The following is a 57,671-nucleotide window of genomic DNA, read 5'->3' as shown; positions in this document are numbered from 1 at the left end:
GCTCGCTCACAGGTAGCGACGCCCTCACACTTAATTCACGCTGACTTATATGGAGAGCTAGTGAATGCAGGATTTCGTCGCAGCGGCTTATATACCTATCGCCCTTATTGTGATGAATGTAATGCCTGTATTGCAACACGAATTCCAGTAAAGCATTTTGTAGCAAATCGCAGTCAAAAACGCTCATGGAAAAAGCATATTGGATTAGATATTCGCGTACTGAAACTAGGTTATCAAGAAGAGCACTTCCAGCTCTACCAACATTACCAAAATGAGCGTCATGCTGGCAGCGAAATGGATCAAGATGACCAAAATCAATATATGCAGTTTTTATTGCAAAGCCGTGTTAATTCTAGAATCATAGAATTTCGGGATGGGTCAAACGATACTGATCCTGGGCGCCTGCGAATGGTTAGCATGATTGATATCTTGGACCAAGGTATTTCCTCGGTTTATACCTTCTTTGACGCTAAGAATACCTCTGCGAGCTATGGAAGCTTTAGCATCTTGTGGCAAATTCAACAGGCCATGGAATTGGATCTTCCCTATCTCTATCTTGGCTACTACATTGAGAACAGTGAAAAAATGTCCTATAAAACGAAATTTCAGCCTATTGAAGGTTTAGTTGACGATCACTGGCAGCCAATCATTGGGCCATAATATCTACCCATGATCGATAGCTATTCCCTTTTACGCCCCTGGCTCTTTTCTTTAGACCCTGAGCGGGCTCATAACATCACTCTGAATAACCTAGATCGCGCAGAGCGCTGGGGTTTGCTGCGCTGCTTAATCAAGCAGCCTGTTCCAGATCCCCGTCATCTGTGCGGCATCACCTTTCCAAACCCAGTTGGTCTCGCTGCAGGTCTCGATAAAGACGGTAAACATATTGATGCCTTGGGATCCCTAGGTTTTGGTTTTTTAGAAATTGGTACAGTCACCCCAAAGCCGCAACCCGGCAATCCAAAACCGCGTATGTTTCGCCTACCCCAAGCTCAAGCACTCATTAATCGGATGGGATTTAATAATGATGGTGTCGATGCTTGTGTAAAACGTGTACGCAATTCTGCTTATTGGCAAAATGGTGGCATTGTTGGCTTAAATATTGGCAAGAATGCCAGCACACCAATTGAGGATGCTGCGAGCGATTACGTCTCAGCAATGGAGGCAGTCTATGAGGTTGCCTCTTACATTACTGTCAATATCTCATCTCCGAATACCCACAATTTACGAGCACTCCAAGAAGAGGATATGCTGCGCTCTTTACTTGGCTCTCTGCATTTAGCGCGAGAGGCGCTTTCTGACAAGTACGGTATTCGCAAGCCCCTGTTTTTAAAAATAGCACCCGATCTTAATCAAAGCGATATAAAACTTATTGCAGAACTATTGCTTGAATTTAAGATCGATGCAATTATTGCTACAAATACAACCATTGCGCGAGACGCTGTTAAAGGCCTTCAGTTTGGAGAAGAATTGGGAGGCTTATCTGGTGCACCAGTTCGTAATGCCTCTACCGAGGTGGTTATGAACCTAAAACAGCATCTTGGCAATGCTATTCCGATTATTGGCGTTGGAGGCATCCTTTCTGGTGCAGATGCATTAGAAAAGATATCTGCTGGAGCATCTCTAGTACAAATCTATAGCGGCCTAATCTATCGAGGTCCAAACCTAATTGCTGAGTGTGCTGCTAAATTGAAAAAGTAGCTTTCTAAGGGCTAGGAAGTAGGCAATCATTCAAACCATATTTCATATTGTGCAATTTCACTAAAAATCGCTACAATTGATAGCATGACATCAAGCAAAACAGAAAAAATGCCTAAAGCTCCTGGTGAAGCTGGCAAAACAGCTATCCAGGTAGTTGAGCGCATGATGAACCTACTCGATGCATTAGCTGTCCACGAAGACTCAACCAGCCTTAAAAATCTTGCCGAAGAAACTGATCTACACCCATCTACAGCTCACCGAATCCTCAATGACCTTGTAGCCTGTCGCCTCGTTGAGCGAGGAGATGGTGGTACCTACCGACTAGGACTAAAGTTACTTGAGCTTGGTAACCTAGTTAAAGCCCGCTTATCTGTCCGAGAAGCTGCACAAGCCCCAATGCGTGCCCTGCATAAGTTAACTGGCGAGACTATTAATCTTTCGGTCAGACAAGGTGACGAAATTGTTTACATTGATCGAGCCTATAGTGAACGCTCTGGGATGCAGGTTGTACGCGCCATTGGTGGACGCGCACCACTCCACCTCACATCAGTAGGTAAATTATTTTTGGCTAGTGACGACCCAAATCAAGTCCGAGCTTATGTCACCCGTACCGGCCTGGCTGGGCACACGAGAAACAGCATTACAGACCTCGGAAAGTTGGATGCTGAACTCAATCAAGTTCGCAAACTAGGCCACGCGCGTGACAATGAAGAATTAGAATTAGGTGTAAGTTGTGTAGCTGCTGAGATTTTTGACGACAGTGGGAAGTTGGTAGCAGGCCTCTCATTGAGCTCACCCACGGATCGAATACAGGCTGACTGGTTAAAGCTATTACAGGATACTGCCCTGCAGATATCCAAAGGAATGGGCTACAAACCCAAAGTTAGTGATCCTAAAGCCTAATGCCCAAATCATTTGGGAATGTAATTACATTAAACGACGAATTGCATGAGGCTCTCCCGAGGGCATACGCTCATACCAATCACGCACTCTCACAGCGTCAGCAAACCGCGATTGTGATCCAACAGAATCCAAGAAAATCAGTAACAAAGGCGTGTTATTGACTCGAGCCTGCATGACTAAGCACTTGCCTGCAGCATTAATAAAACCTGTTTTTTGTAAGCCGATATTCATATCGCCAGCTCGCACCAAACGATTGGTGTTTAAGAACTTTTGCGGACGTTTAGCAATCACCATTGTCAGATCTGGCCAGGTAGAAAAATCACGAATTACTTTATATTGATAAGCGGCGCTGAGCAGACGCGCAAGATCTTCAGCCGATGCTACATTCTCGCTCTTGAGGCCGGTGGGATCTGCAAAGTGGGAATGGTTCATACCAATTTCCTTGGCCTTGCGGTTCATGGCATCAACAAAGGCAGAAATACCTCCTGGGTAATTACGACCTAAGGTATAAGCAGCACGATTCTCTGAAGACATCAAAGACAGTAGCAAAGCTTCTTCTCTGGTTAAGATAGTTCCACCAACAAGGCGGGAAGTTCGATAAATATTGACATCCTCTGCATTGATTACCAAGGTTTCATCGAGGGGTAATTTAGAGTCAAGCACAACCATTGCCGTCATCAACTTGGTAATAGAAGCAATAGGCAAGCTGACGGAGGAATTTTTTTCAAAATATACATCTTTAGTATCTTGATTAACAACCATCGCAACACTCGATTTCAAGCTGAGATCATCATGTTGACCCCTTAAGCCTAAGGCGGTGGCAAATGAGGGTCTTGCTGCTACAACTGGATCACTTGAGCGGGTCACAGTAGTGCGTACTGTTTTGGATTTCTTAGTAGATTTTGCTACCTTCTTTACTTCTACTTTGGTAGTTTTCTTGGGTGATGAATTAGATGTCTTCGAAGTTTTGGAATCGTTATTGGCTGCACTTACCTGAAACGAACTGGCCACACCAAATGACATTAGTCCAACTAAAGTGATGAGCCAAAATCGATTCAAATACATCCCCAAAAAACCTTCCGAAATTTTTAACATACTGAATGATAAATAACTTTTGACTCTATGTAGTAATTATTAAAATCATGAATAAAAATGCTTGACAATAACTTAAACCTACTCGGCAATCGTAGCAACGACTCTGGTACTCCCGCGATTTACTAGCATAACTCCGGCCATAGTCAGCAAGAGACCAGACGCCATCATTAAAGTAAAAGGCTCATCAAATAAAAACCAAGCCATCGCAGCAGTTGTTGGAGGTGTTAAATAGAGAAGGCTAGTTACCTTGGTAGCCGCACCCTTGCGAATCATCATAAAGAGTAGGCTAATGGATCCGATCGATAGAGGAAAGATCGCCCAAAGCAAAGCTCCGATAACAGAGGCATTCCACACCATCACTCCAGATTCGAAGTAATACATACAGGCAAAGCATAGTATGGCTGATACGCCAAATTGAATTGATGAGCCAGCACGAAGATCAAATACTGGACAGAACTTCTTTTGATAGAGCGTTCCAAAGGTAATAGACAGCAAACCAGCAAATGCAAGAACATAACTAAGGAAAGGAATGTGCGCAAAGCCAATTTTTTCTACAACCACAAAGGCTACGCCTGTAAACCCAAAGGCTAAGCCAATCCACTGGCGTCCAGTCACTTTCTCAGAGACCCAGGCCGCAAACCAAGCGGTTAAGATGGGCTGTAAACCCACAATGATTGCCACTAACCCAGCAGTCATTCCCAGTCTGACGGCAAACCAAACACCCAAGAGGTAGCCAAATTGCAGCAATATCCCAGCGATGGCAATATGCTTCATTTGCGATCTGCTTGGCCAACTTATTCTCCAAACGAGACTAAGGCAGGCCATAGCCATTAAGACACCCACAAATCGCCAAAATAAGAATGTTGCCGGCTCTACATATGGCATGGCCAATCGCGCAATGACAAAGCCGGTACTCCATATCAAAACAAATATGGGTGCAATTAGGCTGTCTAACTTCAAGCTCATGGTTAACTTATTGAAAATATGGAGTTTTTTATTTAATCTACGATTTTAGGCTTATTTGTACACGTCACTCTTGATTAGTACTTGGATACTTGTCATTATTGTTGCAACGCACCATTTATGCTGTAAAATGGTGCTTAAAATACTTGCCTATTTGGAGATAAGGCTCATAGTGGCTGAATAGATAAAGTAGGAATAAAAGGAATCAAATGAACTTAACACCTGAACAAATCGCAGCAGCTCAAAAGGCTAATTTAGAAACTTTGAGTGGACTAACAAACCAAGCCTTTAAAAGCATTGAGAAATTAGTAGAGCTCAATATGCACATAGCTAAGCAAAGCTTGGGCGAAAGTATGAGTAGCGCAAAGAAAGCATTGGAAATAAAAGATGTTCAACAATTGCTTGCCCATCAAGCAGAGGCTGTACAACCAATGGCTGAAAAAATTATGGCCTACAGTCGTCACCTATATGAGTTGGCTCATGAGACCCAAGCCAGCTTTACGAAGTCTGCCGAACAAGAATTTCAGGCTGGCCAAAAAAAGATTGCTGCATTAGTAGAAGATTGGACAAAGAATGCGCCGGCAGGATCCGATGCTGCAGTTAACGCGATGAAGCAGGCCATTGCTTCAGCTAATAATGTGTTTGAGACAAGTCAAAAAGCAGTAAAGCATGCGGTAGAGCTTGCAGAAACTAATCTCAGTAATGCCAGTAGTACAGTTGAGAAAACAATGAAATCTGCTAGCAAGCCTGCAAGCAAAGCCTCCAAGAAAAAGTAATACAAAGTAATCGAAAATAACTAATGCATTTTTTATGATGTAATTTCAAGAATTAAAAAAGCCCCGACTGATCGGGGCTTTTTCTTATCCAAAAAAAATGTAAAGGACTTAATGTGCTTTCTTCTTTACCGGAGGTAAGTCAGTGCAGTGACCATGAGCAGCCTCTGCAGCTAAACCAACAGACTCACCTAAGGTGGGGTGTGGATGAATAGTTTTACCAATATCAACAGCATCGGCACCCATCTCAATAGCAAGGCACACTTCACCGATTAAATCACCGGCATGTGTACCAACAATTCCACCACCAATAATGCGCTTACTTGCAGCATCAAAAATCAGCTTGGTAAATCCTTCATCCCTTCCATTAGCTATCGCTCTGCCGCTCGCAGCCCATGGGAATAATCCTTTTTCGTAAGCTATTCCCTTGGCCTTGCATTGCTCTTCTGTTAAACCAGCCCAAGCCACTTCTGGATCGGTGTAAGCAACAGAAGGAATTTGCTTGGCATCAAAATATGATTTTTCACCGGCAGCAACTTCAGCTGCAACATGGCCCTCATGAACAGCTTTATGAGCTAGCATTGGTTGGCCAACAATATCGCCAATTGCAAAGATGTGATTTACATTAGTGCGCATTTGATTGTCGACCGGAATAAAACCTCGCTCATCAACAATGACTCCGGCAGCAGATGCATCAATTTTCTTGCCATTCGGTGTGCGTCCAACTGCAACCAATACTAAGTCGTAAGTCTGAGGTTCTGAGGGAGCACCCTCACCTTCGAAGCTGATCTGAATACCATCAGACTTCACTTCAGCTTTAGATGCACGGGTCTTGAGCATGATGTTTTCAAAACGCCCAGCATTAAATTTCTCCCAAACCTTTTCTAAATCTCGATCTGCGCCGGCCATTAGTCCATCCATCATTTCAGCGATATCAATCCGTGAGCCGAGGGTACTGTAGACGGTAGCCATCTCCAATCCAATGATGCCGCCTCCAATGACTAGCATGCGCTTTGGAATGCTCTTGAGCAATAAGGCGCCTGTACTATCTACAATTCGTGGATCTTCAGGTAAGAATGGCAGCTTTACCGGCTGACTACCAGCTGCAATAATCGCCTTTTGAAAGCGAACTACTTGCTTATCGCCTGTTAACTCCTGACCATCCCCTTTTGTGAGTTCAACTTCAACGTGATTCGCATCTAAAAAACGGCCCAATCCACGCACTACAGCAACTTTACGTGCCTTGGCCATGCCAGCCAATCCGCCTGTTAACTTAGCAATGACTGAATCTTTATAGCCACGGAGTTGATCAATTTCAATTTTAGGAGAGCCATAACTAATGCCATGCTTAGACATCGTCTTAACTTCATCCATTACTGCAGTTGTGTGAAGCAAAGCTTTTGATGGAATGCAACCTACGTTTAAGCAAACGCCACCTAAAGTTGCGTAACGCTCTATTAAAATAGTGTCCATTCCGAGATCTGCACTTCGGAATGCAGCACTGTAACCGCCTGGCCCAGCACCTAAAACAAGCACTTCACACTCATGATCCACTTTGCCATTGTATTGGCCAGTGATTGGGGCGCTGATAACGGGTGCAGCTAGTGGAGCTGCAGCCGGTGCCGCTATCGAGGTAGACGGTTTAGCCTCAGCAGCCGCCCCCGCTTCGATTTCAGCAACGATGCTACCTTTACTAACTTTATCTCCAGCTTTAACAGCAATGCTCAAAATAGTTCCAGCAGTATCAGCAGGAACCTCCATAGTAGCCTTGTCAGACTCCAGAACGAGCAATGGCTGCTCTTTTTCAATGACATCACCGACTTTGATTAAAACTTCAATAACCGGAATATCTGAGTAGTCACCAATATCTGGAACAAGAATTATTTGCTTAGCCACATCTTCTCCTTATAACGCTGCGCGACGGAAGTCCGACATCAGCTGAGCAATATAGACGTTAAAACGAGTTGCCAAAGCACCATCAATGACGCGATGATCAGCGCTTAATGACAAGGGACAAATCAAGCGCGGTACAAATTGCTTACCATCCCAAACTGGTTTCATGGCAGCCTTGCTGACACCTAAAATGGCTACCTCTGGTGCATTAACAATTGGCGAGAAATAGGTCCCACCAATACCACCCAACGAAGAAATGGTGAAGCTAGCACCCTGCATCTGATCGGGCTTTAATTTACCGTCACGGGCTAGTGCAGCCAACTCTGAAGTTTCACGCGCAAGCTCGAAGATACCTTTCTTATCAGCATCACGAATCACGGGAACAACTAAGCCATTTGGCGTATCAGCAGCAAACGCAATATTGAAATACTTTTTCAACACCAAGTCATCGCCATCTATCGAGCTATTGAACTCAGGGTATTTTTTAAGTGCAGCAACAGCGGCCTTCATTAAGAAAGCCAACATCGTGATTTTGAGGCCTTGCTTTTCATTCTCTTTATTCGTGAGAACTCGAAATGCCTCGAGATCGGTAATGTCTGCATCTTCGTGGTAAGTCACAGCAGGAATCATGACCCAGTTACGGCCGAGGTTTGCGGCAGTCAGCTTCTTAATACGATTTAATGGCTGGCGCTCTGTAGCACCAAATTTTGAGAAATCCACTTTTGGCCATGGAATCAAATTCAAACCACCCAGGCTTCCACCTGATGTATTTGATCCATTACCAGCCCCTCCACTCATTGCAGCTTTTACAAAAGCCTGCACATCTTCTTGAGTAATTCTGCCTTTAGGACCGGAGCCTATAACTTGATGCACAGTAACGCCAAGCTCGCGAGCAAATTTACGCACGGAAGGACTGGCGTGACTGGCCGTTGGATCAATTTCAACAGGAGTATTGCTAACTGGAGGTGGTGCTGGCGCACGCACAATTGGTGGCTCTGCTTTTGGGGCTGGAGTTGCTGCAGGCTCAGCTTTTACCACTGCTGGAGCGGAGGCTGGAGTTGCTGCGGATCCGCTCTCTTCTAGAATCAGAACGATAGCACCCTCTGATATTGAATCACCTACTTTAACTTTGACCTCTTTCACCACGCCAGAGTGAGATGAGGGGACATCCATAGTTGCCTTATCTGACTCGAGAACAACAATCGACTGCTCTTTTTCAACAAGGTCGCCGGCTTTTACCAATACCTCAATGACAGGCACATCTTTGTAATCCCCAATGTCTGGGACTTTAATATCAATTAATTGGCTCATATTCTCAGTCTCTTATCAAACCATCATTGGGTTTGGTTTAGTGATATCAATTTCATATTTCTTAATCGCTTCGGCTAGCTTTTGACGGTCAAGTTGACCTGCATCAACCAGAGAACGCAGAGCAGTTATTACAACCCAGCGACGATCTACTTCAAAGAAATCACGTAATTTCTCGCGTGTATCCGAGCGACCAAAACCATCGGTACCCAACACCTCAAAACGACGACCCATATGCTGAATTGCTGGGCGAATTTGCTCTGCAAATAAACGCACATAGTCAGTAGCGGCCACAATTGGACCCGAAGTATCTTTGAGGCACTTCTCCACATGAGATAAAGTAGGTACTCCAGTTGGATTAAGAAGATTGCTACGATGAACTGCATTCCAATCACGACCTAATTCTGTAAAGCTTGGGCATCCCCACAAGTCAGAAGCAACGCCCCAATCCTGATGCAAGATTTCTGCAGCCTCAATTACTTCACGGAATATCGTGCCTGAACCTAAGAGTTGCACACGTAATTTTGCATTAGCATCCCCAACGGAGTTGAGTTTATACATGCCCTTGATGATGTCTTGCTCTGCGCCTTTTGGCATTGCGGGATGAGCATAGTTCTCATTCATTAATGTAATGTAGTAGTACACGTCTTCCTGCTCAGTCAGCATGCGGCGCATACCATCCTGAATCACTACCGCTACTTCAAATGAAAAGGAAGGATCGTAGCTAATACAATTTGGAATGGCTGCACTCCAAACCTGACTATGGCCATCTTCATGTTGAAGGCCTTCGCCATTCAAAGTTGTTCTACCGGCAGTACCACCTAATAAGAAACCACGACTACGCATATCGCCTGCAGCCCAACAGAGGTCGCCAATACGCTGGAAACCAAACATGGAGTAGAAGATGTAGAAAGGCAACATCGGTACACCATGGGTTGAGTATGAGGTTGCAGCAGCGATCCAATCGCACATACCGCCCGCCTCATTGATGCCCTCTTGCAAAATCTGGCCGTTCTTATCTTCTTTATAGAACATCAATTGGTCATGATCTTCCGGGGTGTAAAGCTGGCCCAATTGGTGCCATATACCAAGTTGGCGGAACATGCCTTCCATGCCAAAGGTGCGGGATTCATCAGGAACAATAGGAACCACCCTCTTACCTAGAATCTTGTCACGAACGATTGTGTTGAGGATGCGCACAAAAGCCATCGTTGTTGAAATCTCACGACCTTCTGATGTTGCCTCTAACAATGGTGCAAATACATCAAGCGCCGGAACTGGCAAGCTCTCAGCCTTCATACGACGCTGTGGTAGGTAACCACCCAACTCTTGGCGGCGGGCTTTCATGTAGTCGAGCTCCGGACTGCCGTCGGCAAACTTCAGCAAAGGCAATTCATCTAGTTGCTCATCTTTAAGTGGGATCTCAAAGCGGTCTCGAAAACCACGTACATCATCTACGTTCATCTTTTTAGCTTGGTGCGCAATATTCATTGCCTCACCTGAGCCACCCATACCATGACCCTTTACAGTGTGAGCTAATATGACCGTAGGTTGGTCCTTGTGATTTACAGCAGAATGAAATGCTGCAAATACTTTGTGAGGGTCATGACCACCACGATTCAAATTCCAAATCTCGTCGTCACTCCAGTCGCTTACCAATGCTTTTAGATCTGGTGTGTTGAATACAGCTTCACGGACGTAAGCGCCATTTTTGGATTTCATCGTTTGGTATTGCCCATCTACGATTTCACCGAGACGTTGCATTAAGATACCTTTTTTATCGCGAGCGAATAAGGCATCCCAGTGGCCACCCCACACTACCTTAATCACATTCCAGCCAGCACCACGAAACTCGCTTTCCAGCTCTTGAATAATCTTTCCGTTGCCACGTACAGGACCATCAAGACGCTGCAAGTTGCAGTTCACCACAAAAATCAGGTTATCTAGTTTTTCTCGGCCGGCCATTCCAATTGCACCAAGTGACTCCGGCTCATCAGTTTCACCGTCACCTAAGAATGCCCAAACTTTGCGACCTTCATCCTTAATGAATCCGCGGTCCTGCATGTAGCGCATAAAACGGGCTTGATAAATAGCCATAATGGGGCCAAGGCCCATTGATACTGTTGGGAACTGCCAGAAATCTGGCATCAACCATGGATGTGGATAGCTTGAGATTCCCTTGCCACCAACTTCTTGACGGAAATTATTGAGTTGATCATCCGATAATCTACCAAGCATATAAGCGCGGGCGTAGATACCAGGGGCTGAGTGTCCCTGAACAAAAATCAAGTCTCCGCCATGCTCTGGAGACGGGGCATGCCAAAAATGATTAAAGCCAACATCGTACAAAGTGGCTGCGGATTGGAAGGATGAAATATGCCCACCAACGTTGGTATCTTTATTGGCACGCAAAACCATTGCCATTGCATTCCACCGTGTATATGAACGAATGCGATGTTCAATATTTTGATCGCCTGGTAGTCGTGCCTGCTGCTCCACAGGGATGGTATTAATGTAAGGAGTTTCTGCATGGAATGCTTGATTAACTCCATTGACTCGAGCATGAGAAATTTGCTGGTCAATTAGAAAAGCGGCACGCTCTGCGCCTTCATTCCGTATGACCCCATCTAGGGCCTGTAACCACTCTTGGGTTTCAATTGGATCCGCATCTTGCTTTCCTGCACTACCCAAAATTTGATCTGGAACTGCTGCCATAAACTGCCTCCATTATTAACATCGTTCTTATCTTTTAACTCTATAGGCAATATTCTAGGAAGGTATATGGGTGTAAACAAGCAATTTTCCACATAATGATAATATTTATCACTATATGATATTTTGTTGCATTGCATATACATTGCCAGATAGCCATTAAATGACGGAAGTAAGCACTCTATAGGGCAAAATAAGGCTATTACATGAAAAAATTTGCATTTTCAATCTGGCAGCTGAAGCCCGTAAAGTGGATCCGTCAAATTCGGAGATTCAAACTTGTCTACACACCATTAATTGCCATTGTTCTATTTACGGTGGTAATGGGTGTCATCATGGGCACCCTCCAGCTTCAAGAAAAAAACCAACAAGAGGCGGCATTATTTAGAGAGCTGTCATTTGCAAAACAGAGAATCCAACTGCGATTTTCCAATAACACTGATGTACTGCAATCTATTGGGCGCGACTACGTCAGCTCCCAAGACTCTGCACAAGTGAGGAATAACGTTATTAATCAAGCAGAAACACTCCTACAAAATAATCATGAACTTGCACAAATTTTTTGGGTTAATGAAAAATATCAACAGCAATGGAAAATTCCACCCGATAATCTAAAAACCGATTGGTTTAAAAAAGTAAATAATGCGGACGCCATTAACCAGGCACTCAAAAAAACACTTGAGCTGAGCGCTGCTACGAATAGGCCGGCATTTAGCCAATTCATCAACATAGAAATACCCAGCGATGAAGTCGTCTCAAAAGAAATTCGAAATGTATTTTGGCAAACAGTTCCACAGATTTATGCTGGCGAACTAAAAGGGATGGTAGCGGTGCTCTATACAACTCAAGGATTGCTGGAGATGATTCCCGGCGAACTGAAGAGTGTATATAGATTTACACTAATTACCGACGATGAGAAAGTGTTAGCTATTTCATCCGACAAAAATACCCCGAAACGTGCTTATAGTAATCAGACTAGCCTCGATATTGGCGTACTTAGTCCAAACCTCGTTTTACGAATTGATACCTACCCGCCGGCGACAAATCTCACTTTTAGAATGTTAATTGGCGTAGTTTTGGGATTAAGCGCGTTCGTTATTTGGAGTCTATGGTCTGTACTCAAGCAAATGCAGGTTCGTCAAGAGGCTGAAGCAAATCTTCGTGCTGAAACCAATTTTCGCAGCGCAATGGAAAACTCTACCCCCGTAGGTATTCGTGCGCATGACATGAATAAGACGATTACCTATGTAAATCCTGCTTTTTGCGAGATGACCGGCTGGTCAGCAAAAGAACTCATCGGCCTGAGCCCGCCTTTTGCATTTTGGCCAGATGATCAAAGGAGCGAGCTCACTGAAAAAATGAATTCCGCCATCAAACTTGCCATGAGCCAAGATAAAAGCATTGGAATTGAGGGGTCGATTCTGCACCGCAATGGATCCATTATCCAAACCCGCACATTTATCGCACCTTTAATCAATGAAAAAGGTGTTCAAACAGGCTGGGTCACATCATTAATTGATATTTCTGAGCCCAAAAAAATTCGCGAAGAATTGGCAGCTTCACAAGAGCGATTTATTACTGTACTTGAAGGTCTTGATGCAGCAGTTTCAGTGGTCTCGAATGAAAATGGTGAGCTGTTATTTGCAAATCGCTTTTATCGAGAACGTTTTGGAAATACAGGTAAAGGTCATTTTGACTTAGTTGGCAGCGTCTTGAAACAAAACAAGCTACTTACTTCACCAGAAGTTACCCAATCCTCATCCATGTACCAAGAAACTGAATCGGAAGAAATCCAATTGCTCGACGAGTCGACAGGCGCAACAAAATGGTATGAAGTTCGCAGACGTTTTGTACCTTGGGTCGATGGTCATTTAGCACAACTTTTAATTGCTACGGATATAACAATTCGAATTGAGGCAGATGATTTGGCTCGACAACAAGAAGAGCGGATGCAATTTACCAGTCGCTTAACTACCATGGGTGAAATGGCCTCCTCATTAGCACATGAACTAAACCAACCGCTTGCAGCTATTTCTAATTATTGCAATGGGGTAGCAAAGCGCTTACAAGGTCAACTTGATCCTGGGATGCAGAAAGATATTATTCCTGCATTAGAAAAAGCATCTGACCAAGCACATAGAGCCGGCACTATTATTCAACGCATTAAGGGTTTTGTTAAACGCAGCGAACCACAACGTAAATCATGCAATATCGGCGAGATAATTAACGACGCGGTTGGGCTTGTAGAGATCGAGGCTCACCGACACCGGCTCAGTATTGACACTAAAATTGCTGAGAACCTCCCTTCTATCGACCTTGATCCAGTGTTAATTTTGCAGGTCCTAGTCAACCTTCTCAAGAATTCTCTAGACAGCTTAAGAGAGGTTTACCCATTATCCTCACGCTGGTCTGCTCCTCCAGTCCAGATTTCAGCTGATCTAGAGACCAGCACTTTCCCAGCCATGCTCCGAATCCAGGTAACTGATGCAGGCGCCGGAATTGCTGAATCCGTCATTGAGAGGATGTTTGAGCCCTTTTTCAGCACAAAAAACGATGGTATGGGCATGGGTTTGAATATTTGCAGATCCGTTATTGAGTCACATCAGGGCAGGCTTTGGGCAAAAAATCAGATGGATGCAGAACATACCAAGCTATCGGGCTGCACCTTTACAATATTATTACCCTTAGAGTCTCCTGGCTCTGAGGACAATACCTAACTTATGTATTTTTTTAGATTTATCTGCGAGAGCGAATATGAATATCAGTGCTTCTTCTAAACCCAATCAAGCCGAGGTAGTTTATGTAGTAGACGACGATGAGGCAGTTCGTGATTCCCTCACCTGGTTGCTAGAAAGCAATGGTTATGTTGTTCGCTGTCACGCAAGCGCTGAACGTTTTTTGCAATCACTCCAAAGCACCGATAAATCAACGATTTCTTGTGCCATTCTTGATGTTCGCATGTCCGGTATGTCTGGCCTTGAATTACAAGAACGTCTAATTAGTGAAAATCTGCCAATGCCTGTAGCCTTTATCACTGGGCACGGCGATGTTTCAATGGCAGTTTCAACCATGAAGCGTGGTGCAGTTGATTTTATTGAAAAGCCTTTTAAAGAAAATGATCTTTGCGGTCTAGTGGATCGCATGCTTGCTAAAGCGCGAATTGATTACTCACAAGCAAGTCAGCGCAAGATCACTCAGGGTCTTCTTAGCAAACTAACCGGTCGTGAACGCCAAGTCCTTGAACGTATTGTTGCGGGGCGCTTAAACAAGCAAATTGCAGATGATCTTAGCATTTCCATTAAAACTGTTGAGGCGCACCGCGCTAACATTATGGAAAAGCTTAACGTCAATACTGTGGCAGATCTTCTTCGCTTAGCACTCTCAGACCCACAACCAAACTAATTTCTTATGCCCGCACAATTACTCGACGGCGTCGCCCTTTCTAAAAAATTACGTACGGAAATTACCGCTCGTGGTGCAATCGTTACCGCTAAAGGAATAAGACCAGGCCTAGCTGTCATTGTGGTCGGAGAAAATCCTGCTAGCCAGGTTTATGTTCGAAACAAAGTGAAAGCCTGCGAGGATGTTGGCTTTCACTCCGTACTTGAGCGTTACTCTGCAGAATTGGCTGAAGAAGAATTACTTGCACGTATCGCCACACTAAATGCAGACCCTGCTATTCATGGAATTTTGGTTCAACTTCCTCTTCCTGAGCATATTGCTGCTGAGCGCGTTCTAGAAGCGATTGCGCCAGAAAAAGATGTGGATGGTTTCCATGTTGCCAATGCTGGCGCCTTAATGGTAGGCCAGCCTGAATTTAAACCCTGCACTCCCTATGGCTGCATGAAGATGCTAGAGAATATTGATTACCCGATTCGGGGTGCACGTGCTGTAATTGTGGGTGCCTCTAATATTGTGGGCAAGCCAATGGCCATGCTCTTGCTACAAGCAGGCGCAACAGTCACTATTTGCAATAGCAAGACCCGTGACTTGGCGCATCACACTAAGGATGCGGATATTTTGGTTGTCGCCACTGGCAAACCTAAAATGATTACTGGCGATATGGTGAAGAACGGAGCAGTTGTAATCGACGTTGGCATTAATCGTATGCCCGATGGCAAGCTCTGTGGTGACGTGGATTTTGATGCGGCTCAATATGTTGCAGGGTGGATTACCCCCGTACCAGGCGGTGTAGGGCCCATGACCATCACTATGTTACTAATGAATACCCTAGAAGCAGCAGAAAAGGCGGCAAAGCACTAGGGAAATGACTGGGACTTTTGGCAAAAACGCCCCCAGTCCATTAAGCTAGAGGGATGACTACATCTATCTTCCTTCAGCCTTCTTCTGAACTACAACAAAATCCCTTAATTGCATTTGGCAGGGGTATCTGCGACTATTCTAAAGTTAAGCCCTCAGACATTGAACCTGCAATTGACTTTCTTCTCAAACATGCCGAACAAGCGGTAGCACATGCAGTCGATCCAAAGACTCCAGCGAGCTGGAATGATCTACTTGAACCCCTTGAGGATGCTACCGAATCATTAAGCAGATCTTGGGGGGTGATTTCACATCTCAATAGCGTTGCAGATACTGCTGAACTAAGAGCTGCTTATGGTGAAATGATGCCTAAGGTAACCGCATTCTTTGCTAGCCTAGGCCAAAACTTAGCGCTTTACCAAAGATTCAAAGAACTTAGCCAAAGTGCTGGCTTTGCGAAGTTGAGTAGTTCACAAAAAAGGGTGATTGAAAATTCATTAAGAGATTTCCGCCTTGGTGGCGCCGAGCTGCCAGATTCGCAAAAACCACGATTTGCCGAAATTCAAGATGAGCAAGCCTTACTTGGCAAGGCATTCTCTGATCATGTATTAGACGCAACAGATAGCTTTGTTCATCTGATTAGGGATAAAAGCGAGTTAGCGGGCCTGCCCGAAGATGTAATCGCGGCGGCAGCTGATCTTGCCCAACAGAAACAATTAGAAGGCTGGGCTTTTTCATTGCACTTTCCATCCTACTATCCAGTAATGCAGTACTCCGAAAATCGGTCCCTACGTAGACTAATGTATGAAGCCTATGTGACAAGAGCCTCCGAACTTGCCCCTCAGTACTCCAAGGGGAAGCTGGATTGGGACAATACACAAATCATGCTTGATCAACTCAAGCTGCGCGATGAAGAAGCACGTATGCTGGGCTTTAAAAACTTTGCGGCACTCAGTTTGGCGCCAAAGATGGCCAGTAGCGTTGAGGAGGTCGACACCTTCCTGACAACCTTTGCGCATAAGGCAAAACCATTTGCAGTTAAAGACTGGCAGGAGCTTTCTGAGTTCGCTAAATCTAAACTCTCAATTGTTGACGGGTTAGAGCCATGGGATATTGCCTATGCTTCTGAGAAATTAAAACAAGAACGCTACGCATTTTCTGAAAATGAGCTGAAACAATACTTCCCCTTACCTAAAGTTTTAGAAGGCTTGTTTGGAGTTATTCAAACCTTATTTGGGGTGAAGATTGAAAAAGCCAATCTTCCAATCTGGCATGCAGATGTACAGTCCTTCGAGGTAAAAAATTCTATAGGCAATACGGTAGCTTACTTTTACCTAGATCCCTATGCTCGCCCTGGTAAGCGTGGTGGTGCTTGGATGGATGACGCGCGCGGCCGACGCGAGATGCCTAATGGCGAAATTCAGATCCCAGTAGCCTATTTAGTCTGTAACTTTGCTGCACCCGTAAAGGCAAATGGCATATTGCGCCAACCAACCATTACTCATGATGATGTCATCACCCTGTTCCATGAGAGCGGCCACGGTTTACACCACCTATTAACGCAAGTCAGCGCCTTAGGTGTTTCCGGAATTAATGGTGTTGAGTGGGATGCAGTTGAGTTGCCAAGTCAATTCATGGAAAATTTCTGCTGGGAGTGGGAGGTCTTAGCAAAAATGACGGCACATGCTGAGACCGGAAAACCTATTCCCCGTGAGTTATATGAAAAAATCCTGGCTGCCAAGAACTTCCAAAATGGCTACATGACACTACGTCAGGTTGTGATGTCGCTAACTGATTGGCGTCTGCATGCGAGCTTTGATCCTAATAGCGCGAAAGGACAGGCGATCCTTGATGTATCCAGAAGGATAGCTGATCAGTTCAATATCATTCCACAGGCGCCTATCTCCCGCTGGATTAACACCTTTAGCCATATCTTTGCTGGTGGTTATGCGGCTGGTTATTACAGCTACAAATGGGCTGAGGTGCTTTCTGCAGATGTCTACTCCGCTTTTGAAGAGGCAGCCAAACTTACCGGAAGTATCCTCGATGCAAAAACAGGCATCCGCTATCGTCAAGAGATTTTAGAGGTGGGAGGAAGTCGTCCAGCTGCCGAGTCATTTAAGGCATTTAGGGGGCGTGAGCCCAATATTGATGCCCTACTTCGTCATGGTGGCTTAGTGACCCAGTGAGGATCTAGGCTTTAATTTCTGCGATGACTGGAGCATGATCTGAAGGCTGCTCCCATGTGCGAGGCTCTTTATCTATCAAGCTCAAAGTGCATTTTTCTTTAAGCGCATCACTTAGCAAAATGTGATCGATTCTCATGCCGGCGTTTCTTCTGAAACCCATCATGCGGTAATCCCACCAACTAAATGATTTAGGCGCTTGCTCAAACATGCGGAATGAATCCGTTAAACCTAGATTTAATAAGCGCTGAAATGCTTCTCTTTCTTGAGGTGAGACCAGATTCTGGCCAATCCACTTAGAGGGATCATGAACATCCTCATCAGTGGGTGCAATATTGAAATCACCCAGAAGTGCTAGCCTTGAATTCTGTTGAAGCTCTGCAGTTAGCCAGCTTTCTAACGCCTGCAACCAGCCCAACTTATATTGGAATTTATCGCTATCGAGTGACTGTCCATTTGGGAAGTAGGCAGATACGAGGCGAACCGGCTGCATTCCTTTAAAAGATATTGTCGCTGCTAGGATACGCTGCTGCTCATCAGCATTACCTGGAATATTTCTAACGGACTTTAAAAAAGTGGTTTCATGATCTGTGGCTATGGAAGCTAATGCTGCTTTACGAGCAATAATCGCCACTCCGTTATAGGTCTTTTGGCCAGCAGCAATACTAATATATCCAGCCTCCTCAAGCTCTTGATGAGGATACTTATCATCAGTCAGCTTGAGCTCCTGAAGACACAAAGCATCAATGGGTTTTTTTGCTCTCTCTTGATCCTGTAACCACTTTAGTACTTGGGGTAGACGCACCTTAAGTGAATTCACATTCCAAGCGGCTATCCTGACTGATTCAAGCATCAATACCAAGCTCCTGTAATTTTCGAGTGATCGTGTTGCGACCAATTCCAAGACGCTGTGCAGCCTCCACACGTCTTCCACGAGTAACTTCTAGAGCTGCTTGGAGAACTGCTTTTTCAAATTTAGAACATAGTGCGTCATACACGCCCGCATCACCATCCTGAAGCATTTTTACTGTGAGACGACCCAAACCACTCTCCCAGTCTATTGCGGCACTCCTGACAGTAAGCTGAGCGGAAGATGTTGATTCTCCTTGCACTAGGACTGCTTGCTCACCAACATCTGACAAAAATTCAGCAGGTAAATCACTTACCCCAATTACGTTAGATGGCGTCATCACAGTAAGCCAATGACAAAGATTTTCCAGTTGGCGAACATTACCAGGAAACGGCATAACACCAATTTCCTTTAAAACATCATCAGAAAGTTTTTTAGCCTCAACATTTAAGGATTTTGCACACGACAACATAAAGTGTCGAGCCAATACCGGAATATCTTCTACACGCTCACGCAATGCCGGCATGCGCAGGCGAATCACATTTAAGCGGTGTAATAAATCTTCACGGAAAGCACCAGCAGTAACACGAGCCTCTAAGTTTTGATGGGTCGAAGCGATAATCCGAACATTGGCTTTGATGGGATCCTGTCCACCAACGCGGTAAAAATGACCATCCGTTAAAGCCCGTAATAGACGAGTTTGTAAATCAAAAGGGATATCACCAATTTCATCTAAGAATAAAGTGCCGCCATCTGCCTGCTCAAAGCGACCACGACGTAAAGTGAGTGCGCCAGGAAAAGCTCCACGCTCATGGCCAAATAATTCCGACTCCAAGAGATCCTTAGGGACAGCGGCAGTACTAAAGGACACAAAAGGCCCTTTGGCACGAGGACTATGTTTGTGCAAAGCTTGAGCAACTAACTCTTTACCAGTACCGGATTCACCGGTAATTAAAACTGTTGAATGAGACTGAGCGAGTCGACCAATTGCCCTAAATACCTCTTGCATTGCTGGCGCTTGACCAATAATTTCCGTTGAATCTTGCCTCCAACCGTTAATCTCTTTATTACCAGATTGATTGCGCTCACTCTGCTCCATTGCACGTCGAATAAGCTCAACAGCTTTATCGATATCGAAGGGCTTAGTGAGGTACTCAAACGCACCACCCTGAAAAGATGAAACCGCTGAATCTAAATCAGAGTAAGCGGTCATGATAATTACCGGAAGCATCGGGTGAGTATCTTTTACATTTTGCAAGAGATCCAATCCATTGCCACGTGGCATACGGATATCAGAAATGAGGACCTGTGGAGCATCCTTCTCCAAGGCATTTAGCACGTCATTGGGATTAGAAAAACTCTTATGAGGAATATTCTCACGTGTAAGCGCCTTTTCTAAGACCCAACGAATAGATTGATCATCATCAACGATCCAAACGGGTTTCATAATGCTTTCTCCTGCCTACGGTAAGGTATTTGAATATGGAAGTCAGTCCGTCCGGGACGGCTGTCACAGGCAATGAAGCCTTGATGCTGCTGCACAAAAGTTTGAGCCAAGGTTAGACCAAGACCGCTACCACCGTCTCTACCTGAAACCAATGGAAAGAATATGCGTTCATGAATATCCTCAGGAATACCGGGTCCGTTATCAATGACATGCAAATCCATGGCCATCTTATAGCGTTGCTTAGAAATGGTGACAGAACGAGCTACCCTCGTCTTCAATTCAATTTGAGCAATACCTTGCTGTATTTCTTCTGAAAGCGCTTGAGCAGCATTGTGAGCAATGTTCAAGACAGCCTGAATCAGTTGCTCACGATCACCCAGAACCTCGGGAAGGCTAGTGTCATAGTTGCGAATAATTCGTAAGCCTTTTGGAAACTCAGCCAATACTAAGCTACGAACACGCTCTAATGCCTCATGGACATTAAATAATTCCATGGCATGCGCTTTACGGTGTGGCGCCAATAATCTATCTACCAAGTTCTGCAAGCGATCAGATTCCTTGATAATGACTTGGGTGTATTCACGCAAGCCTTTCTCTGGGAGTTCGAACTCTAGCAATTGCGCAGCACCTCGAATACCACCTAAAGGATTTTTAATTTCATGTGCTAAGTTCCGCATCAACTGCTTATTTGCTTCAACTTGTTGCGTCACGCGTTCATCGCGCTCACTACGTAACTGCTGATCAATCGGGAACCACTCCATCATAATGAGAGCCGGATCCTCAAGGCTAGCCACTACAACGTGAGCAGGAATTGATTCTTGATGAATGCTGCCAGGCAAGGAATGCAAGACCATCTCTTGGCGTTGTGCAGAGAAATGCCCTGCTTTTACTTCTTCAATCATGTGATTCAGAGATTCACTAGATCCAAATAAGTCGCGCACAGACTGACCTTCAAGTGATTTTCGTGAAAGATCCAGCGCAGACTCTGCGGCAGGGTTCACATAAACCAATTGTTGGTTCTCAGCCTCGAATACCACAATGGCATTGGGCATCTGATCAAGCAATGTCGGAAAAAAAGGAGCAGCCGAAGCTGCCCCTTTGAACGAATTGCGCAACAGACCTGCGCTCAACATTTCTCCTTCGCTTACAGGGAGTAGTACATATCGAATTCAATTGGATGAGTAGTCATACGGAAACGTGTGACATCTTCCATCTTCAAAGCGATATATGCATCAATCATAGAGTCTGTAAAGACGCCGCCACGAGTCAAGAACTCACGGTCTTTGTTCAAAGCATCGAGCGCTTCTTCTAAGCTTGCACAAACGGTTGGGATCTTTGCATCTTCTTCTGGTGGCAAGTCATACAAGTTCTTATCAGCAGCTTCACCTGGATGAATCTTGTTCTGAACACCATCTAAACCAGCCATCATCAGTGCTGAGAAGCAGAGGTATGGGTTAGCCAATGGATCAGGGAAGCGAGTTTCAATACGACGGCCCTTAGGGCTAGAAACGTGTGGAATACGAATCGAAGCAGAACGGTTACGAGCTGAGTATGCCAACTTTACTGGAGCCTCAAAGCCTGGAACCAGACGCTTGTAAGAGTTAGTGCCTGGATTAGTGATCGCATTCAATGCTTTAGCGTGCTTAATGATGCCGCCGATATAAAACAAGGCGAACTCTGATAAACCAGCGTAGCCGTTACCAGCAAACAAGTTTTCACCGTTTTTCCAAATAGATTGGTGAACGTGCATACCAGAACCGTTATCACCAACGATCGGCTTAGGCATAAAGGTTGCTGTCTTGCCATAAGCATGTGCTACGTTTTGAACGACATACTTTTGCCAGATAGTCCAGTCAGCGCGCTGTACTAGTGTGCTGAACTTGGTGCCAAGTTCATTTTGGCCTTGACCAGCAACTTCATGGTGATGTACCTCGACAGGAATGCCCAAGGATTCGAGAATCAAACACATTTCAGAGCGCATGTCCTGGAATGTATCTACTGGAGCAACTGGGAAGTAGCCGCCTTTTTTACCTGGACGGTGACCAGTGTTACCACCTTCAATTTCAGCAGCGGAAGACCAAGGAGCCTCTTCAGAATCTACCTTAACGAAACAACCCTGCATATCAGCGCCCCAACGGACGCCATCAAAAATAAAGAACTCTGGCTCTGGTCCAAAATAAGCGGTATCGCCTAAGCCAGTGCTTTTCAAATAAGATTCAGCACGCTTAGCAATGGAACGTGGGTCCCGGTCGTAACCTTTACCGTCTGAAGGCTCGATCACATCACAGGTGATCACTAATGTTGGCTCTTCATAGAACGGGTCGATGTAGCAAGATGTTGGATCTGGCATCAACAACATGTCAGATGCTTCAATACCCTTCCATCCAGCGATAGAGGAGCCGTCAAATGCATGACCACTCTCAAATTTATCTTCGTCAAAAGCAGAGATAGGTACTGTTGTGTGCTGCTCTTTACCCTTTGTATCTACAAAGCGGAAATCAACGAAAGTACAATCTTTCTCTTTTACCAACTTCATCACATCAGCGACGGTCTTCGTCATGCAAATCTCCTCTATTAACTAAATTCGGAATACAAACTTAAGGTGTACACCCTTGTTCATTCCAGGCATCAAATATGCCCATGGGATGTATCTAATTTACTGAAGCAAACAAACGGGAAATGCCATTATTGCACTAATTAAGTGCTGAAATAAGGCCTAAAACCCTAAAAAATACTAGATTTGCACCAATATAGTGCTTAATCAGATTTTGAAATATCGTGAATCTCGTAACCCAGGGCCTCTGTGCCAGCTCGCAAAGCAATCCAAGCGCTTTCAAGCAAGCTTGCATTACCTTTGATGCCTAGTTCAATATGACGATCGGCGTAAACACCGCCTTTAGCAGGGTCTCCAACTGAAGGGAGGCTAAACACCTTTACCCCAGGAAAGCTAGCCTCAATACGCTCCATTAAGGGCGTTAAAACGGATTCGATTCCCTTGGGAACGATAAAACTCTGCTCAGCCCAATTTTCACGATGAAATAGATTTTGATAATAGTGATCCAAAGACCACGCCATCATCGGGGCAGCCATCACTGGAAAGCCCGGGACAAAGTAATGCTCTTTAATAGAGAAACCAGGTATCTGGTTATAGGGGTTGGGGATAATATCGCTACCCATTGGGAACTCTCCCATCTTGAAGCGATGCTGGTTTTCAGCTGTACTCAAATCCGCCTTCACTGGATCACCCTCGGCAGTCGCCCGAATCCGTCCTGTAATTAATTCTTTAGCGGTCGGATGTAACTCTATTTTGCTGCCTAGCGCCAAAGCAGCACACTGCCTAGTATGGTCATCAGGAGTAGCCCCGATACCGCCAGTACTAAAAACGACATCGCCACTAGCGAAGCTATCTTTGAAAGTAGCGGTAATTTGCTCGGGATCATCGGCAACATATTTAGCCCAAGAAAGACTCAAGCCTCGCTCATTCAAGAGCTCAATCAATGTACTCAAATGCTTATCTTGACGGCGTCCCGACAAAATTTCATCACCAATCACAATTAAGCCAAATCGACGCGCCCTCACCTCAGGCACATCAATGCTAACCTGCTTCGATACATCAACCATGGTACGGGAGCTCCATATCAATTACACGCGCTTCAATATTAAGGGACTGATCTAATGCTTCTCTACGTAATTCTTTTAATGATTCCAATAAATAATGCGTAAACCACAGTGCAGCAAATACAAAGATCAAGGAATAAATCCAGAGTGCAACAAAACTCACAATGGGGAATAGAACTAAAGCTAATGCTGAGGTAGCCCAGAAGAATGTTGGAACTGCTCCAAGCATGCCAGAAAAAATTCCCATAGCCAATAGTGGCCAACGATGTTGTTGCAAAAGGATGTCACGCTCCTGCGAAGTAGCATGCTGAGCCAAAACGTCATATGACATTAAGCGCATAGTCAACCAACCCCAAAGCAATGGGGGTAAAACTGCCACTAAGGGTGGTACCCACCATACTGGCAGCGTTAACATCACCAATGCCAAGCAAATTAAAGCAGACCAGATTGTGTAGATCAAACTGCCAAAAAATCCTCCACCCTTTTTTTGCTCAAGATCTTGATAGGCGTATTGACGCGTTACCACTTTGACGATTGTGGGCACGGTTGTAAAAGCAATAAACACCAATAGACTAATAGAAATTAATGGGATCAGCAGCATTACAAAAAACAATGGCGCAATCCAAGCGCGTGCATTTTCGAAACCAGCCCAAATCAAGCCATCTTGAATCCAACTGGTAAAAATGGATGTTGTCAGAAAGATGCTGAGCATCTCTAATGCTGGTGTCCACGTTAGCCAAATTAAACTGCCCCATAAAATCGACACGATCAAAAATGGGCGCAAGCTTAGCCACAGCATTCTGGGGTGCATTGTTCCAACTAAAGCTAAGCCAAAAGACTTGAATACTTGCTGCATACTATCCATAGATTTCAATTACCGCCAAATTAAATGCTGGCTTTATTTTGCCTTGGGAAAAATTTCTCGAATAGAGTGAATAAAGCTCTGCCACTGTTGCTCAATTATATTGGGCGAAATAGCTAAATCCTTGACCCCAGTAGGATGAACTTCCTTTGGAAAAATTACAGTCTTAAATATCATGTCCCACCATGGAAATAAGACACCAAAATTACAACCTCCCAAAACGCCAGGCTTACCTTGCGCCTCATGACCATAACCCACCGCATGATGCATACGATGATACATAGGAGAGACCAAGAGATACTTAAAAACACCAAGATGAATTCTGAGATTAGCATGCTGCCAACTCTGAATAAACTGACTTAAGACTACTAGCAAAATAAATTGGCTTGGGGATACGCCAAATAATAAAGCAAAGAAAGCAGACACCACAGCATGTAGGATACTATCCAAAACATGGTTTCGATCATCAGACCAAGCAGTCATGACAGTTTGACTGTGATGCAAGGCATGTAATTGCCACCACCAGCTAAAGCTATGAGAAGCGCGGTGATACCAGTACTCCACAAAATCTAGCAATATAAAGTAGATACAGAAACTTACCAAAGGAATCGAAGTCACTGGCGGCCACCATGACTCAACATTTAATCTGCTAAAACGAAAATCATGGAGGACGGAATCAATCTGAAAGAAAAAGCCTGACAATGCGAGAAAGATCAATCCCTGAAAAATACCCAGCCGGTGAAATAAAGTGTAAAAAACATCAGCCTTGGAGTTCTTCGAGAAACGCACCTGCACTTCAGCTGGAAAAAATCTTTCCCAAGTGCGCAAAATAAGCACAATTAGCAAAATCTGAATGCAGCCGAACAAAAACCAATCAATGCCATCAAATACATCCTCGGCCATCGACATCAGATTGAAATGATACAAAATGGGGCCAGCCACATTAGCAAACAAGAATTCTTGAGTGCTTGCATAAGCTGAAGCAATAGAGGCTATTAAAGGATTGGAAGCCATATCCCTCATTGTGACTTATTTAGATTGTTTTGGCAGGGTTGCAAAGCAAAAGCCGCGACCCTTTAAATTGATAATCAGCTGCTCCAGAACCGCGGGAGCCCAGGGATCTTTACGGGACCAAATGCCTAAATGAGCCATCGTGATATCGCCATCTTGAAGCTGGCTGCTCGCCCTATCCAAAAGCATCTTGCTCGGATGAGTTTGAGAGCTCAGTTCATCCCCCAAAAATCCAGCGGGATTCCACCCAATATGCTGATAACCGCACTGGCTACCCATACGAATAGAACGGGGCGATGTTTTTCCTCCGGGGGCACGCCAGATTTTCTGGAGTCCACTACCAGTTAACTCCTGAAAGCGCTCATCCACCCTTCTAATTTCTCGACAATAGCTTGCCTCTTTATAGAAAGTGGCAAGTCCAGCTTTTGGGCCAAATTGTGGTTTTGCAAGGATCTCCCCACTCGGGCCGTCTTTGATGAAGTACAAGTGGTCATAGGTATGACTACCAAAATGGTGACCTTCACGAAGGCGATCTTGCCAATACGATTTCCATGAATCATCCAGAGAAAAATCGCCACGGCTAGTTTTTTCATTTGCTAGGAAAAAAGTAGCTTTAATATTCTGGCGATTAAGTATGTCAGCTACCGTCTGTGCAACAGACATATTGCCCGTATCAAACGTCAAGTAAACCGTTTTTTTGCAGTGCGCTTCTTGAGAAATGGCAAGCGAAGAAAATGTCGCTAAAAGTACTAGCGCCGTTAATCGAGCTAGAGCGCTATTCACACACATCTAATTAACTTATTCCCAGCTAGCACGCGGAGTGAAGAAAACCCCATGAGGAGATCTACCAACGGGAATCACCGAAACCAACTTCATTGAAGGTATATCAATTACACCTACTTTTTTAGAAAAGCGGAGGGTGACCCATAAAGTTTTACCATCGGGAGTAATTTCCATGTCGTCTGGACCCGCAGGTAAGCCGTTAATATCACCAACCTTCTCCAAGGTTTGCATGTTAATCATGCTGATACTAGATGAAATACGATTACTCACAAACACATGTTTTTTATCGCCCAATGGGCGGAAATTATGGGCACCTTTCCCAGTAAAGATTCGCTTCACTTCTTTGCGATTTTTCCAGTCAATTACCTGAACATTATCTTCGCCAGTAATACCAACTAATAAATATTGGTCGCCAGGAGTCATCCAAACTCCAGCGGGCACTTTGCCTGTAGTCATCTTCCAAACAACAGTTTGCGTGTCCAAGTCAATTGCAGCGAGCTCATTAGAATCCTGCAGAGTAATAAAGGCAAGCTTGCTATCTGCCGTAAACGCCACGTGACTCGGTGTCTTACCTAGCTTAACGGATTTAGCCAACTTTAGATCTGCGCCCTGTGCGTGGTACAAGTCAACCCTATCTAAGCGATTGCCGTTTGCAACAAACCATTTGTTATTAGGTGAATAACCGATTTGATATGGATCAATGATATCCGGAATCCTACCCGTCAACTCTCCGGTGGTGGGGTTCATCAGCACAACATCATTGCCAGCCGCATTTGCGATGAGAAGCGTCTTTTGATCAGGAGTCATCATGAGGTGATGAGGCTCCTTACCTACTGGGACAGTCTTAATCACTTTGCGCTTAGGCATATCAATCAAACTTACTGATGCCTCGCCAGAATTTAAGACGACCGCTAATTTAGGCTCGGCCTTAGAATCAGCAAATCCGGAGGTTTGGCCGCGAACAATATTGAAATACCCCAAAAGGACAAAAAAAGTTAGAGCTGAAATACTGCCAAATTTGGCTTTACTGATAAAAGTATGCATATTCATCATTGTAAGCAATTGATGCTCTAGTGCGCTGTAGAGGATAGCGAAGTTTGACCTATCGCAAGCTAGCTAAGACCTTTTCTAGCCGCTTTAGCGACATAGGGGTTGGGGTCTTTAGCTCCTGGGCATATAAGGCCACCCTCAACTCCTCAAGTTGCCAGCGGAAATCCTTCAAAACCTGGTCATCTGCCAGAGCGTAGGTAGCAGATCCACGACTACCCTGCAGCAGTTTTTGCCAAGGCTGAGCAACAGACTCCCAGTCTTTTTGGCACTGCGCATCCCTGCTGGGGTTCGCACGGAGCTTATCAATTCGCATCGCAATTGCCTTGAGATAGCGAGGAAAATGAACCAGCTGGCTAAATGGTGTATCAGAAACAAATTTCGCAAAAATTAAGCTTTGAAGCTGCATTTGAATATCCGCATATGCGACAGATGAGGCGGCCTTGGCTTGAGGCAGCTTCTTTTGAAGATCAGAATGAGCCTGTAAAGCTGCTAGGGCATGCTTTGAAATCTCTTGGGCGATTAATGCCAATCGAGGCTTGCCCGCCTGCAAACGATCTGCAAATTGCTCGGCATTGACCGGTAATACCTCACTCATAAATGCCCGCTCAAGGGCAAGATTCAGAATTTGATCAATTAAGCCATCAACCGAGCCCACATTAATGAACAGCAAACCAAGCTCGCGAATTCCAGGGAGCTGTTTTTGCAGCGCCTTGAGTGTGTCTTTATTCGATAGGGCAAATAATCTTCGCAATCCAAGCCAGTGATATTTCCGAGCCTCTAGCAAATCATCAAATACCTCTAGGTCGCATGACTCTGTCCGATCCACTAGGGCTGGGTAACCAAATAGAGTGCGATTACCTTTTTGAATTTCTAGTGTTTCAGCTAGCTCACCAAAGTCCCAGCTTCGATAACCACCCTGCTCTACATTTTTCGCTGCTGAGGTGCTTGCTGCTTGACTTGTTTTAGCAATCGTATTTTGAGTGCTTACCGAGGTTTCAGCACCAAACTCTTCTTGAACTGCTTGCTGGGCAATTGCCTGAAAAGCTGTTCGAGCCGTTTCACCATATTCAGCTCGTAATCGAGATAAATTACGCTCTAGCTCAAGCTGACGTCCATGCTCGTCAACTAGACGGAAATTCATTGACGAATGCAAAGGCAGAGATTCTGGCCTGAAATCTGTGCGCTTAATTTCCAAGCCACGCTCTTGACGAATATCCGTGATCAGACTGTCTAAAAAATCACCCACTCCAAACTGTTTTTGTGCAAGCTTGCGCTCTAGGAATGATTTAGCATATTCGGGTAGCGGAATACAGTGACGACGTAATTTCTGTGGCATTGACTTGAGTAGTAAGTGTATTTTTTCTTCACACATCCCTGGTACAAGCCATTCACAACGTCGACCGTCAACCTGATTTAATAAAGTCAAGGGGACAATTAGGGTCACTCCGTCTTTCGGGCTACCAGGCTCAAAGTGATAAGTCAAACTCAACTCAGTACCACCAACGATCATCTTCTTGGGATAGCGATCTACCGTAATGCCAGCAGCCTCATGGCGCATTAAATCTGCCTTGGCTAAACGCAGCAGGGCATCTGGTGACTCTTGGTTTACAGCTCGGTTTCTTGATACCTTCTTCAGCCAGGCATTCATACCCTCTCTACTGAGAACATCTTTAGGGATGCGAGAATCATAAAAAGCGAATAAGAGGTCGTCATCAACCAGAACATCAGGACGTCTAGATCGGTGCTCGAGGGCTTCAATCTCTTTAATAAGTCGTCGGTTATGCCAGAAAAATTCAAAACTACCGGGATATTTTTTTCTAGCATCGGCCTCGGTCTCTCGCGATAATGCTGGAGTATCCATACGACCAAACAGCTCTTCTTGAACCAAGGCCTGAGTAATGAATATCGAGCGAGCATCTTCGGGGTTATGTGGCTCGTAACGAACTCGACGACCATGATAAATAGGCAGGCCATATAGAGTGCCACGCTCAAAAGCCATGACCTCACCTTGACGGCTATCCCAAAATGGTTCACTCAAGGATTTAATTAGTCGATGGGATGCAACTTTCTCTACCCACTGAGGCTCAATCTTCGCAATCGTGCGGGCATACATCCGATTAGTTTCCTGAAGTTCACCAGCCAAAATCCAAGCGCCAGCCTTTTTACCTATGCTCGAACCAGGCCAAATAAACGGCCGAATACCACGAGCGCCGATATAGCCACCTATTTTGCTGCCTCGCTCTTGAGATTTTTCATCCTCCTCTTTTTTAGCGATATAACCCAAGAGTCCCGTTAGCAGAGAAAGGTGAACTTGTTCATAAGTAGCTGCTGATGGGTTTTCTTTCCAGCCCTTCTCACCTAGCATTGTATGTAGCTGACCATGAACATCACGCCATTCACGCAAACGTCTTGGCGATAAAAACTTACTTCGACAGAGATTCTCTAATTGACGATTGGTATGCTTATGCTTCAGTGCATCTTGATACCAATCCCAAAGTTTTACAAAGCTCAGAAACTCAGATCGTTCATCTGCAAACTGTAAATGAGCTTGGTCAGCAGCGGCAGCCTGATCCATCGGTCGATCGCGGGGATCTTGTGTGGCCAAAGCTGAGGCGATGATAGTCACTTCACGTAAGGCGTTTTGCTCTTTGGCCGCTAAAAGCATGCGCCCAATACGGGGATCCAACGGAAGGTCAGCAAGCTGTTTTCCCGTTGGGGTCAATTTAAAACTATTGTTGATATCTTTATCATCGCCAAGAGTTGTTTCGTCATAGACGATAGCGCCTAACTCATCCAATAACTGTACGCCGTCTGCAATTGCGCGGCCCAAAGGTTTGTCGATAAAAGGAAATTCTTGAATTCGAGGCAAGCGTAAAGAACTCATACGCAGTAAAACCGCCGCTAGTGAACTACGTAGAATTTCTGGATCGGTAAATCGAGGACGATTTAAGTAATCTTGTTCACTAAACAAACGAATACAAATACCGTCAGATACACGACCACAACGACCAGCCCTTTGGTTGGCTGCCGCTTGGGATATCGGCTCTATTTGTAGTTGCTCTACTTTGTTACGATAGGAATAACGCTTCACTCTTGCCAAACCACTATCGACCACATAACGAATATTGGGAACCGTCAATGAAGTCTCAGCAACGTTGGTGGTCAAAATAATGCGTCGACCATTGCCAGGATTGAACACACGCTCTTGTTCGGCTACCGATTGCCGAGCAAATAGACTCAATACTTCCGGATGGAATCGTTGCTGGAGAACATGATCTTTTCTGAGTGCTTCAGCACAATCCCTAATTTCTCGCTCTCCAGGCAAAAAGACTAATACATCCCCAGCGCCTGAGGCGCCCTCTCGCCACACATTAACAATCGCTTCTACGACTGCATCTGGAATATCCTTAGCCTCTTTGGACTCTTTTTTCCCATCTGGCTTGACATCAGGTTCCAGGGGTTCGTAGCGCTGCTCCACTGGGAACAGTCGTCCACTGACTTCAATTACTGGGGCAGATTTCCCGTTTAGCGTGAAATGCTCTGAAAAACGCTTAGCATCAATCGTGGCAGAGGTGATGATCAGCTTAAGGTCTGGTCGCTTCGGTAGTAACTGGCGGAGATAGCCAAGAAGAAAATCAATATTGAGACTACGCTCATGCGCCTCGTCAATGATGAGTGTGTCATAAGCGCGAAGCTGAGGATCGCGCTGGGTTTCAGCCAACAAAATACCATCCGTCATCAGCTTGATAGATGCGCCCTGACTAGTCTTATCGGCAAAGCGCACTTGATACCCTACATCCTGACCAACGGGAGTGCCCAACTCCTGAGCTATACGCTTTGCTGTAGCTGTTGCGGCAATCCGGCGAGGCTGTGTATGCCCAATAAGCCGGCCACCGTTGATAGTACCTCTACCGAGATCCAAACAGATTTTAGGTAATTGGGTTGTTTTCCCAGAACCAGTCTCCCCACAGACAATGACTACCTGATGAGAACTCAAGGCATCCTTGATGATTTGGCGTTGCCCAGAAACGGGCAACTCCTCTGGAAAGCAAATTTCTAGCCTTCGTGAGGTGTTGGAAGCAGACACAATCACAGGGCTTGCTTTGGGTTTTTGTTGGTTTATGGGCTCTTGCACCCTATAATTTTCTCACTATGCCAACAAATGCACCGAACAACGGCTTAAATGCTGAAGAATCAAGCTCCAACTTTCCTTTTGTGGGATGGTTGCGTGATGTTGCGCCCTACATCCATAGTTTTCGCGAGAAGACCTTTGTGATCGCCTTTGCTGGCGAACTAGTCCAGGAAATTGGCCTTGAGAATCTGATTGAAGATATTGCCATGTTGCATGCCATGGGCATGCGCATTGTTTTAGTACACGGCATTCGCCCACAAATTGAAGAGCAACTAATGCTCCGCAATATCAAGAGTAAATTTGGCAACAGTGCCATGCACAGTTATCGTATTACCGATGCTGCAGCGTTGGAATGCGTGAAAGAGGCTGCTGGCGAATTACGCCTAGATATTGAGGCAGCATTTAGCCGTGGTCTTCCCAATACTCCAATGGCGGGATCACGCATCTCAGTTATCTCGGGGAACTTTATTACAGCAATGCCAGTTGGTGTAGTTGAGGGGATAGACTATATTCACACTGGATTAGTGCGGAAGGTAGACTCCACCTCAATAAAGCTTTCGCTTGATAGCAACAAGATAGTGCTGCTCTCACCGTTAGGATTTTCTCCAACAGGTCAGGCATTTAACTTGGCCTTTGAGGATGTTGCCGCATCTACTGCTGCAGCCCTCAAAGCGGATAAGCTGATTTTCTTGAGTCCATATGTTGGCTTAAAAGACGATGACGGCGATCTCATCACTGAACTTTCGATGCCACAACTTCAAGAATATGTCTCACAACATGAAGAGCTTGATCAAGGCATGAAAAGCTTGCTGAATATTTCTGGTAGAGCCATTCGTGCCGGCGTCAGTCGCGTGCACTTCTTGCCTTGCAATCAGGATGGTGCACTCCTAGAGGAACTATTTACCCATGATGGCATCGGCATGATGTTGGCCTCATCTGATATTGAAAACTTGCGCGAAGCCAATCAAGACGATGTTGGCGGGATCCTTCAGTTAACCAGCCCACTTGAAGAAGAGGGTATTTTGGCAGCCCGTGGTCAAGACGTCATTGAGCGAGATATTCAGCGTTTCTCTGTGATTGAGCATGACCGCGTTCTCTTTGGCTGTGCTGCCCTCTTTCCATTCCCCAACGGAGTCGGTGAACTTGCCTGCCTCGCAGTTGATCCAGATGTGCAAGGCTCTGGTGATGGAGAGCGTTTGCTCAAGCGCGTTGAGATGAGAGCAAAGCGGGAAGGCATTAAAAAACTTTTCGTTTTAACTACTAGAACAGAGCATTGGTTTTTGAAGCGCGGCTTTAAACGAGCTTCTGTCGACGATCTTCCAGAAGAAAGAAAACAGATTTATAACTGGGATCGCAAATCAATGGTTTTAACCAAGGATCTATAAGTTTTATAGCGAATCTACATTTTTCTTATTTTTTATTAGTACACCGTATTTGAAAGGCATTACAAATGGCACGCATGGTTCAATGTATCAAACTGAATAAAGAAGCCGAAGGCATGGACTTCGCTCCACTACCAGGCGATCTTGGTAAGAAGATTTGGAATCAAGTCTCTAAAGAAGCCTGGGCAGCCTGGCTGAAACAGCAAACCATGTTGATTAACGAAAATCGTCTGAATATGGCAGATCCTCGTGCTCGCCAATATCTACTGAAGCAAGTTGAAAAATACTTCTTTGAGGGTGGCGCAGACATGGCTCAGGGCTACGTACCGCCAGCTGAATAATCATGGCAAAAGAACCCGATGGATCGACTTACTGCCCCGTCGGGTTTGTTATTTAGAAAGTGATTCGGCTAAGGCCGGAGGCATTACTCACCAGCAAAATATCAGCCTTTTCTTTTGCAAATAGGCCAACGGTGATCACACCAGCGATTTGATTAATCTGAGCCTCAAGTTCAAGCGGATTAGCAATCTTAAGACCAGCAATATCCAAAATCCAGCCGCCGTTATCGGTCACAAATGGCTCACTCGGCGTTTGACCCAAATCTGCACGTATCTCTTTCGCCATTCTGAGAGTGACTACACCCCCCAATTTAGCTAATTCTTGAGTAACAATCCCTTTGGACAAGGGAATGATCTCCACGGGCAATGCAAAGTTACCTAAGACTGAAACCTGCTTTGATGAGTCACAAATGCAGATAAATTGCCTTGCCATTGAGGCAATAATCTTTTCACGAGTTAAGGCGCCACCGCCACCCTTAATCATGTGGCCTGAGGGATCAATTTCATCTGCACCATCTACATAGGCAGGCAGCTCATTCATATCATTAGGATCTAAGACCTTAAAACCATGCTTTAAGAGGCGCTCAGTAGTAGCATTGGAACTGGAGACCGTTCCCAAAAAATGATCCTTGTGAGGGGCCAAAGCATCGATAAAGTAGTTCGCAGTAGATCCTGTTCCGATACCCAAGATCTGGCCAGTAGGCAGCTTTAGAACCTCATCCCGAGCCGCCTCACCCACCAATTGCTTTAGTTGATCTTGATTCATGATCTTGCCCGATATCCTTATCTGAACTGGAACAGTCTTATTTATGCATCTATCATATGATATTCCCTGATTTATTAATCGAAAGCATTGCCAATACCGATGACATCACCCACTTCCTCACTGAGCCAACTTAAACAACTCACCACCGTCGTGGCCGATACCGGTGACTTTGAACGCATGCAGCAATACCACCCACAAGACGCCACCACCAACCCATCTCTGATTCTGAAGGCCGCACAGCAAGCCAACTATCAGTTATTAGTCAATCAAGTCAAATCAGCGCACCCCAGAATGCAAGCAGTGGATTTAGTTGACCATATCCTAGTGGCTTTTGGTCTTGAGATCTTAAAGATCATCCCTGGAAGGGTTTCAACTGAAGTTGATGCTCGCCTATCTTTTGATACCCAAGCAACCATTACTAAAGCAAAACATCTAATAGCTCTATATGAATCTCAAGGGATTGATCGTAAACGTGTATTGATTAAGTTGGCGGGCACATGGGAAGGCATTCAGGCGGCCAAGGCTTTAGAGGCTCAAGGTATTCATTGCAATATGACATTGCTTTTCTCTTTGGTACAAGCTGCAGCCTGTGGTGCAGTCAATGCCAAACTGATTTCACCATTTGTGGGGCGGATCACTGATTGGTATAAAGCCAAACTCGGCAGTAACTGGAATGATGTTAATTATGGCGGGGCAAGTGATCCTGGCGTAACGTCGGTTAAGCGTATCTTCCATTATTACAAGCACTTTGGCATCGCTACCGAGATCATGGGTGCTAGCTTTCGTAATACTAGCCAAATTCTGGAGCTAGCCGGGTGCGACTTACTCACCATCAGTCCCGAGCTTTTGGGAGAACTTCAAAATAGTTCGGCAAGGGTTGAGAAAAGACTAAATGCCAGCAATGCAGCGAGCGCGCTAACTAGTGAAAATATATCAGCCCTAAGGCTAGATGAGTCAAATTTTAGGCTCCAATTAAATAATGATGCGATGGCCACTGAAAAGTTAGCTGAAGGAATACGGAATTTCTGCATCGATACTGAAAAATTAGAGGCCTTATTAACTAGCTAAGCAACCAAGGGGCCAAGATGATTATTCATTGTCCACATTGCAGTAGAGGTAATCGAGTTCCTGCTGAAAAACTCACTCAGACGCCCATCTGTGGTGCCTGCAAACAAGAGCTCCTGTCCTTACCAGTCAATGCAACAGCGGCAAACTTTAGCGAGCTCGTGACTCAATTGACAATGCCGGTAATTGTCGATTTCTGGGCTCCATGGTGTGGGCCATGCAAGATGTTTGGCCCGACTTTTCAGTCGAGCGCTATTAGCCATGCAAATCAAGTGCTGTTTGTGAAAGTCAATACCGAGGCAGAACAACTACTCGGATCGCAATGGAATATCCGTTCAATACCAACCCTAGCGGGATTTAAGGGTGGTAAAGAGGTTCACCGCATTAGCGGTGCACTGCCACCTGCACAGCTAGAGCAATTTGTGCAGCAATTACTAGTTAGCTAGGCTCTTTAGCTAATCTCTGCCTTAGCGCTTCATACAAGCAAACACCACTCGCGACAGAGACATTGAGACTCTCAACCACACCCTTCATCGGAATACGCACTAACTCATCGCAGGTTTCGCGAGTTAAACGGCGCATACCCTCACCTTCTGCGCCCATTACAATTCCAATCGGTCCAGTCAGATCTAAATCGTAAATCGACTTTTCGGCCTCATCGTCAGTACCAATCAACCAAACGCCTGCCTCCTGCATCTCTTTCATGCTGCGGACTAAGTTGGTAACGGTGATTACTGGTATCACCTCAGAGGCACCGCTCGATACTTTACTTACGGTTGCATTGATTGAGGCTGAACGGTCCTTGGGGATAACTACAGCATCGACACCGGCACCATCAGCAACACGTAAACATGCACCAAAGTTATGGGGATCAGTTACGCCATCAAGCACCAAGAACATCACCTTACTTTGATTGCTTTCTGTATCCTCAACCACTTCCATAATGGTCCGAGCAATCGTCATTTTCTCCGCCAAAGCTACTACACCTTGATGGCGATCATGTCCTGCTAGCTTATGAAGGCGTTCAGAGTCGGCTGCATGTAATCTTTCTCCCAGAATCTCTTCAGCCTGCTTGAGAAAATCACCCATACGACGATCACGTCTACTCGGGTCAAAATAAACTGACTTCAGACTTGCTGCATCCACCCGTAAGCGCGCTTGTACCGCATGAAAACCAACTAATATTTGCTTCATTTTTACTTATCTCAATCTTGAATAAATACTTATTTACGACGCGCTTTAGTGTTACGAACAGGCGGCTTAGTGCCAGCAGATTTTCCTGTGGGCCTTAATGGCTTACCAGATTTGGCAACCTTACTTGCGGTTCGTCCGGCATGATTTTTCGATTGGTTGGCACCAAGATTTCCCGCAGATTTATCAGCATTCACATTAACACCGGAATGTTTCTGCGGCTCTTTACTTCCAGGCCGACCTTTTTTCGGAGAGGCTTTTTTATTCGGCCTACCAGTATCACTAGCCAAAATAATTTGGCGGCGGTTGGTAGTGCCTCCTGGCTCTAAGCCAACAGACTTCACCAGACTGAACTCGATCTTACGTGCATCAAGATCAACTCGACTCACCAAGACATGGACGCGATCACCTAAGCGATAACGAATCCCCGTTCTCTCACCACGGAGTTCTTGACGAGCCTCATCGTACTGGAAATAGTCCCCACCTAATTCGGTTACATGAATCATCCCCTCGACAAAGAGATTTTCTAACTGCACAAATAAACCAAATGAGGCTACACCGGTAACCGTACCAGCATACTCTTGACCCAAGTGGTCGCGCATGTAATAACACTTGAGCCACGCCTCTACATCACGAGATGCTTCATCTGCACGGCGCTCATTAGATGAGCAATGAACTCCTAGCTGCCCCCAAATAGGTAAAGCAGCATTGGCACCTTTGGGTAACTTAGGTAAGCGCACACCTTTAGCTGCAGCCTCTTTCGCGTCGCTATGAGACTTCTTGGCATTGACCGCATTCTCGCGACCCTTGCCCTTGCGAGGCAAAGTCAAGTTCAGCGGAACTGTGGGGGGCAATACTGGAATGTAAGGCTTCTTGATAAGAATCGCCTTGATCACACGATGTGTCAATAAATCAGGGTAACGGCGAATCGGGCTCGTGAAATGCGAGTATGCGGGATAAGCAAGACCGAAGTGGCCTTCGTTATCCGGTTGATACATCGCCTGTTGCATAGAGCGTAAAACAACCGACTGAAGCATATTGGCATCAGGACGCTCTTTAATTTCGCGCATTAGCTTAGCGTAATCTTTTGGTTTGGGCTTTTCACCACCACCCAAGGACAAACCAGATGTTCGCAAGACTTGGCGCAAGGTCACTAATTTTTCTTCAGAAGGTTCTCCGTGAACACGATACAAACTGAGATGCTTATTCTGATCAATAAAGTCTGCAGCACACACGTTGGCTGTCAACATACACTCTTCAATTAAGCGATGGGCATCATTACGGAGGCGAGGCTCAATACGCAGGATCTTACCCAACTCATTGCTGATGATCTGAGTTTCAGTAGTTTCGAATTCGATAGCACCACGTTTTTGACGTGCATCCAATAAAATTTTATACAGCGAATATAGATTAGTCAGCAAGGGTCTAAATTCTGTAAAGCGCGTTGCTTCAGGACCCTTACTATTAGAAAGAATTTCCCATACGATATCGTATGTAAAACGCTGCGCAGAATGCATTACTGCTGGATAGAACTGATATGCCAATACCACGCCGTTGTTATCGACAACCGAGTCACAAACCATGCATAGACGATCAACGCCTGGGTTTAGTGAACATAAGCCATTAGAGATTTTCTCCGGCAGCATGGGTATCACTCGCCTTGGAAAATACACCGAAGTAGCACGCAAGAGACCTTCATCATCCAAAGGATGGCCAGGCTTGACATAGTGGGATACATCCGCAATAGCAACAATCAAGCGCCAGGCTTTACTCTTGCCATACATCACTGGCTCGCAATACACGGCATCATCAAAGTCACGGGCATCGGCACCATCAATGGTAACTAGGGGAACATCCCGCAAATCAACCCGACCCTCAAGATCAGATTGCTGTACGGAATCAGGCAATGCCTCCGCTTCTTTTTTTGCAGCCGCTGAAAATTCATGGGGAACACCATACTTGCGCACAGCGATTTCGATCTCCATACCAGGATCATCAATCTCACCTAAAACTTCAACCACTCGACCAACTGCTTGACGATAGCTGTCTGGATAATCAATGATTTCAACACTTACTACTTGGCCTAATTTCGCATTACCCTGACCCTTTGGCGGAATCAAAATATCGTGGCCAATACGCTTATCCTCCGGAGCAACAATCAAAACACCATTCTCATTCAAGAGACGTCCAATGACCACTTTATTGGCATGCAAAATCACATCAACGATCTGACCCTCTGGACGACCGCGCCGATCTGTTCCCAATACTCTGACATTGACTCTATCACCGTGCATAACGCGAGACATCTCTCTTTCAGAAAGAAAAATATCTTCGCCACCGTCATCAGGGATAACAAATCCAAATCCATCTCGGTGACCTTGGACTGTACCTAAACGGTCAGCCTCTCGTGGCACCAAGTTTTTTGCTTTACGCATTTAATTCCTTCGGCAATACATGCCTTATATATCAATCGTTATTCTTGTTAAGGCTACTGTATCAAACCACCAAGTCTGAAAGGGGAAAAGCCAAAGCGGGGGGTTGGGAAATGAGCCAGAAGGCGTATACCTTTATAATAATGGCATGCCCAGGTGGCGAAATTGGTAGACGCACCAGCTTCAGGTGCTGGCGATCGTAAGGTTGTGGGGGTTCGAGTCCCTTCCTGGGCACCAAACAAGGTTTAAATGCGCTCTGCGCCCCTCTTCATAAATCTACATAAGACAGATATGGGGGCGTTTTGCCAAAATACAACCCTAGCTTTTAGGTAGCCCACTCCTTAGCTCCAAAGACTCCAAATTGAATGGTTATAAGTCTGCTGCAATCAAAAAGATGACATTCATTCTTTTTCGTGAACCATATATCTCTCTGAGAGAGCAAATATCAAGCCAGTTACGACAAAGGTAATATGAATACCCACCATCCAACCAAGATTCTCTTTATTGGTAGTTTCAATTTCCAAGAATGCTGCCAAAAGATTGATGCCCGATAAAGCAACAATAGAGCCAATTAACTTTAACTTTAGGCTAGCAAAATCCACTCCCCCCATCCACTTTGGTCGATCAGCGCTAGATTTAGCAGCACCAATGATAGAAACAAAGTTTTCATATCCAGAGAAAATAATCAAAATCAATAAGTTACCTAACAAAGTCTTATCGACAATAGCAAGAACACCCGTCACAAATTCAGCCTCAGAAGCATTCCAAAAGATAGATGCAAAGTGCATAAATTCTTTGGCAAATTTTATTGCCACCAATCCCAAGGTAGCCACTAAGATGAGATAGAAAAAAGCCAAAATCCAACGACTTCTAAAAATCAACTTCTCTACAAAAACCTCAATACGCCCAGATTGATCTGGCGTAAGTTCCGAATGATTTACATTCTCAGACATGACTTTTTATCCTAGTATTGGTACTTTAATCATCATAAAACAGCTTTTATTATTTGTCAGGCTAAATGGGATCTTTTGCCGACAAGCAAGTAGGTGCGGATTTCTCCTAGCCCCTTGCACTCCATTAGACCAGCATCCTCAAAATCATAGAGATCCTTGAGAGCCTCATATGTACTAGGGGATACCTGAACCCGTCCATGCTGAGAGGTAGATTCCATCCGACTGGCTGTATTCACAGTATTACCCCAAAGGTCATAGGAAAACTTAGTAAACCCAATGACTCCAGCAACTACTGGGCCTGAATTCATACCAATACGCATATTGAGTTCAGCATTATTTTCTTGATTGAAATTCTGGAGATCTTCAAACATTCCTAAAGCCATCTCTGCACAAAGGGCGGCATGATCGGGGCGCGGAATGGGAAGACCCCCTACTACCATATAAGCATCTCCAATGGTCTTAATTTTTTCCAAACCCAAAGCTTCTGCACGTATATCAAAACGGGTGAATAAATCATTCAATAGTCTCACCAAATCAGTTGCTGTAGTTTTGGAGGACATTTTTGTAAAGCCCACTAAGTCACTAAATAGAATTGTGACATCTGGGTAGCTCCCTGAAATATTCTTCTCTCCGCGCTTTAATCTCTCCGCAATAGGTCTAGGAAGAATATTGAGCATCAGCTTTTCTGTTTTCATTTGCTCTATCTCAAGCAATTGCTTTTCTTGGTTCAGCATTTCTAAGTGTTTGCGATCTAAATCACGTAGACGCTTTTTCTCAAGAGAAGAAAAAATACGGGCGCGCAAAAGAATGGGGTCAAATGGCTTGGGCAAATAATCCTCAGCACCAATTTCAATACATTTAATTGTTTTTTCAAATTGATCTGCGCCAGATATCACAATAATAGGCAATGCCTTATAAGCGTCATTTGCCTTGAGCTGGCCTAAGACTCCTAAGCCATCGAGTTCAGGCATTTCCATATCCAAGAGCATCAAATCAACAGACTTAGTCTTAACAACCTCAATAGCCTCAAGACCATCAGCTGCTTCTAAAATATTATGGAATCCCAAAGAGTTCAACTCTCGGATGAGGATCTTACGCAAAGTTCTACTGTCATCTACTACCAGAACAGAAAATGCAGCAAATACTGGGTCAATCTCAATTACTGGTGACGCAGGAGGAATGCTTTGGTTTTCCATATCAGACCTTAATAAGAGTATTAGATTTATAATAAGAAATCTTATCAAGCGCGACTAATTTGTATAAATCATTGAGGTAGATCGATTCAGCGGCACCCAAAATCAACACACTATCGCCACCGTTTAAGTGTTGCTGCATCTTAGATAACACCTTATCTTTTGCATCCTGTTTGAAATAAATCAGTACATTTCTGAGTAATATCAGATCAAATTTAGGATAAAACGGCCAATCCCCTACTAAATTATGATGAGAAAAATTGACCATTTGACGTATAGATGGTTTGATCTGAAAGGCGCCTTTCTCAATGCTTTCAAAATATTTATGCAGGAAATGATCATTAAGGCCACGATGAGCCTCCATCGAGCTATAGATTCCAGACTTAGCCTTCGCTAGGACTAACTCAGAAATATCTGTCGCCTGAAGATAGATGGTCCAATCATGTAGCATCGGGAAATCTTCTCTCAACATCATTGCTAGGCTGTAGACCTCCTGACCAGCAGAACACGCTGAACTCCAGATGCGTAAAGTTCTATCTTTTTTACGATGCTCAATGAGCTCCGGAAGAATCGATGTTCGCAAAGCTTCAAATACGTGTTTATCCCGAAAGAATGAAGTCTCATTTGTTGTCAATGCTTCAAATACTTGCCAATGTAATGAGCCTAAAGGACTCTGCGTTAAGAGCTTAATCAGGGCATAGACATCTGGAAGACCTTTTTGTTGCGCAATCGGCATTAAACGGGACTCCAGCAAATACTGCTTGGTGTCATCTAAAGCAATTCCTACCTGCTGCTCTAACATTGTATAAAACTGCGGTAGATATTGTTTTGACATGCTATCGACTGACTGGAACTTTACGAGTTCTAAAAATGATTTCATCAGCCATCTTATCGATCGGTAGAACCCCATCCGCCAATCCTGCCTGCACTACAGCCCCAGGCATACCCCAAATGACGCTAGTTGCTTCATCCTGAGCGATAACCTGCCCACCTTTTTCCTTAATCATTTGCGAGCCCTTTAGTCCATCATACCCCATGCCAGTGAGCATAACTGCTAGAAGGCCGCCACTATAGACATCTGCCGCCGTTCTAAAAAGGACATCCACAGCTGGTCTACATGAATTTTCCGGAGGCTCGGTATTGAGATGAATAATTGTTTTAGTTCCGAGCCGCGATAGGGTCATATGAAAGCCGCCTGGTGCAATGTAAACCATTCCAGGGGCTGCAATCTCCCCTTCTTCTGCTTCTTTGAACGTCATCACACCTGTGGCACTTAAGCGAGCAGCAAGTAATTTCGTGAATTCTGCGGGCATATGCTGCACGATAAAAATCGGCACGCTAAGAGAGGCGTTGAACCCACCAAAAAGTTGCATCAGAGCCTCGGGGCCGCCAGTAGAAACACCAATACAAACTGCTTGTGCTGGTTTTGCCAATAAACCTGATGTGACCTTAACAACTTTTGAAGCTAGTGGGGGAATGGTTGTAGTTGGTGCCAAAGACTTAGTGGAGACCGAGGGGCTCAATGTAGCTGTAGCAGTAAGTGGTCTTTGCGAACTGGCAGCCCTCCCCTCTCTATCTCTTCGCGATTTCACACGCTTAGCTAAACCAATAATCTTAGGAATGAGTTCATGCTCTAAAACCTTAAAAGCATCGTCAATACCGCCGTTAGCATTTGCAGGCTTGCCGACATAGTCACTTGCGCCAGCTGTGAGCGCCATGACTGCTGCTTGAGCCCCATTGTGCGTTAAAGAGCTAAACATAATGATGGGTAAATACTTATTGCTTTTGCGTATCTCTCGTAAAGCCGTCAGACCATCCATCTCTGGCATTTCAATATCGAGGGTAACCACATCGGGATTACAAGTTTGTATTGCCTCGATTGCCTGCAAGCCATTAGCAGCAAAACCGGCAATCTCAATAGAAGGCTCTTTCTGCAAAGCGCTAGCGATGATTTTTCGCATTACCGCAGAATCATCAACAATAAGAACGCGTACTTTTTCCACAACTTCCTAAAAAAAGGTTAAGAAACTAGTTTTGGATTGGATTTATTATTAGGCCGACTTTAAAGAGGCAATAGTGACTTCTTTCATGCTTTGATAGTAACAAATTTTCATGGGAATACCTGCTCTAAGCCCCAAAAAGGGTATTTGCACTCTTTTCATAGATTTTGTAATCAGGCAATAGAAAAACCGGGGCATGCCCTATATTACAGTGAGGCTCGGACCAGTAAGGTCCTGACTGGGGTTAGCCCTTGTTAAAGAAGAATTTGAGAATCTTTTTAGTCAACAGCTTAATATTCTTTTGGGCCTCTTCTTGATCTACATTCTTATTCAAAAGCTCTTGATTCATTCCCTTACGCCTTTCAAGCAGGATGGAAATTTCATCAATTAAGTCAGGATTAGACTCGAAAATCGGGGTGATATTTTCCTTGGTAATTTCTAGCAGGGTTGAATTGATCTTTGCGCGAACATTTGCAGAGCGGGGCTCACCCGTCAACAGGGACATCTCACCCACGCAATCGCCAGGCCAAATCGTTGCAACTACAACTTGTTCGCCCTGATCATTTGGAATTGTTACTTCTAATCCGCCCTCAATCAACATGAACATACTATCTGCAGTATGGCCCTTTTCAATCAGTAAGTGCTGAGCACGACAGTTCACGATCTGTGCTGAATCTGCAAGGCGACTGACTTGATCCACGCTCAAGGCCTTTAAAACTCCCAGGCGATATACATCCTTCAGGCGACTCTTAACGGTATCAACAATTTCAGATGACTTAAAAACCTCAACAGTAGAGTTCATATTGATACCGCCCAACTTAAAGAAGCGGGCAATAGCTAAATTCATAATGCTGTTTGATCCGTTGGGCGGCAAGGAGGGATCACATTCATAAATCAGCGCAAAAAGATAAGAGCCATTGTTAATCTTGGCTAAACGAACTCGATACCACGGGGTATAGTTGTAATCAGTCTTCACCACATAGTCGGCAGCCTGATTAATGAGCTCAATAATCCTATCAGCATCATTCCCTGAATCTAACTCAATCTCCAAGCGCCGACGTGAGCCCATCTTAGGGTTTTGCTTAGTTAGGTTGATGTAATTGAGATTAATAAATCGGCGGTTCGGAACGCGAACGATGTACTGCAGGACCGTTTTTAAAGTCACCATGCGACGATCCATCTGCACAATCTGGTAGTAGTCGCCACCCTTCACTTCAATATGATCGCCAATGCTGATCAAGCCATCAGTTTGGATTTGAATACAAGCGACAACGTCCGCAATGACCTCACGCAAGATATAGACAATACCAAAACCAATTGCTCCCGAAGCTGCTAATAACTGTCCAGCAGAATGGTCGTACATCACGATAAAACCAAACAATCCAATCACGCCATAGCAAAGCAAGGTTACTGCCTGTACCAAAATGGCTGGAACTTGATTGCCTTCAGTTATCTGATTAAAACGGACTACAAAGTGGCGAATAGACATATCTACCGTCACAGCAAATATTAAAAATTGGGCAATCGCCACAACATCTTCAAATCTTGCAGTTTTGGAATCCGCTAAATCAGAAATGTCCCATGCTAAGAATGATCCAAAGTTACTTTGAAGCCAAAAGGCATAAACGATATTAACTAAGACTAATAGCCAATACACCGTCTTGGGCAAGGAAAAAATATTGTGGTTGATCTTCATGACAGTCGTGTGCGAAGTTGTGAAAGAGAATTATGCAAGATTGTAGTGATACCAGCATGGACAGACTGAGGGCTTACAAACTGCAGGCTAGCAAGGAAGCTAAGATAACCTACCTGCTTTCGAAGAGCAATCGATTTTTCAGGATAAGGCCCCGCCCATTCATCGCAGAGACGACTTGTCAGCAATGGGCCCCTAATAGGAAGTACGCTACAGGCTAGATCCGCCTCTACCAACAACATTGCCAAACAATCAACATGATCTGGAGAATTAATGGTTAGACGGTGCAATAGAGCTTGGTATTGACCATGATCGGTTGCCAAAATCCATGGAGCAATAGATTCCAGGGCAGATGGTATAAAACCGTCATCCTGATCAAGTCTTAGTAAAAGCGCTCTCAGCAAATCTAAGCTTTGAAGCTCTAACTCGTATGGAGTGGCATTCATTAAACCCGGATGACCCAAATCATGCCCAGCTGCAGCAAGCAGGAGTTGCCATTTTTCAGTCGATGAAGTTAGCCAAGGAGGTCCAATTGCTTCATGACCCCCAATCTCTTCTTGCCTTAACAAATAAGAAAGCATCAAGCACACGTCCATCATGTGTTTTTTAGAATGGAAGGCGGGCTCATGAAGCAGCGTTGCTAAGCGATCAATTTCTGATCCTACAGTCAAAATCATTGCCTCATAGGGATTAGGTGCTATACCCCAACCTTGCCACAAGCTAGTATTTACTAGTACTTGAAGAAAGTCCCGCATGCTGTGGGCCTCTTGTTCTACCACTGAAAATACCTCTTCTAGGCTTTGAGAATATGAGGCTATACCATCTACAGCTAAAAATGAGTTTAAGAGAGAGTGCAGATCAATCTGCTTACTCTTCATTGGTTAGTGATTTCAATGTGCAACATACCCGTAGTTTATACAAAGCTAGGTCAATCCACATCACACGGCAGCTTTAAGGTAACTAATGGGTATCTGAATAGAGTAATCCTCAAGCCCCTAGCCTAATATCAGGCCGAGATTTTTTTATTGGGCATTTGCTATCCCCTTTAAAGAGATACACTAATCCTCCAAGATGCTAAGTAAGCCTACAAAGCCCTGATGGAGACTGAATAGGACCTAATCAATTCCCATAGTTCGACGCAAGATCTTAGGCTTCATTTCCTCCCAGAGAGCCTCAAACTCTTCAACCTTATCGCCTGACAGCTTAATGGGCTCGAAGAGACTACTAAAGATGATGGTCTTTTTGGGGACTAATGTTTTTTCAAACTCATTCAGCGCAACTGGCTTATCGTCAATGTCACGAGTTAATTTAGCAGAGCAAACAATCCCCTCCGTGTCATCCTGATCAATTACAGCAAACTCGATGAGTTGCTGAGTCCTATCAAGAATCACTAAAGTTCCGCGCGCATAACAAACTGCCTCATGCTCTTGCACGATGAAGGCCAAGAATTGATCCTCCTCGACCTTATCCATGGGTAAATCATCAATGAAAAATAGATATTGAGAACCCTCTCCGTTGACTAAGGTGAAGACTTTGGGAATCACTCCATGTCCTAATGCAAGATTACGGTAATAGGAGGAAATTTCAACTGCGAGATTTTCAGCAAAAAGATGCATATGGGACGTAAGGGTAAAGGATTATTAGGCGCGAGTTTTAATTCTAGGCAAGGACAGCATGCAAATAATAATTAATATCTGGGCATTGCTGTACTTATCAATCCAATTGAAAAGCATCTAAACATTTAGCTATCTTTTTTGGGAGCTAAAGTATTTTTTAGGAAAGTCATGGTGCGATCCCAGGCTAAATCAGCGGCAATAGCGTTATATTGCAATGGTGGCAAACCTCTAGAGTCTGAGATTGGATTCGCGAAGGCATGCTTTGCATCGTAGCGCTGGAAATCATATGAAACTCCAGCTGCTTCTAGTTTTTTCTCAAGCTGATCAACCCCAGCGATAGAGAAAAAATCATCATGAAGAGCCCAGTGCGCCAGTATCGGCTTTTGAATAGCAGACGCATCAACATACTCCAATGGAGGGTAACCATACCAAACTACGGTTCCATCGCACTCTGGAACAAGACCAGCCGACAACACAGTCAGTGCTCCGCCCATGCAAAAACCAGTGATAGCAACCCTGTCGCTCCCTGTTGCCTTTAGGTATTGAGTAGCACCCCGAATATCTTGGCTTGCAGCATCACCAAAATCTAGATCATTCATTAGGTGCTCAGCTTCATTTGCCTCCAATGCGAGCTTACCTCTATAGAGATCTGGTACTAAAACGCGATACCCTGCTTGCGCTAAGCGATTAGCAACATTTTTAATCTCTTCATCAAGCCCCCACCACTCCTGGATTACCACCACGCCAGGAGCATTTTTTGCATCCACTGGTTCGACTAAATGTGCGCTAATAGACTTACCATCTGGCCTTTGAAATGTGATCATCACAATCCTTTTTTTAAAGTAGTTTGGGATTTACTGCGTTTGCTTATCAATTACAGATGTGACATTATCAACCCACCAGGCAATCAATGAGCAATCTACTCTTCTAAAGCAAACATGGACAATATCATCAATGCTTTCTCTGGATTTCAATTTTTACCACTATTGAGAGATATAGTCTGGGGAATTTTTCTCCTCATCTGCACCTTGATCTTTCATGGCAGTGCCATCAATCATGCCTTCATGCGCTTTGAGCGCTTAACTCATCAAAATCTGAAGTTAAGGCAATATAATCGCGTCTTCTACCATTTCTATGCCACATTTGTATTGCTGGCAATGTTCCACCTATTAGGAATATTATTTTGGTCGGTTTTCATCATTGCCTTAGGCTTGTTGAAGGATCCTATTGAGGCTATTCTTTTTGCTGGTAGTTGCTACACAACAGTAGGCTTTGAATCAGACAACCTAATAGATGGCTGGAAATCCTTTGCTTTTTTCATCTCATTTTGTGGGCTATTTTCATTAGCCTGGACCGGATCAATCATGATTGGCATGACCACGGTATATAAAAGTGCTTGGGACCAAAAATACCGCCACACGAGCATTTATTAATCTAGATCACACATATTTCTGCAACGCAGATGAATCAGGTGTATCATTAGGGTTAACCCTTAAGGAGCTTACCATGGCACATTCAAACTCAGTACAGTTTCAGCAAAACCAAGCTTTTAGCTTAAAACCTTTAATTGCAATTAAAGATTTCTTTGTTTTATTGGCAACCGCCTTTAGCGAAGCTAAGGTTATGGAGCAGAAATCACGTAAAACTAGTGGAAATTGGTAGTTTTTTGATTTTTTAGTATAGTTTTAGGCCAATGATGGTCATTTTTGAATAAAAAAGCCTTCAGTCTTTGGAGGCTTTTTCTATTCCAGCCCCGATGCAGAGCGTTTAATGTAATAACCATAGACACAACGTGATCCACCCCGAGATGGATTATGCGTATCTTGAATAACTCCATTAATTACCGCTGTTAAGTGCTTGGAAACTCTCACAATTAACTTGCCCGGGGGCAATTCATTGGCTAGCAAATGCACTTCGCAGCCAACCCCAATTTTCATGGTTGGAACCCATTCAAAACCTTGGCTCAAGATATAGTCATGAAAGACATTGCGGTGGTTTCCATTTCGGGGCGAAGTACCCTGAGCATTGAGCCTTCGGGCTAGCCTATCGTTGCGCTGATTAGCGTATGCCGTATTGGCAACACGCAGATCTTCATAGATTTGCATATAGGGCAGCTGCGTAGCAATTGCAATTGCGCGGACTACGCAGTCACCAGCCCCACCCTTAAACCCAGCAGCTTCCCTGCCCCCGTCATTGAACTGAAAGCCGAGCGCCAGCCTGCGATTGCTAGCAAGTCTGGCAAAGGGATTGAAAAAACTAAACATGTCTTGGCTGGTGATCAAAGGAATGGTGAATAAAGAAAAATGGACTTGCCTTTCGACAAATCCACTCTATCTTCAGACTAAACAAGGGCAGGCTTAAGCGTGAGACTTCTTCACCTCTAAGCGCCATGCATGAAGCAAGGGCTCGGTATAGCCATTAGGCTGCTCTAGACCTTTAAAAATGAGATCACTTGCTGCCTTATAAGCGAACGAGTCCTTGAAGTTCGGCATCATAGGTTGATACAAGGCATCACCTGCATTTTGACCATCAACTACTTTAGCCATGCGCCGCAAAGTCTCATTCACCTGAGCCTCAGTCACAATTCCGTGAAGCAACCAGTTAGCAATATGCTGACTAGATATACGTAAAGTAGCGCGATCTTCCATCAAGCCAACGTTATGAATATCGGGAACCTTGGAGCAACCAACACCCTGATCGATCCAGCGAACCACATAACCCAAGATTCCTTGACAGTTATTGTCTAATTCTTGCTGAATCTCTTCCTTAGACCAGTTAGCTTTTTCTACCACTGGAATAGCCAACAAATCGTCAATCAAGGCTTCAGCTTCAGCGGCAGTATCTAACTGCTCCATCTCTTTTTGCAATTGCGCTACGTCAACTTGATGGTAGTGCAAAGCATGCAATGTCGCTGCCGTTGGTGAAGGTACCCAGGCTGTATTTGCTCCAGCCTTGGGATGAACAATCTTTTGCTCAACCATCGCCTTCATCAAATCGGGCATTGCCCACATTCCTTTGCCAATTTGAGCACGACCACGCAAACCACAATCTAAGCCAGCCAAAACATTGCGACGCTCATAAGCGGACAACCATTTGCTGGTTTTCATATCGCCTTTACGCATCATTGGACCTGCATGCATCGCTGTATGCATCTCGTCACCCGTGCGATCCAGGAAGCCGGTATTAATAAAGGCTACGCGAGCACCAGCTGCAGCGATTGCCGCTTTGATGTTAGCACTCATGCGACGTTCTTCGTCCATGATTCCCAGCTTTACAGTGTCTGCAGGAAGACCCAATAATTTTTCAACACGACCAAAGAGTTCACCTGCAAAAGCAACCTCTTCAGGACTGTGCATTTTTGGCTTGACGATATAGACAGAACCTTTACGTGTATTACCAATAGCCTGGGTTGCAGGACGATTAATATCGTATAAGGCGATCAATACAGTAACTACGGCATCCAAAATACCTTCGTAAATTTCTTTTCCGTCGCCAGTGATGATCGCTGGGTTAGTCATCAAGTGACCTACATTACGAAGAAACAACAAAGAACGGCCGTGCAAAGTTATCACGCCATCTTTAGCATCAACTGCACCAATGCCAGCAGTATATTTACGGTCTGGATTTAATTTACGCGTAAATGTTTTACCGCCCTTACTCACTTCCTCAACTAAAGTTCCTTTGAGAATGCCTAGCCAGTTTTCATAAGCAAGGACTTTGTCATCGCCATCAACTGCGGCAATAGAATCCTCTAAATCTAAAATAGTGGAAAGTGCAGCCTCTAATACAACGTCATTTACACCAGCCGCATCGCCTGCACCAATCGTTTTAGTCTTGTCGATTTCAATATCGATATGTACACCGTTATTACGGAGAAGTACTGAGGAAGGCGCAACAGCAGCACCTTGATAGCCAATAAATTGCTTCTCTTGGGCAAGACCTGTTTTGCTACCATCTTTAAGGCTGACAACTAATTTATTCCCATCAACCGTGTATGCAGTCGCTTCTGCATGCGAACCTTTAGCCAGTGGTACAGATTGATCTAAAAACTTTCTGGCAAATGCAACGACCTTGGCACCCCGAATCGGGTTATAGCCACCAGCCTTAGTAGCGCCATCTTCTTCCGAAATAACATCAGTACCGTAAAGAGCATCATATAAAGAGCCCCAACGTGCATTGGCAGCATTTAAGGCATAACGCGCATTAAGAACTGGTACCACCAATTGAGGGCCGGCTTGCAGTGCCAATTCATCATCAACGTTCTTGGTGGTGCCTAGAACTTTTCCAGGCACCTCATCGAGGTAAGCAATTTCTTTCAGGTACTTACGATACGCAGGCATATCCTTAATCGGACCAGGATTGGCCTGATGCCACTTATCTAAATCCATCTGCAAACGATCACGCTTAGCAAGCAGGGCCTCATTTTTTGGAGTGAGATCTTTGACGATTTCATCAAAACCCTTCCAAAAGTCTGTGCTCTTAATACCAGTTCCAGGTAAAACTTGATCTTCAATAAAACGATATAGGGGTGTAGCCACTTGCAGGCTATTGCATTGTGTACGGGCAGTCATCTATAAATCCTAAAGCAAATATGTAAATTAAATATGTGAAAGTGAATTAACAAATAGTTTGTTAACCTTTAAATGGATGTTGCAGAAGAATCGTTTCATCACGTTCAGGTCCTGTTGAGACCATAGCGATCGGCTTTCCTGCAACTTCTTCGATACGACGCAGGAACTTCTGTGCCTCTATTGGGAGTTTGTCCCATTCACGAATACCAAAAGTAGTTCCCTTCCATCCTGGGAAATCCTCATAAATCGGTTCACAACGAGCAACGGCTTCAGCGCCGCGTGGCAATACATCCAATTGTTGACCATCAAGTTTATAGCCTACGCAAAGACGGATAGTCTCGAAGCAATCTAAAACATCAAGCTTAGTAATGCAAAGACCAGACAAGCCATTAATCTGAATTGATCGCTTGAGAGCGGCAGCATCTAACCAACCAGTGCGGCGTGGTCGTCCAGTAACTGAGCCAAATTCCTTACCAACCTCAGCTAAACGAATACCAACTGGATCCTGCTTTGCCGGATTATCAAAGTCATACAACTCACTTGGGAAAGGGCCAGCACCAACACGCGTGCAATATGCCTTAGTGATACCCAAGATATATTGCAATGAATCTGGACCAACGCCAGATCCAGCAGCTGCATTTCCCGCCACGCAATTACTTGAAGTAACATAAGGGTAGGTGCCATGATCAATGTCAAGCAAAGTACCTTGCGCACCTTCGAATAATAAATTTTGCCCTGCCTGCTCTGCTGCATATAGGGCGCTAGAAACGTCAACCACCATAGGCTTGATGCGCTCTGCATAAGACATGGCTTCTTCTAAAGTCTTTTGGTAGTCAACAGGCTCAGCACCATAGTAGTTAGTGAGCATGAAGTTGTGGTACTCCAAATTCTCACGCAACTGCGCGGCAAACTTTTCCGGATAAAACAAATCTTGAACGCGTAAGGCGCGTCGTGCCACCTTATCCTCGTATGCCGGACCAATTCCACGGCCGGTGGTACCAATCTTGGCATCGCCACGTTTTTTCTCGCGAGCATGGTCAATGGCTACGTGATACGGAAGAATCAATGTTGTCGCCTCAGAAATCTTCAAGCGAGACTGAACATCCAATCCTGCAGCCTCGAGCTCACCAATCTCTTTAAAAAGCGCTTCTGGAGAAAGCACTACACCGTTGCCGATGTAACAAATGACATTCTTATGCATGATTCCTGATGGAATCAAACGCAGAATCGTTTTCTTATCACCAATGATTAAGGTGTGGCCAGCATTATGTCCGCCCTGAAAACGCACAACTGCTTGAGCATGATCCGTTAACCAATCCACTACTTTGCCTTTACCCTCGTCACCCCACTGGGTACCAATGACAACGACATTACGACCAGGGGCTTGTTGCTTTGAAGACATATTTAAATCCAAAAGTTATTACAGAATGAGTTTCTTATTAAATGCGGTGTTAGTTTCTTACTTACGTATTCTTCACTTCCCATGAGTTGCCTTGCTTTACTAGCTCACGGTCTAAACAGTATTCAGCAGTTTCAATGACATCAGCATTCATGGCCTGAATCACTACTTCACCAGCATTGCGTAACTGTGCAATCTTGCTTGCAAGGTCTAAATCGATAATCCAAGGAGCAAGGATGGCAGATCTTCTTTTTGCCAAAGGCGCGAGATTAGCTAGGGTTAGCAAATCCATTGAAAAACCAGTAGCTGGACGAGAACGACCAAATGCCTCGCCAACATGGTCATATCTACCACCGCGAGCAATTGGCTGCGGCAATTTATCAACATAAGCTGCAAACATCACACCGCTGTGATATTGGTAGCCACGCAAATCAGATAGATCAACACTCAACTCAACATCACCTGGCAATGCAGCTGTTGCTGCGGCTAACTTTTCTAATTGGGCCAAGGCCTCATCAATTAATTTATGTTGAGGCAAAGATTTTTTGGCGCTTGCCAATACTTGCGCACAAGGGCCATTTAACTCTGTCAGCGCCATCAAAGCATATGCAGATTTTGTCGGTAGGCATTTAGCCCAAATAGCTAAACGTGGCCGATCTTTACTTTGAAGCAAACTGTAAAGCATCTCAACATCACTCCGCTCAAGCCCATGTCCATCGAGTATTCCTTCGAGTACACCCGCATGCGAAAGATCGAGATACACTTTATTCAAACTCGCCATACGCAAAGTCTGTAATAGCAAAGAGACGGCTTCAAAATCCGCTTCCCAAGTAGCGCATCCATAAATCTCTGCCCCCAGTTGCAATTCTTCACGAGCAGAGCTACCCACAGGAGTCCGCGCATGAGCAACAGAGCCGGCATAGCAAAGACGAGTCACACCTTTGCGATTTAGTAAGTGAGCGTCAATGCGAGCAACTTGCGGGGTCATATCGGCGCGAAGACCTAATGTACGACCAGATAATTGATCGACCAATTTAAATGTTTGCAAATTGAGATCCGAGCCAGTACCGGTTAGCAAGGAGTCTAGAAATTCTAGAATGGGAGGAGCAACTAATTCATATCCATATGACTGGTACAAGTCCAGAATAGAGCGACGTAAAGTCTCCACCTTGCGAGCCTCCGCTGGCAAAACATCGGCAATATCTTCAGGAAGTAACCAGCGATTCATGGTATGAAATATGCACTCTTAATTTTTTTTGTTCATGAATTTAAAGAACTCGCCATTAGGCTCCACCACCATGACATCCCTCTTATCCTTAAAGGAGCTTCGGTAGGCTTGCAGACTTTGATAGAACTGAGCAAACTGAGGATCACGTCCAAATGCATCTGCATACAAAGCTGTAGCCCTCGCATCACCAGAGCCCTTGATTTTCTGTGCTTCACGATAGGCTTCAGCCAAAATAGTGTCACGTTGACGCTCAGCATTGGCTCGAATCTTGTCCGACTCTGCAGCACCAGTAGAGCGTAGCTCATTAGCTACTCGTTTACGTTCTGCTTCCATCCGCCTATACACGGAGTCACTAATTTCAGCCAGCAGATCAACTCGCTTAAGGCGAACATCGACTATTTCAACACCAATATCAGAGGCATCATCAGCAACCTTTTTACGAATACCCTGCATGACCTGCTCGCGTTGGTCTGAAATAATTTCTCTCACAGTACGTTTTGTGAATTCTTCATTTAGGGCTGAGCGAACTAACTGACTCAAGCGATCTTGCGCTAAGCGTTCATCGCCTTTAAAGCTTACAAAAAACTTACGCGGATCGACGATACGCCACTTCACATAAGAATCGACTAGGAGGTTTTTCTTCTCGGAAGTAATAAAACGCTCCGCTTCCGGAGTATCAATTGTCAAAATACGACGATCAAAAAAGCGTACATTTTCAAAAGGGGCAGGCAGTTTGGCTTGTAAACCCGGCTGCTCAATCACGCGCACAATTTGCCCGAATGAAAAGACTACGGCAAAGTTACGCTGATCAACAATAAAAATACTTGAAGCAAGTACATAGACCAAAGCAATCAGGCCAGCAATTGCAGCTAAGAGACGATTTGCGTTCATTATCTTGCATCCCCTCTGTCACGACTTCTCAGGCCGTCTCGTTTTTCGGAAGCACCAACACCTGAAGTACTGTTGGGAATTGGGCTCGCTACATTGTTACTAAATGGGGCGGCTGGATTACCAGTCGCACCCCCTACAGTCACTGATCCAGTGGGCGTTGGTGTGAGCGACTGACCACTGGCTACTTGTGCGCTTTCTGCGCTAACTTGAGCAATGATCTTATCCAGAGGCAGATAAAGCATGCTGTTGCTTTTGGTAGTGCCAACCAAAACTTTGGACACATTGTTGTACATTTCGCGCATGGTATCAATGTACATACGATCACGAGTAACGCCTGGCGCTTTTGCGTACTCAGTCAAGACCTGCTTAAAGCGGTTTGCATCACCTTCTGCGGTTGCAACCACCCTAGCTTTATAGCCTTCAGCCTCTTGAATGAGTCGATCGGCTGTGCCCTTTGCTCTTGGAATGATGTCATTGGCGTAGGCCTGACCTTCACTCTTGAGGCGCTCCTGATCTTGCCCGGCTTTTACAGCATCATCGAATGATGCCTGAACTTGCTCAGGTGGCTGAACGTTTTGAACAGTCACGCTAGTTACATAGATACCAGTTTTATAGCTGTCTAGAATTTTCTGTATCGAAGCGGCTAAATCAATCGCAATCTTTTCACGACCTTCGTACAAAACAGTATCCATCTTGCTTCGCGCCACAATCTCACGGACTGCAGTTTCAGCAGCCTGCACTACAGTGGTATCGGGATCACGATTGTTAAATAAATAATCAGTGGGGTCTTTTAAGCGGTACTGAACTGCAAAACGCACATCAATGATATTTTCGTCCTCCGTCAGCATGGAAGTATCTTTTTGATTGGTTGCCTTAATCAAAATTGAGCGACCCACTTCTACAGAGCGAACCCCTGAAACATTCACAATTTGCTCAGCTTGAATAGGCCAAGGCATACGCCAGTTAATACCAGGGCCTCCTGTATACGCATACTTACCAAAAGTAGTGACTACGCCGGACTGGCCTTCCTGGATGATGTAAAAACCACTGAAGATCCAAAGCATAAATACGCTACCAGCAGCGATCAGTACTGACACTCTAGAGCCAAAAGGATTGGTGAAATTAAAATTGGGTGGACTCATACCACCACCATTGCCACCGTCATTACCGCGCTGCGATGGTGGAGGGATATCAGTAGTATTCGGCTTATTCGCTGGTCTACTTGAAGAGGAGCCCGGTCTTTTCTTACCGCCGAAAATACCAGTCAGGCGATCATTAAAGTCACGCCACAACTCATCTAAGTCTGGAGGACCATTTGGTCGCGCTGGTTGATTCTGCGGCTGAGATTCAACCGGCTTATCTGCCTCCGGAAGGGATGGATCGACTTTAGGTGCTTGGTCAGAGCTTTGACCCTCTTTAGAATCTTTAGGTCCACTGCCTGGGTGACTATTACCCCAGCCTGGATCATTGACCGAGAACAGCTCAAGAAATTTACGCATCGTTTGGTGAATATTTTCGGTTGGAAATCGGGTTAAATTCAGAAGTCTCTGGTCGTTCGGGTAAAGGGGCTAAAAACTCGTCCAGATCCATTTGGACCTTGGCACGATTCAGCTCGACCCTTATTCTATCAGTCATTTGAGAGCATTCGGCGAGGGCTGAGCGCAATAAATCCAGACCTAAGCCAGTCTTGGCAGAGAGGAAAACCTGGCTCGGCGTTCCGTTGGAATCACGCACTAGAACCGCCCCTTCTGTAAAGGTCTGTGGCATCTGGTCAATTTTGTTCATCACCTCGATGCGAGGGATGTCATCGGCCCCTATTTCTCGCAAAACAGCCTCTACTTCGGCCTTTTGCTCCCTTGCCACTGGGCTACAGGCATCAATTACATGCAAAATCAGGTCTGCATGGATAGTTTCATCTAATGTAGCCCTAAAAGCCTCGACCAGTTGATGGGGCAATTCTCGGATAAAGCCGACGGTATCAGAGACCACAATCGACCCTGCACCATCTAAATGGACCTTGCGGGAGGTGGTATCAAGGGTCGCAAATAGCTGATCTGCTGCATATGTCCCTGCTTTTGTAAGGGAATTAAACAATGTGGACTTACCAGCATTGGTGTAACCAACCAGGGATACAGAAAAGACATCTTTGCGATTACGGGCTCTTCTTTGGGTTCTTTGCTGGCGCTGGAGTTTCTCCAACTCAGTCTCAAGACGCTTCGCCTTAGTTGCCAGCATGCGTCGATCAAGCTCCATCTGGGTTTCGCCAGGGCCTCCACGAACACCAATACCGCCTCGTTGACGCTCCAGATGGCTCCAAGCACGCACCAATCTCGACATGCGATAACGCACTTGCGCAAGCTCAACCTGGGTTTTACCAATATGACTTTGTGCTCTTTGGCTAAAGATATCCAAAATCAAGCCAGTACGATCCATGACATGAAAGCCGATATGCCGCTCTAAATTACGTTGTTGTGTTGGTGATAGCGGGTGATTGAAGATGACCAATTCAGCGCCCTGCTCTTCCATTACCTTTTTGACTTCATTTGCCTTACCAGATCCAATGAATAAAGCTGGATCAGTTTTACCTTTACGAGCAATCACACTAGCCACAGGAATAGAACCGGCACTGTCAGCTAAAAGGCTGAGCTCAGCCATGCTGTCGGCGAAATCCTCGCGACCTGTATCGACTCCCACCAGTACGGCACGCGCCGCATCTACACCCGTTTTATACAGAGCTGTCTTCTTCCGTGCGGAACTCCACTGCACGAGCTGGAACAATCGTGGAAATAGCGTGCTTGTAAACCATCTGGGTAACCGTATTGCGCAAGAGGACTACGTATTGATCGAATGACTCAATGTTGCCCTGGAGCTTAATGCCATTAACGAGATAGATAGAGACAGGGACATGCTCTTTGCGCAAGGCATTGAGAAAAGGATCCTGTAGTAATTGGATTTTGCTGTTATTCATACTGCTCCTTATTGATTTTTATACGCTACCGCTTTTTTTGGGAGTCTTGCTTTTTTGTTTATTAATTTACTGCTAAGCGCCGCTGTCTTCATCTAAGATAGGGGTTTGATATTCAAAAATCAAGCCCCCTGGTTTAAAGCATATCTAAAACTGTAGATTATTTATACCTTTTTACTTCTTTTTACCCTTTTTGCCTTTTTCCGCATCAACATAGGGGTTTTTGGCAGTATTCATCTGAATACGCAAAGGGGTGCCACGTAACTTGAAAACTTCTCTGAAGCGACCCTCTAGGTAGCGCTTGTAGCTATCGGTTACACCACTCAAAGAGGTTCCGTGAATCACCACAATTGGAGGATTCATACCACCTTGGTGGGCATAGCGTAATTTGGGGCGCCCCATACCAACGCGCTTAGGTTGCTGATGCTCAATCGCCTCTTG

49 protein-coding genes and 1 tRNA gene (2 of these 50 only partly in view) are annotated in these 57,671 nt (G+C 44.9%); 15 read left to right on the top strand and 35 right to left on the bottom strand.

Annotated elements, in window-relative coordinates; genetic code table 11:
- From ICN43_RS06690 to ICN43_RS06680, 3 genes are all read left to right on the top strand, one after another.
- Positions 1 to 660: the 3' portion of an arginyltransferase gene (locus ICN43_RS06690; RefSeq protein WP_216198009.1), read on the top strand. It extends 87 nt beyond the left edge of the window; 660 of the gene's 747 nt are visible here — the last part of the coding sequence; the start codon falls outside the window, past its left edge; its stop codon occupies positions 658 to 660.
- 9 nt (positions 661 to 669) lie between these two features.
- The gene (locus tag ICN43_RS06685; protein WP_216198008.1) at positions 670 to 1,701 is read left to right on the top strand and encodes a quinone-dependent dihydroorotate dehydrogenase; all 1,032 of its coding nucleotides are present in this window, start codon (positions 670 to 672) and stop codon (positions 1,699 to 1,701) included.
- Between the two features lie 84 nt (positions 1,702 to 1,785).
- A complete protein-coding gene (locus ICN43_RS06680) occupies positions 1,786 to 2,604 on the top strand; it encodes an IclR family transcriptional regulator (RefSeq protein WP_370623167.1) in 819 nt (272 codons plus the stop codon).
- 24 nt (positions 2,605 to 2,628) lie between these two features.
- Here ICN43_RS06680 and ICN43_RS06675 read toward each other — a convergent pair whose 3' ends face one another.
- Both ICN43_RS06675 and ICN43_RS06670 read right to left on the bottom strand, forming a co-directional pair.
- Positions 2,629 to 3,663 (bottom strand): serine hydrolase, encoded by a 1,035-nt coding sequence (locus ICN43_RS06675; protein WP_370623166.1) that lies wholly within the window; start codon positions 3,661 to 3,663, stop codon positions 2,629 to 2,631.
- Between the two features lie 114 nt (positions 3,664 to 3,777).
- The gene (locus tag ICN43_RS06670) at positions 3,778 to 4,665 is read right to left on the bottom strand and encodes a DMT family transporter (RefSeq protein WP_216198004.1); all 888 of its coding nucleotides are present in this window, start codon (positions 4,663 to 4,665) and stop codon (positions 3,778 to 3,780) included.
- A 206-nt stretch (positions 4,666 to 4,871) separates the two neighbouring features.
- Between ICN43_RS06670 and ICN43_RS06665 the strand changes: the two genes are divergently transcribed.
- Positions 4,872 to 5,438: a phasin family protein gene (locus tag ICN43_RS06665; RefSeq protein WP_216198002.1), complete on the top strand. Its 567-nt coding sequence runs from the start codon at positions 4,872 to 4,874 to the stop codon at positions 5,436 to 5,438.
- 108 nt (positions 5,439 to 5,546) lie between these two features.
- Here ICN43_RS06665 and lpdA read toward each other — a convergent pair whose 3' ends face one another.
- The 3 genes from lpdA to aceE are packed head-to-tail and all read right to left on the bottom strand — an operon-like array spanning position 5,547 to position 11,351.
- Positions 5,547 to 7,331, bottom strand: coding sequence for a dihydrolipoyl dehydrogenase (lpdA, locus tag ICN43_RS06660; RefSeq protein ID WP_216198000.1), 1,785 nt, complete (start codon positions 7,329 to 7,331; stop codon positions 5,547 to 5,549).
- A gap of 9 nt (positions 7,332 to 7,340) precedes the next feature.
- The gene (gene aceF, locus ICN43_RS06655) at positions 7,341 to 8,639 is read right to left on the bottom strand and encodes a dihydrolipoyllysine-residue acetyltransferase (RefSeq protein ID WP_216197998.1); all 1,299 of its coding nucleotides are present in this window, start codon (positions 8,637 to 8,639) and stop codon (positions 7,341 to 7,343) included.
- Between the two features lie 15 nt (positions 8,640 to 8,654).
- Positions 8,655 to 11,351, bottom strand: a complete 2,697-nt coding sequence (gene aceE / locus ICN43_RS06650; protein ID WP_216197996.1) for a pyruvate dehydrogenase (acetyl-transferring), homodimeric type — start codon at positions 11,349 to 11,351, stop codon at positions 8,655 to 8,657.
- Positions 11,352 to 11,554: 203 nt separating this feature from the next.
- Here aceE and ICN43_RS06645 point away from each other — a divergent pair, with 203 nt between their 5' ends.
- The 4 genes from ICN43_RS06645 to ICN43_RS06630 are packed head-to-tail and all read left to right on the top strand — an operon-like array spanning position 11,555 to position 17,797.
- The gene (locus ICN43_RS06645) at positions 11,555 to 14,065 is read left to right on the top strand and encodes a PAS domain-containing sensor histidine kinase (protein WP_216197994.1); all 2,511 of its coding nucleotides are present in this window, start codon (positions 11,555 to 11,557) and stop codon (positions 14,063 to 14,065) included.
- A 37-nt stretch (positions 14,066 to 14,102) separates the two neighbouring features.
- The gene (locus tag ICN43_RS06640) at positions 14,103 to 14,750 is read left to right on the top strand and encodes a response regulator transcription factor (protein ID WP_216197992.1); all 648 of its coding nucleotides are present in this window, start codon (positions 14,103 to 14,105) and stop codon (positions 14,748 to 14,750) included.
- Positions 14,751 to 14,756: 6 nt separating this feature from the next.
- On the top strand, positions 14,757 to 15,611 hold the full coding sequence (gene folD, locus ICN43_RS06635) for a bifunctional methylenetetrahydrofolate dehydrogenase/methenyltetrahydrofolate cyclohydrolase FolD (RefSeq protein WP_216197990.1): 855 nt from the start codon (positions 14,757 to 14,759) through the stop codon (positions 15,609 to 15,611).
- A 53-nt stretch (positions 15,612 to 15,664) separates the two neighbouring features.
- Entirely contained in the window at positions 15,665 to 17,797 is a 2,133-nt protein-coding gene (locus ICN43_RS06630; protein WP_216197988.1) for a M3 family metallopeptidase, read from the top strand.
- Positions 17,798 to 17,801: 4 nt separating this feature from the next.
- Here the strand turns inward: ICN43_RS06630 and xth are convergent, their stop codons facing one another.
- From xth to hrpA, 10 genes are all read right to left on the bottom strand, one after another.
- Positions 17,802 to 18,647, bottom strand: coding sequence for an exodeoxyribonuclease III (xth, locus tag ICN43_RS06625; protein WP_216197986.1), 846 nt, complete (start codon positions 18,645 to 18,647; stop codon positions 17,802 to 17,804).
- Positions 18,640 to 20,091: a nitrogen regulation protein NR(I) gene (ntrC, locus tag ICN43_RS06620; protein WP_216197984.1), complete on the bottom strand. Its 1,452-nt coding sequence runs from the start codon at positions 20,089 to 20,091 to the stop codon at positions 18,640 to 18,642. Before ntrC ends, xth begins: the two co-directional genes overlap by 8 nt.
- Positions 20,088 to 21,224 carry a nitrogen regulation protein NR(II) gene (gene glnL, locus ICN43_RS06615; protein ID WP_216197983.1) on the bottom strand — a complete coding sequence of 379 codons (1,137 nt, stop codon included), beginning with the start codon at positions 21,222 to 21,224 and terminating at the stop codon, positions 20,088 to 20,090. Before glnL ends, ntrC begins: the two co-directional genes overlap by 4 nt.
- 11 nt (positions 21,225 to 21,235) lie before the next feature.
- The gene (gene glnA / locus ICN43_RS06610) at positions 21,236 to 22,651 is read right to left on the bottom strand and encodes a type I glutamate--ammonia ligase (RefSeq protein WP_216197981.1); all 1,416 of its coding nucleotides are present in this window, start codon (positions 22,649 to 22,651) and stop codon (positions 21,236 to 21,238) included.
- A gap of 197 nt (positions 22,652 to 22,848) precedes the next feature.
- Positions 22,849 to 23,712: a molybdopterin-binding protein gene (locus tag ICN43_RS06605; protein WP_216197979.1), complete on the bottom strand. Its 864-nt coding sequence runs from the start codon at positions 23,710 to 23,712 to the stop codon at positions 22,849 to 22,851.
- The gene (locus ICN43_RS06600; RefSeq protein WP_255533453.1) at positions 23,705 to 24,565 is read right to left on the bottom strand and encodes an EI24 domain-containing protein; all 861 of its coding nucleotides are present in this window, start codon (positions 24,563 to 24,565) and stop codon (positions 23,705 to 23,707) included. The genes ICN43_RS06605 and ICN43_RS06600 overlap by 8 nt, the downstream gene beginning before the upstream one ends.
- A 42-nt stretch (positions 24,566 to 24,607) precedes the next feature.
- Positions 24,608 to 25,585 (bottom strand): sterol desaturase family protein, encoded by a 978-nt coding sequence (locus ICN43_RS06595; protein ID WP_216197975.1) that lies wholly within the window; start codon positions 25,583 to 25,585, stop codon positions 24,608 to 24,610.
- 15 nt (positions 25,586 to 25,600) lie between these two features.
- Positions 25,601 to 26,371 (bottom strand): polysaccharide deacetylase family protein, encoded by a 771-nt coding sequence (locus ICN43_RS06590; protein ID WP_216197973.1) that lies wholly within the window; start codon positions 26,369 to 26,371, stop codon positions 25,601 to 25,603.
- Positions 26,372 to 26,380: 9 nt separating this feature from the next.
- Complete coding sequence (locus ICN43_RS06585) at positions 26,381 to 27,373, bottom strand: cytochrome D1 domain-containing protein (RefSeq protein ID WP_370623199.1); 993 nt, start codon at positions 27,371 to 27,373, stop codon at positions 26,381 to 26,383.
- A 94-nt stretch (positions 27,374 to 27,467) separates the two neighbouring features.
- Positions 27,468 to 31,550 carry an ATP-dependent RNA helicase HrpA gene (gene hrpA, locus ICN43_RS06580; protein WP_370623165.1) on the bottom strand — a complete coding sequence of 1,361 codons (4,083 nt, stop codon included), beginning with the start codon at positions 31,548 to 31,550 and terminating at the stop codon, positions 27,468 to 27,470.
- Between the two features lie 17 nt (positions 31,551 to 31,567).
- Between hrpA and argA the strand changes: the two genes are divergently transcribed.
- Both argA and ICN43_RS06570 read left to right on the top strand, forming a co-directional pair.
- Positions 31,568 to 32,932, top strand: a complete 1,365-nt coding sequence (gene argA / locus ICN43_RS06575) for an amino-acid N-acetyltransferase (protein ID WP_216197971.1) — start codon at positions 31,568 to 31,570, stop codon at positions 32,930 to 32,932.
- A gap of 65 nt (positions 32,933 to 32,997) precedes the next feature.
- The gene (locus ICN43_RS06570) at positions 32,998 to 33,270 is read left to right on the top strand and encodes an oxidative damage protection protein (protein ID WP_015421224.1); all 273 of its coding nucleotides are present in this window, start codon (positions 32,998 to 33,000) and stop codon (positions 33,268 to 33,270) included.
- Between the two features lie 52 nt (positions 33,271 to 33,322).
- Here ICN43_RS06570 and rpiA read toward each other — a convergent pair whose 3' ends face one another.
- Positions 33,323 to 34,033, bottom strand: a complete 711-nt coding sequence (gene rpiA, locus ICN43_RS06565) for a ribose-5-phosphate isomerase RpiA (protein WP_216197969.1) — start codon at positions 34,031 to 34,033, stop codon at positions 33,323 to 33,325.
- 99 nt (positions 34,034 to 34,132) lie between these two features.
- Here rpiA and tal point away from each other — a divergent pair, with 99 nt between their 5' ends.
- Together tal and trxC are read left to right on the top strand one after the other, a co-directional pair.
- Positions 34,133 to 35,101, top strand: coding sequence for a transaldolase (gene tal, locus ICN43_RS06560; RefSeq protein ID WP_216197967.1), 969 nt, complete (start codon positions 34,133 to 34,135; stop codon positions 35,099 to 35,101).
- 17 nt (positions 35,102 to 35,118) lie between these two features.
- Positions 35,119 to 35,544 (top strand): thioredoxin TrxC, encoded by a 426-nt coding sequence (trxC, locus tag ICN43_RS06555; protein ID WP_216197965.1) that lies wholly within the window; start codon positions 35,119 to 35,121, stop codon positions 35,542 to 35,544.
- Here the strand turns inward: trxC and rlmB are convergent.
- Together rlmB and rnr are read right to left on the bottom strand one after the other, a co-directional pair.
- A complete protein-coding gene (gene rlmB, locus ICN43_RS06550) occupies positions 35,537 to 36,292 on the bottom strand; it encodes a 23S rRNA (guanosine(2251)-2'-O)-methyltransferase RlmB (RefSeq protein ID WP_216197963.1) in 756 nt (251 codons plus the stop codon). The two genes, trxC and rlmB, sit on opposite strands and share 8 nt — an antisense overlap.
- A 29-nt stretch (positions 36,293 to 36,321) precedes the next feature.
- The gene (gene rnr / locus ICN43_RS06545) at positions 36,322 to 38,724 is read right to left on the bottom strand and encodes a ribonuclease R (RefSeq protein ID WP_216197962.1); all 2,403 of its coding nucleotides are present in this window, start codon (positions 38,722 to 38,724) and stop codon (positions 36,322 to 36,324) included.
- Positions 38,725 to 38,871: 147 nt separating this feature from the next.
- Here rnr and ICN43_RS06540 point away from each other — a divergent pair.
- Positions 38,872 to 38,958, top strand: a tRNA-Leu gene (locus ICN43_RS06540).
- A gap of 164 nt (positions 38,959 to 39,122) precedes the next feature.
- On the opposite strand, the gene ICN43_RS06535 is transcribed toward ICN43_RS06540, so the two are convergent.
- From ICN43_RS06535 to ICN43_RS06500, 8 genes are all read right to left on the bottom strand, one after another.
- Positions 39,123 to 39,674 (bottom strand): YqhA family protein, encoded by a 552-nt coding sequence (locus ICN43_RS06535; protein WP_216197960.1) that lies wholly within the window; start codon positions 39,672 to 39,674, stop codon positions 39,123 to 39,125.
- A gap of 56 nt (positions 39,675 to 39,730) precedes the next feature.
- On the bottom strand, positions 39,731 to 40,870 hold the full coding sequence (locus tag ICN43_RS06530) for an adenylate/guanylate cyclase domain-containing protein (protein WP_216197958.1): 1,140 nt from the start codon (positions 40,868 to 40,870) through the stop codon (positions 39,731 to 39,733).
- 1 nt (position 40,871) lies between these two features.
- Positions 40,872 to 41,747, bottom strand: coding sequence for a protein-glutamate O-methyltransferase CheR (locus tag ICN43_RS06525; protein ID WP_216197957.1), 876 nt, complete (start codon positions 41,745 to 41,747; stop codon positions 40,872 to 40,874).
- Positions 41,704 to 42,870: a chemotaxis response regulator protein-glutamate methylesterase gene (locus ICN43_RS06520; protein WP_216197955.1), complete on the bottom strand. Its 1,167-nt coding sequence runs from the start codon at positions 42,868 to 42,870 to the stop codon at positions 41,704 to 41,706. Before ICN43_RS06520 ends, ICN43_RS06525 begins: the two co-directional genes overlap by 44 nt.
- A 241-nt stretch (positions 42,871 to 43,111) precedes the next feature.
- Positions 43,112 to 44,563: a mechanosensitive ion channel family protein gene (locus ICN43_RS06515; protein WP_216197954.1), complete on the bottom strand. Its 1,452-nt coding sequence runs from the start codon at positions 44,561 to 44,563 to the stop codon at positions 43,112 to 43,114.
- Positions 44,560 to 45,315, bottom strand: coding sequence for a 3',5'-cyclic nucleotide phosphodiesterase (locus ICN43_RS06510; protein WP_216197953.1), 756 nt, complete (start codon positions 45,313 to 45,315; stop codon positions 44,560 to 44,562). The genes ICN43_RS06515 and ICN43_RS06510 overlap by 4 nt, the downstream gene beginning before the upstream one ends.
- 360 nt (positions 45,316 to 45,675) lie before the next feature.
- Complete coding sequence (locus tag ICN43_RS06505) at positions 45,676 to 46,176, bottom strand: hypothetical protein (RefSeq protein ID WP_216197952.1); 501 nt, start codon at positions 46,174 to 46,176, stop codon at positions 45,676 to 45,678.
- A gap of 125 nt (positions 46,177 to 46,301) precedes the next feature.
- Positions 46,302 to 47,000, bottom strand: a complete 699-nt coding sequence (locus ICN43_RS06500; RefSeq protein WP_216197950.1) for a dienelactone hydrolase family protein — start codon at positions 46,998 to 47,000, stop codon at positions 46,302 to 46,304.
- 114 nt (positions 47,001 to 47,114) lie between these two features.
- On the opposite strand from ICN43_RS06500, the gene ICN43_RS06495 reads away from it, so the two are divergent.
- Positions 47,115 to 47,609, top strand: a complete 495-nt coding sequence (locus ICN43_RS06495) for a hypothetical protein (RefSeq protein WP_216197948.1) — start codon at positions 47,115 to 47,117, stop codon at positions 47,607 to 47,609.
- 73 nt (positions 47,610 to 47,682) lie between these two features.
- Positions 47,683 to 47,838, top strand: a complete 156-nt coding sequence (locus ICN43_RS06490; protein ID WP_216197947.1) for a hypothetical protein — start codon at positions 47,683 to 47,685, stop codon at positions 47,836 to 47,838.
- A gap of 80 nt (positions 47,839 to 47,918) precedes the next feature.
- On the opposite strand, the gene ICN43_RS06485 is transcribed toward ICN43_RS06490, so the two are convergent.
- From ICN43_RS06485 to der, 9 genes are all read right to left on the bottom strand, one after another.
- On the bottom strand, positions 47,919 to 48,440 hold the full coding sequence (locus ICN43_RS06485) for a hypothetical protein (RefSeq protein ID WP_216197945.1): 522 nt from the start codon (positions 48,438 to 48,440) through the stop codon (positions 47,919 to 47,921).
- A gap of 93 nt (positions 48,441 to 48,533) precedes the next feature.
- Positions 48,534 to 50,747 (bottom strand): malate synthase G, encoded by a 2,214-nt coding sequence (locus ICN43_RS06480; protein ID WP_216197943.1) that lies wholly within the window; start codon positions 50,745 to 50,747, stop codon positions 48,534 to 48,536.
- A gap of 61 nt (positions 50,748 to 50,808) precedes the next feature.
- Entirely contained in the window at positions 50,809 to 52,149 is a 1,341-nt protein-coding gene (locus ICN43_RS06475) for an adenylosuccinate synthase (RefSeq protein ID WP_216197941.1), read from the bottom strand.
- Between the two features lie 61 nt (positions 52,150 to 52,210).
- On the bottom strand, positions 52,211 to 53,374 hold the full coding sequence (locus tag ICN43_RS06470; RefSeq protein WP_216197939.1) for an ATP phosphoribosyltransferase regulatory subunit: 1,164 nt from the start codon (positions 53,372 to 53,374) through the stop codon (positions 52,211 to 52,213).
- A gap of 18 nt (positions 53,375 to 53,392) precedes the next feature.
- Complete coding sequence (gene hflC, locus ICN43_RS06465) at positions 53,393 to 54,265, bottom strand: protease modulator HflC (protein WP_216197937.1); 873 nt, start codon at positions 54,263 to 54,265, stop codon at positions 53,393 to 53,395.
- A complete protein-coding gene (gene hflK, locus ICN43_RS06460) occupies positions 54,265 to 55,764 on the bottom strand; it encodes an FtsH protease activity modulator HflK (protein ID WP_216197934.1) in 1,500 nt (499 codons plus the stop codon). Before hflK ends, hflC begins: the two co-directional genes overlap by 1 nt.
- Positions 55,757 to 57,031: a GTPase HflX gene (hflX, locus tag ICN43_RS06455; RefSeq protein ID WP_370623164.1), complete on the bottom strand. Its 1,275-nt coding sequence runs from the start codon at positions 57,029 to 57,031 to the stop codon at positions 55,757 to 55,759. Before hflX ends, hflK begins: the two co-directional genes overlap by 8 nt.
- Positions 56,991 to 57,233: an RNA chaperone Hfq gene (hfq, locus tag ICN43_RS06450; RefSeq protein ID WP_216197932.1), complete on the bottom strand. Its 243-nt coding sequence runs from the start codon at positions 57,231 to 57,233 to the stop codon at positions 56,991 to 56,993. The genes hflX and hfq overlap by 41 nt, the downstream gene beginning before the upstream one ends.
- A gap of 171 nt (positions 57,234 to 57,404) precedes the next feature.
- A protein-coding gene (gene der / locus ICN43_RS06445; RefSeq protein ID WP_216197930.1) for a ribosome biogenesis GTPase Der crosses the window boundary here: on the bottom strand, positions 57,405 to 57,671 show its 3' end. It continues 1,098 nt past the right edge of the window; 267 of the gene's 1,365 nt are visible here — the last part of the coding sequence; its start codon lies beyond the right edge, outside the window; its stop codon occupies positions 57,405 to 57,407.

Source organism: Polynucleobacter sp. UK-Mo-2m-Kol15 (genome assembly GCF_018881505.1).
Lineage (GTDB): Bacteria > Pseudomonadota > Gammaproteobacteria > Burkholderiales > Burkholderiaceae > Polynucleobacter.
Note: the sequence above shows the minus strand (reverse complement) of the source record. Positions and strands in the feature narration are given on the sequence as shown.

What these genes read in the sequence shown, in the direction of transcription:
- argA (WP_216197971.1), top strand. Translation starts at nt 31,568, where the DNA reads ATGCCAACAAATGCACCGAACAACGGCTTAAATGCTGAAGAATCAAGC.
- rlmB (WP_216197963.1), bottom strand. Translation starts at nt 36,292, where the DNA reads ATGAAGCAAATATTAGTTGGTTTTCATGCGGTACAAGCGCGCTTACGG.
- xth (WP_216197986.1), bottom strand. Translation starts at nt 18,647, where the DNA reads ATGCTTGAATCAGTCAGGATAGCCGCTTGGAATGTGAATTCACTTAAG.
- ICN43_RS06680 (WP_370623167.1), top strand. Translation starts at nt 1,786, where the DNA reads ATGACATCAAGCAAAACAGAAAAAATGCCTAAAGCTCCTGGTGAAGCT.
- ICN43_RS06535 (WP_216197960.1), bottom strand. Translation starts at nt 39,674, where the DNA reads ATGTCTGAGAATGTAAATCATTCGGAACTTACGCCAGATCAATCTGGG.
- ICN43_RS06605 (WP_216197979.1), bottom strand. Translation starts at nt 23,712, where the DNA reads ATGGTTGATGTATCGAAGCAGGTTAGCATTGATGTGCCTGAGGTGAGG.
- ICN43_RS06640 (WP_216197992.1), top strand. Translation starts at nt 14,103, where the DNA reads ATGAATATCAGTGCTTCTTCTAAACCCAATCAAGCCGAGGTAGTTTAT.
- glnL (WP_216197983.1), bottom strand. Translation starts at nt 21,224, where the DNA reads ATGTTGAGCGCAGGTCTGTTGCGCAATTCGTTCAAAGGGGCAGCTTCG.
- glnA (WP_216197981.1), bottom strand. Translation starts at nt 22,651, where the DNA reads ATGACGAAGACCGTCGCTGATGTGATGAAGTTGGTAAAAGAGAAAGAT.
- ICN43_RS06570 (WP_015421224.1), top strand. Translation starts at nt 32,998, where the DNA reads ATGGCACGCATGGTTCAATGTATCAAACTGAATAAAGAAGCCGAAGGC.
- aceF (WP_216197998.1), bottom strand. Translation starts at nt 8,639, where the DNA reads ATGAGCCAATTAATTGATATTAAAGTCCCAGACATTGGGGATTACAAA.
- ICN43_RS06495 (WP_216197948.1), top strand. Translation starts at nt 47,115, where the DNA reads ATGGACAATATCATCAATGCTTTCTCTGGATTTCAATTTTTACCACTA.
- ICN43_RS06525 (WP_216197957.1), bottom strand. Translation starts at nt 41,747, where the DNA reads ATGAAATCATTTTTAGAACTCGTAAAGTTCCAGTCAGTCGATAGCATG.
- ICN43_RS06510 (WP_216197953.1), bottom strand. Translation starts at nt 45,315, where the DNA reads ATGCGGGACTTTCTTCAAGTACTAGTAAATACTAGCTTGTGGCAAGGT.
- ICN43_RS06500 (WP_216197950.1), bottom strand. Translation starts at nt 47,000, where the DNA reads ATGATCACATTTCAAAGGCCAGATGGTAAGTCTATTAGCGCACATTTA.
- aceE (WP_216197996.1), bottom strand. Translation starts at nt 11,351, where the DNA reads ATGGCAGCAGTTCCAGATCAAATTTTGGGTAGTGCAGGAAAGCAAGAT.
- ICN43_RS06475 (WP_216197941.1), bottom strand. Translation starts at nt 52,149, where the DNA reads ATGTCTTCAAAGCAACAAGCCCCTGGTCGTAATGTCGTTGTCATTGGT.
- ICN43_RS06685 (WP_216198008.1), top strand. Translation starts at nt 670, where the DNA reads ATGATCGATAGCTATTCCCTTTTACGCCCCTGGCTCTTTTCTTTAGAC.
- ICN43_RS06590 (WP_216197973.1), bottom strand. Translation starts at nt 26,371, where the DNA reads ATGTGTGTGAATAGCGCTCTAGCTCGATTAACGGCGCTAGTACTTTTA.
- ICN43_RS06530 (WP_216197958.1), bottom strand. Translation starts at nt 40,870, where the DNA reads ATGGAAAACCAAAGCATTCCTCCTGCGTCACCAGTAATTGAGATTGAC.
- ICN43_RS06645 (WP_216197994.1), top strand. Translation starts at nt 11,555, where the DNA reads ATGAAAAAATTTGCATTTTCAATCTGGCAGCTGAAGCCCGTAAAGTGG.
- ICN43_RS06470 (WP_216197939.1), bottom strand. Translation starts at nt 53,374, where the DNA reads ATGAATCGCTGGTTACTTCCTGAAGATATTGCCGATGTTTTGCCAGCG.
- tal (WP_216197967.1), top strand. Translation starts at nt 34,133, where the DNA reads ATGACATCACCCACTTCCTCACTGAGCCAACTTAAACAACTCACCACC.
- ntrC (WP_216197984.1), bottom strand. Translation starts at nt 20,091, where the DNA reads ATGAAACCCGTTTGGATCGTTGATGATGATCAATCTATTCGTTGGGTC.
- ICN43_RS06665 (WP_216198002.1), top strand. Translation starts at nt 4,872, where the DNA reads ATGAACTTAACACCTGAACAAATCGCAGCAGCTCAAAAGGCTAATTTA.
- ICN43_RS06670 (WP_216198004.1), bottom strand. Translation starts at nt 4,665, where the DNA reads ATGAGCTTGAAGTTAGACAGCCTAATTGCACCCATATTTGTTTTGATA.
- ICN43_RS06485 (WP_216197945.1), bottom strand. Translation starts at nt 48,440, where the DNA reads ATGTTTAGTTTTTTCAATCCCTTTGCCAGACTTGCTAGCAATCGCAGG.
- ICN43_RS06600 (WP_255533453.1), bottom strand. Translation starts at nt 24,565, where the DNA reads ATGCAGCAAGTATTCAAGTCTTTTGGCTTAGCTTTAGTTGGAACAATG.
- ICN43_RS06630 (WP_216197988.1), top strand. Translation starts at nt 15,665, where the DNA reads ATGACTACATCTATCTTCCTTCAGCCTTCTTCTGAACTACAACAAAAT.
- folD (WP_216197990.1), top strand. Translation starts at nt 14,757, where the DNA reads ATGCCCGCACAATTACTCGACGGCGTCGCCCTTTCTAAAAAATTACGT.
- trxC (WP_216197965.1), top strand. Translation starts at nt 35,119, where the DNA reads ATGATTATTCATTGTCCACATTGCAGTAGAGGTAATCGAGTTCCTGCT.
- hfq (WP_216197932.1), bottom strand. Translation starts at nt 57,233, where the DNA reads ATGAATAACAGCAAAATCCAATTACTACAGGATCCTTTTCTCAATGCC.
- rnr (WP_216197962.1), bottom strand. Translation starts at nt 38,724, where the DNA reads ATGCGTAAAGCAAAAAACTTGGTGCCACGAGAGGCTGACCGTTTAGGT.
- ICN43_RS06480 (WP_216197943.1), bottom strand. Translation starts at nt 50,747, where the DNA reads ATGACTGCCCGTACACAATGCAATAGCCTGCAAGTGGCTACACCCCTA.
- rpiA (WP_216197969.1), bottom strand. Translation starts at nt 34,033, where the DNA reads ATGAATCAAGATCAACTAAAGCAATTGGTGGGTGAGGCGGCTCGGGAT.
- ICN43_RS06505 (WP_216197952.1), bottom strand. Translation starts at nt 46,176, where the DNA reads ATGCATCTTTTTGCTGAAAATCTCGCAGTTGAAATTTCCTCCTATTAC.
- ICN43_RS06490 (WP_216197947.1), top strand. Translation starts at nt 47,683, where the DNA reads ATGGCACATTCAAACTCAGTACAGTTTCAGCAAAACCAAGCTTTTAGC.
- ICN43_RS06595 (WP_216197975.1), bottom strand. Translation starts at nt 25,585, where the DNA reads ATGGCTTCCAATCCTTTAATAGCCTCTATTGCTTCAGCTTATGCAAGC.
- ICN43_RS06515 (WP_216197954.1), bottom strand. Translation starts at nt 44,563, where the DNA reads ATGAAGATCAACCACAATATTTTTTCCTTGCCCAAGACGGTGTATTGG.
- hflK (WP_216197934.1), bottom strand. Translation starts at nt 55,764, where the DNA reads ATGCGTAAATTTCTTGAGCTGTTCTCGGTCAATGATCCAGGCTGGGGT.
- hflC (WP_216197937.1), bottom strand. Translation starts at nt 54,265, where the DNA reads ATGAACGCAAATCGTCTCTTAGCTGCAATTGCTGGCCTGATTGCTTTG.